Origin of the sequence: Streptomyces sp. KR80 (assembly GCF_052245555.1) — a bacterium.
Lineage (GTDB): Bacteria > Actinomycetota > Actinomycetes > Streptomycetales > Streptomycetaceae > Streptomyces.
This window is the reverse complement of sequence record NZ_JBQQCD010000015.1, coordinates 54220-110031: the sequence shown is the minus strand read 5'-3', so window position 1 is coordinate 110031 and position 55812 is coordinate 54220. Positions and strand designations below refer to the sequence as shown.

Genomic DNA, 55812 nt, shown 5'->3' with positions numbered 1-55812 from the left:
TCGCCGATCGCACCGAAGGAGCAGCGAGCATGTCCTCAGCCGAGGAGTCCCGTACCGCGTCCCGTACCGCAGCCGAGATCGCCACCCAGCCAGGCTGTTGGCGGCGGGCGGCGGAGGCGGGGGCCTCGGTGGCAGGGCTGCCGGAGCCGGGCGAGCGGGTCGCCCTCACCGGGTGCGGCACATCGTGGTTCATGGCACAGGCCTACGCGGCGCTGCGGGAGGCGGCGGGGCTGGGGGAGACGGACGCCTTCGCCGCGTCCGAGTTCCCCCTCGACCGCTCGTACGACCGGGTCGTCGCGATCACCCGTTCGGGCACCACGACGGAGATCCTGAACCTGATGTCCGCCGTACGCGGCCGGACCGCCACAACCGCGCTCACCGCCGACCCGACGACCCCGGTCATCGACGCGGCCGACAACGTCGCGGTGCTGGACTGGGCGGACGAGGAGTCGGTGGTGCAGACCCGCTTCGCGACCACGGCGCTCGCACTGCTGCGGGCGGGACTGGAGGCGGACGGCTCCCAGCCGGCCGGAGTGAAGACGGTGGCGGAAGCCGCGGTCGACGCCGAACTCGCCGTCACCCAGCCCCTGATGACGGCGGTGCTCGGCGCGGAGCAGTGGACCTTCCTGGGACGCGGCTGGACCTGTGGGCTGGCGCAGGAGGCGGGCCTGAAGCTGCGGGAGGCGGCCGGAGCCTGGGCCGAGTCGTACCCGGCGATGGAGTACCGGCACGGACCGATCTCGATCACCGGCCCGAACCGGGTGGCGTGGATGTTCGGCGCCCTTCCGGAAGGGCTGGCGGGCGATGTCACCCGGACGGGTGGGACGCTGCTCGCCGACTCCGACAGCACGACGGGACCGCGGGCGCTGGATCCGATGGCCGACCTGGTCCGCGCCCAGCGACTCGCCGTCGCGGTAGCGGAGTCCAGGGGCTACGACCCGGACCGCCCCCGCAACCTCACGCGCAGCGTAATCCTCGCCGGATAGGCCGCTCCGCGCCGCGGAAAGACATCGCCGCGGTCGTTATGGGTCCCGGCGCGACTGGCTGCTGACGGGTGGTGCTGGCTTGGCTGGGGCGGGTGTCGCCCGGCTCGCGTGCGGCTGCTGGGTGACCGGCCCCCGGGCTCCCCCCACCGAACTCCCGGGTGCCACCCGAACTCGCCCGTGCCCGGCCAGCCCGACGGCCCAGTGGCGGGCCGGTCGCCCGGGTGACGCCGCGGCGTCAGGGCTCGATCTTCAAATCCTTGCGGAGCACCGCACAGGGGCGGTGGAGCCTGCGGTCCTCGCGGTGGTCGATCACCTCGTAGCCGAGGGCGGTCCAAAAGGCCAGTGCCTTCGGGTTGTTCTCCAGCACCGCGAGCCGTACACCCGTGTGGCCCGCCACCCGCAGCCGCTCCTCGACGAGCCCGGCCAGTTCACGCCCGTACCCGGTCCGCTGTTCTTGGCCGTGCACCATCAGCAGGCCGATCCACGGGTCCGGGTCGTCCGGATCCGGATGCTCGGCGAGTGTGATGGCGACACCCAGCAGGCGGTGGCCCTCCCGGGCGAGCAGCACCTCGGCCTCGGGGCGCGCCAGCTCCTCGGCGAGGCTCGCCGCGACGTGCTCGGGGCGGATGTCCTCCGGATCGGGGAAGTCACCGCTGATCCGCTGGAAGGCCGGGTCGGAGCGGTAGAGCGCGGTCAGCTCGTCGAGCAACGGAGCCGGAAGGCCGTGCAGCCCGTCGTCAGGCTCTTCCGGCGCTGTCAGCCCGTCTCCGGAGAGCGTCAGCGGTTCGAGGATCATGTCTCGACGCTAACGCCGTCGGCCCCCGGTTCGCGAAGAACCGGGGGCCGTACGAACCGGGGGCCGACGAGACCGCCGACGAGACCTCAGACGTTGACGCCGAAGTCCTGGGCGATGCCGGTCAGGCCGGATGCGTAGCCCTGGCCGACCGCGCGGAACTTCCACTCCCCGGCGTTGCGGTACAGCTCGCCGAAGACCATGGCGGTCTCGGTCGCCGCGTCCTCGCTGAGGTCGTAACGGGCGATCTCGGAGCCGCCGGCCTGGTTGATGATGCGGATGTACGCGTTCCGCACCTGGCCGAAGTTCTGGGACCGGGTCTCGGCGTCGTAGATGGAGACCGGGAAGACGATCTTGTCGACATCGGCGGGCAGAGCCGCCAGGTTCACATTGATGGCCTCGTCGTCGCCCGCGCCTTCACCGGTGCGGTTGTCACCGGTGTGCACGATCGTCTGGTCCGGGGTGGACTTGTTGTTGAAGAAGACGAAGTGGCCGTCGGAGACCACCCGCCCGCCCGGGTTGACGGCGATCGCGCTCGCGTCGAGGTCGAAGTCCGTGCCGGTGGTGGTGCGGACGTCCCAGCCGAGGCCGACGGTGACCGCGGTGAGGCCGGGCGCCTCCTTGGTGAGCGAGACGTTGCCGCCCTTGGACAGGCTTACAGCCATGGGAGTCCCTTTCCACGTCGTGAAGTCCGCTGCGTATCGGTGACGAAGCTACCGTCATCCTCCACAACGCGAAGCGGGCAACGCCGGGTTCCGCCGTCGCGTCGTTTTCCTCACCCGCTTCCTCACCCGCCGCTCGAAAAGCGAGTGACGGGACCTCCCCGATCCGGGATCATGGACGTATGTCCGGGCCTCATCGGGAGTCCGGGGGCCGTCCCCCGGGCAAGCACCGCATCCGCGGCTCGGTCTCCCTTCCGGAGGCCGAGCTCAGGTGGCGTTTCTCCCGTTCGTCCGGCCCCGGCGGCCAGCACGTCAATACCAGCGACAGCCAGGTCGAGCTCCGCTTCGACCTCGCGGCGACGGAAGCACTGCCGCCGGTGTGGAAGAAGCGCGCGCTGGAGCGGCTCGCGGACCGCCTCGTCGACGGTGTGGTGGCCGTACGGGCGTCGGAGCACCGCTCGCAGTGGCGCAACCGCGAAGCCGCGGCCGTACGGCTGGCCGCGCTGCTCGCCGAGGCGACGGCCCCGCCGCCGAGGCCGCGCCGCCCGACGCGGATCCCCAGGGGCGTCAACGAGCACCGGCTGCGCGAGAAGAAGAAGCGCAGCGAGACCAAGCGCGGCCGCAGCGCCCGCGATTGGTAGCCGACGTCCGCTCAGCTACCCCAGCCGCCGATAGCGGCTGCGGAAATACAGCAGCGGGCCGCCCTCCGCGCTCGGCGTACTGGCCGTCAGCACCCGCCCGATCACCAGCGTGTGGTCCCCCGCCCGCACCCGCTGCTCGGTACGGCACTCCAGCACCGCGAGCGCGCCCCCCACGAGCAGCGCCCCCGCCGCCTTCCCCCGCTCGTGGACGATGTCCTCGAAGAGGAGCCGATCGCTGATCCGCCCCTTCATCGCGAACCGCCCGGCGATGTGACGCTGGCTCTCGGAGAGCACGGACACCGCCCACAGCGGCTGGCGCTCGAGCAGCTCGTCCATCCGGGACTCGTTGCGAACGCTCACCATCACCAGCGGTGGGTCAAGTGACACCGACATGAACGCGGTGGCCGTCATGCCGACGTCCTCGCCACTCGGCCCGTCCTCCGGATCGAACGCGGTCACCAGCACCACACCCCCCGCCAGCCGGGACAGGGTGGCGCGGAATTCGTCGTCGCTCACCCCATCAGCATGGGGGATGATCTCGGCACACGGGGCAGGGCTCTTCTGCAACACGCGAGGAACGCTATCCGGCCCGCCACGGCACGCGCATCGGACCCCGGTCCCAGCCGGGTCCTAGGACCCGCGGCGGAGGCTTCCGGCGCATTCCTGCCAACGTTGTCATCACGCGCCACCTGGAATTTGCGTTCAGTAACGTAACGGGAATTCGATCACCCCCTGTTCAACTCTTCACCACTGACTGTGACTTGAGTCACAGCAGGCACGAATTGTTGACCCTGTGTACCGGGTGAGCAGCTCGCTGTGATTCAGTGGCGGGAAACAGGACGAGGACCCTGGAGTTGCTGTCGAGGTCTCGGGGGGTGCGAGCGATGGAGACGGAGTCGGAGCCGTACGTCCGCCTCGCCACCCTGCGCCAGCTCCACCACGTGGTGGCGGACCTCAACACCGCCCGCAGCCTCGCGGACACCCTGCAGACCGTCGCCGACGGCGTCGTCGGCGGCCTCGGCTACGAACTCTCCGCCGTGAACCTCGTACGGCCCGACGGCGATCTCGTCGTCGCCGCCGTCGCCGGCAGCGCCGGAGCGGAAGCCCTCATGGCCGGGCGGATCGGCTCCCGTGCCGCCTGGGAGCGCTGGCTCACCATCGGCGAACGCTGGGGCGAGCTGCGGTTCATCCCGCACACCGAAGGCTGGGCGCTGGCCGACGACGACATCCCGCAGTTCCACTGCGACGGCCCCGAGCCCCGGTTCGCGGACGAGTGGCACCCGATGGACCGGCTGCTCGCGCCCATGTACTCCGCCAGCGAGGAGCTGCTTGGCGTCATCGCCGTCGACCGTCCCGGCAACGGGCGCAGGCCCGGCCCGTGGGGACGTGAGGCCCTGCAGATGTACGCCTTCCAGGCGGCCATCGCGATCAGCAACGCCCGTCTTCGGGCCAACATGCAGCGCGCTCTCGTCCGGCTGGAGCGCGAACAGCAGGCCCTGCGCGCCAGCGAGGAATCCTTCCGCCAGGCGTTCGAGTACGCACCCAGCGGGATGGCCATCGCCGAGATGGGGGGCGACCAGCACGGACGTCTCCTGCGCACCAACGACGCCCTGTGCCGGCTGCTCGGCCGGCCCGCCTCCGCGATGCGCCGCTACTCCTTCTCGGACCTGGTGCACCCCGAGGACATCGGCACCCTGCTGCGGACGTCCGCCGAGGGCGGCCGCGCCGAGCTGCGGCTCGCCCGCCGCGACGGCACATACGTCTGGGTGTCGCTGCGCAACTCGGTGGTCGCCGACGCCGCCGACGGGCCGCGCTTCCTGCTCACCCACGTCGAGGACATCGAGGACCGCAAACGCCACGAGCTGCAGCTGGCGCACCGCGCCAGCCACGACTCCCTCACCGGGCTGCCCAACAACGCCGAGCTGCGAGCCCGGCTGGGCGCACGGCTGTGCAACCGGCCGCCGGCGCTGGGGGCGAGCAGCGCCACGCTGGACGTGGCGGGCGAGCCGTACGAGAGCGCCTTGTCGCGGTACGGGGGCGCGGCATACGGCCCCACCGACGTCGAGACGGACGAGAACGGCTTCCGCTCCGACGGCTTCGACGCCCCCTTCGGCGGCCCACCGCAGTCGATGGTGCCGTACGACCACCATGTGCACACGGTCGCTCCGCCCGAGGGCGAGGCAGACGACGGTACGAAGGGGCTCGCCGTCCTCTTCTGCGACCTCGACGGCTTCAAGTCGATCAACGACCGCTTCGGGCACCACACGGGTGACGCCGTCCTGATCGCGGTGGCGCGGCGGCTGACGAGCGGAGTCCGGGACGGCGATACGGTCGCCCGCCTCGGCGGCGACGAATTCGTCGTCCTGGCGGACGGCCTCGGCCGTGCGGACGCCCAGGACCTGGCGGTCCGCCTGCGCAACGCGATCATTCCGCCGATCCGCGTCGACGGGCGGGCGGTGCGGGTGGGCGCAAGCTTCGGCATCAGCTGGGCGAGCTGCGGCATGTCGGCGGAGGAGGTCCTCCAGTCGGCGGACCAGCGCATGTACGTCGAGAAGCGCTCCCGCGCCAAAACCAACCGCCGCGCGGGCTGACCCCCCAGCACCCCATGGGCCGCCCGCCGCATGGGCCGGCCACCGGCCGACACAGCCCCGCCCCCGACTGCCGGAGGCCAGCCCCCCCCCGCCTCGGCGAGGAGACGCACGGCTGCAAGCCACCAAGCGACCACCACAACGTGCACGGACACCAGCCCAGACCGCCTCGCCGTCAGCGGCCGGGAGTCAGCACCTGCCCCCGTCGGCCGGAGGCCAGCCTCCGCCTCCGGCGGTCGGAAGCCAGCACCTCCCCTCGGCGAGGACGCATGGGCGCAAGCCAGGAACGACCACCGCAACGAGCGCGGACGCCGACCGAGACGCCGCGCGGAGGCCAGCCCCCCGCGAGGGGGCGTACGGGTGCAAGCGGGGAACGGCCGCCGCGGCGAGCGGGTAGGCTCGGTCGGTCGGTGGTGCCATCGCGCGGCAGGGTCACGGAGCCGTGCCAGGCAGGAACGCCGAGTGAATCGACCATGAATATTCGCCATCCGGACAGCACATCCCCTATCGAGGCCGCCCCGGCCCTGATAAGGACCTGTCCAGTACCTCGATCATGGGTACCAGTGGCACGAAAACCAGTTGGGGAGTGACAGGGGATGACGGCCGGGAACACCGGGGCGGGCACGCCTGAGAACGACGATCCCTTCGCGTACCTGTACCGGTCGGAGGGCGGCGACGCGGACGCGGACGCCGCTCCCCGTACCGGCGGCTACGGCTACCCCCATACCGCCCCGCAGCCCGGCGTCCCCCGCACCTCGTACAACCAGGTCTCCCGGGTCGGCGAGCGCCGCTACGGCGGCGGCCAGCAGGCCCCGCAGTCGCCGTACGGCGCCCAGCCGGCGAACCCGCACTACGCCGCCCCCGAGACCCTCCCCGGGGGCGCCCCGCGCCAGCCCGCCCCCTCCCACGGCGGCGCCGGGCACGGCGGCGGGCGCGGCCCCAACAGCCGGGCCCTGCTCATCGCCGCCATCGCGGTCGTCGTCACCGTGCTGATGGGCATAGGTGTGGCGCTGCTCACCGGCGGCGAGGACAAGGGGTCCGAAGCCCAGAACCCGTCGCCCACCGACAAAGGCCAGGACCAGCCGGGCGACGACCCCGGCGGGAACGACGACCAGCAGTTCACCCCGAAGAAGGTGGACGCGGCCTCCCTCCGCCTGGGAGGCCCGGCCGCCATCGCGAACGACGTCCCGAACGCCCGCTCCAGGACCGGGCGGTACGTCACCATGAACGCCGTGGGCGCGACGGTCACCTGGTCCGTGAACGTGCCCAAGGACGGTGAGTACACGCTCTTCACCGCCTATGGAGTCGGGGGCGAGGATGCCAACGCGACGCTGACCGTGAACGGCACCCCTCGCGCTGAGCCCCTCAAACTGGCCAACTACGCCAAGGCGGAGGACGGCCAGTGGGACCGGGGCTGGACGGACAGGTACGACTGGCTCCAACTCAATAAGGGCACGAACACCCTCGTGCTGTCCTGCAACGACGGCAATCAGTGCGCGTTCAACCTGGACTATGTGCAGCTGAAGGCGGGTCACGTCAAGGACTAGCGGACCTCTCCGCACGATCGGGACGGCGCGAGCAGGGCCAGAAAGGCCGCCACGGTCTCGGCCATCGCGTCCCGGGCCGGCGCCACGTACCGGCGAGGGTCGACCACCCGCGGATGCGAATCCAGATACGTCCGCACGGCCCCGGTGAAGGCCGTGTTGAGGGCCGTCCCGATGTTGATCTTCACCATGCCTGAGGCGACGGCCCGCCGGAGCTCCTCGTCCGGGACGCCCGACGAGCCGTGCAGCACCAACGGCACCGGCACGGCGTCCCGCAACCGGGCGATCAGCTCGTGGTCCAGCGCCGCCGTGCGCTCGGTCATCGCGTGCGAGCTGCCGACCGCGACGGCGAGCGCGTCCACGCCGGTGTCGGCGACGTACGCGGCCGCCTCAGCCGGGTCGGTCCGTACCCCCGGGGCGTGCGCGTCCAGGGGGCGGTCCCCCGTGCCGGTGGCCGAAGGCGGATCGCCGCTCTTGCCGCCCACCCTGCCCAGCTCCGCCTCCACCCAGATGCCCCGCGCATGGCCCCAACCCACCGCTTCCGCCGTGGCCTTGACGTTGTCGCCATAGCCGAGCCCGGAGGCGTCGAACATCACCGAGCTGAAGCCCTCGGCGTGCGCGCTGTGCAGCAGGTCCACCGACTCGACATGGTCGAGGTGGAGGGAGAGGGACGCCGTTGAGGCCCGGGCCACGGCGCGGGCGGCGGCGGCGATCGGAGCGAGTCGTCCGCCGTGGAACTTCACAGCGTTCTGGGAGATCTGGAGTACCGCCGGTCTGCCCGCGGCCTCCGCACCCGCGGCGATCGCCTCGGCGTGCTCCAGGGTGATGACGTTGAACGCGGCGACGGCGTGACCCGCGCTCCGTGCCTGCGCGATGAGATCCCCAGTACCGACGAGTGGCATACGCGCCCTTTCCCACATCCGGGCCGAGGCCACCTCGGCCGCCTGACGCCCCAACGCTCAGCGCCGTCCTGCGCCACCGAGTGACGCGCGCGCCCTCCCGCCACAGGAAGGACCCGCCCGGCTCATGCGCGGACCGCGCGGTCCGACCGGTCGCAGACCTCGATCCGCGGGAGCAGCTCCTCGTACGTCGCGCGGTCGAACTCGCCCGCCACCGGCATCCGTACGGCCGCCGCCGACAGGGCCACCGCCCGCGCCAGCCGGTCCGGCCACGACAGGCTCTCCACCAGACCCGACAGCAGTCCGGCCACGGCCGCGTCGCCCGCACCCGTCGGGTTGCCCGCGAGGCGGCGCGGCGGGCGGGCGTGCCAGCTGCCGCCAGCCGTCACCGCGACCATGCCGTCCGCCCCGAGCGAGGCCGCGACGGCGCGGGCGCCGCGACGGCGGGCGTCCTGCGCGGCGCGCACGGGTTCGGTGGAGCCGGTGAGCCCGGCCAGCTCGTCGGCGTTCGGTTTGACGACGTCGGGGCGTGCGGCGATACCGCGGCGCAGCGGCTCGCCGCCAGTGTCCAGCAGGACGGGAACGCGAGCCGCCTGCGCCTCGCGTATCAGCTGCGCGTACGTGCCGACCGGCAGGCCCGGCGGCAGGCTGCCGCACAGCGCGACGGCATCGGCCTCGCCGAGGAGGGTGAGGTAGCCGGTGAGGAAGGCCTCCCACTCGTGCCGCGCGATGGTCGGCCCGGGCTCGTTGAACTGCGTCGTGTCACCGGACGCCGCGTCCACGACTCCGACGGTCCGTCGGCTCGCCCCGTCGACGGGAGTGAGCGCGTCGACCAGGGCCTCGCCGGCCGACGGGCCTGGCTGCGCCGCGAGCAGGGTCCGTAGCCGCTCGCCGGTCGGACCGCCCGCGAAGCCGGTGACCACGGCGCGGTGTCCGAGTCCGGCCAGCACACGGGCCACGTTCAGCCCCTTGCCGCCCGGCCGCTCCGACACCTCCGAGACGCGGTGCGTGGCAAGGGGACGCAGCCGCGGCACGTGGTAGGTGATGTCGAGCGCGGCGTTGAGCGTGACCGTGAGGATCACCAGTCCCCCTCTCCTTCCCGCAGCGTGGGGGTGCCACCCGGACCGTCAGGCCCAGGGGGAGCGCGTAGTCATACGGACACGTGCGCGAACGATCATGCCACCGCCGGCTCCCGGGGGCGACCCCTCGTGCGCCCAAAAGGGCGGTCGGCCGGGACCTGCGGGTCGGCGGGCCCGCGCCAACGCCCGTAGGACTCAGCCGAGTTCGGGGGGAACCAGCCAATCTCCCTTGCGCATGACGCCCACCAACCCGAAGTCACCGTCCAGCACCACCAGGTCCGCGTCCTTGCCCGGCTCCAGCGAACCGATCCGGTCGTACATGCCCAGCAGCCGCGCCGGATTCGCCGAGATCGCCTCGACGACCTGCTCGACCGGCAGCCGGTCCACCAGCACTGCACGCCGGAACGCCTGGTCGAGGGTGAGCGTCGATCCGGCGATCGAGCCGCCCGCGACCAGACGGGCGACCCCGTCCTTGACCTCGACCTCCATCCCGCCGAGCGGATAGCGCCCGTCACCCTTGCCGGCCGCGCCCATCGCGTCCGTGATGAAGGCGACGCGGTGCGCCCCCGCGCGGTGGAAGGCGAGTTCCAGGATGGCCGGGTGGAGGTGCACCCCGTCGTTGATCAGTTCGACGGTGATCCGCTCGTCCTCCAGTAGGGCGGCGACCGGGCCGGGGGCGCGGTGGGCGAGGCCCGGCATGGCGTTGAAGAGGTGCGTGGCCACGGTCGCGCCCGCCTCGATCGCGCCGATCGTGACGTCGTACGAGCCGTCGGTGTGTCCGACGGCCGCGATGACGCCGTGGTCGGCGAGCAGCCGTACGGAGTCCAGGCCGCCGGGCAGTTCGGGGGCGAGCGTCATCATCCGGGCCGTGCCGCGCGCGGCGTCGACCAGCTTCCGTACGTCCGCGGGGGCGGGGTCGCGGAGCAGCGACGGCTCGTGGGCACCGCAGCGGCTGCGCGCGATGAACGGACCCTCGAAGTGGAGTCCCGCCAGGTCGCCCTGCTCGACCAGCTCGGACAGCGCGGAGGCCTGCTTCGCCAGATCATCGAGGTCGCCGGTGACGGTGGAGGCGACCATCGTGGTGGTGCCGTGGCCGCGATGGGTCGCGATCGCCTCGAGGGCCTCCTCGACCGTACCGGCGGAGAAGGACGCCCCGCCGCCGCCGTGCACATGGATGTCCACGAAGCCGGGGACGATCCAGTGATCGCTCGGCAGCGCGAGAGTGGTGGCCGCCGCGTCGCCCTCGGCGTGCCGGGTGATCGTACGGCCGTCGACAGTGACGCGGCCGCCTTCGACGACACCGGTCGGCAGCACTACGCGGGCGCCGGTGAGAACCTTGATTGCCACCATCAGGCGGTTACCTCCGCGGAGAGAAGATCCCAGGCGAGCAGACCTGCGCCCAGGCAGCCGGCGGTGTCCCCGAGGGCCGCCGGAACGATGTGGGGGGCTTGCTGGAACGTGATCCGTTCCTCGACCGCCTCGCGGAGCGGCGCGAACAACGTTTCCCCGGCCTCGGCGAGACCGCCGCCGATGATCAGTGTGCGCGGGTCGAGGAGTGTGAGGCCGGTGACGAGGCCGTCGGCGAGGGCATCGACCGCCTCCTGCCACACGGCCAGAGCGCGGGGGTCGCCGGAGGCGACGGCCTTCGCACAGTGGGCGGCGTCGGCCTCCGGGTCGTCGCCGGCGGCGGCCCAGGCACGGGAGACGGCGGAGGCGGAGGCCACGGTCTCCAGGCAACCCGTCGCACCACAGCCGCAGACGGCACCGCGGGGGCGTACGACGATGTGGCCGATCTCCCCCGCGCATCCGTGGGCGCCGGCCTCGATCCGGCCGTCGATGCCGATGGCCCCGGCGATGCCGGTACCGAGTGACAGGAAGAGAAAGCGGTCCGCGCCGCGGCCCGCCCCGAGCCGGCCCTCCGCGAGGCCTCCGGCGCGAACGTCGTGGCCCAGTGCGACGGGCATGCCGCCGAGCCGCTCGGCGAGGTGGGCGCGGAGGGGGACGTCCCGCCAGCCGAGGTTGGCGGCGTAGACGGCGATGCCCTGCTGCTCGTCGACGATGCCGGGGACCGCGACGCCGGCTGCGGCCGCGGGCTCGCCGAACCGTTCGTCGCTGAGCTGCCGCAGTTCGGCGGCGAAGTCGAGTATCGACGCGACGACGGCCTCGGCTCCGCGCTTCCGCTGGGTCGGCCGCCGCGCCTCGTACAGCAGCGCGCCGTCCGCCGCCACGAGGGCAGCCTTCATCCCGGTGCCCCCTACGTCGAGGGCGATGACGTTTCTCACGAATACAGTCTCGCGCGGAGTACCCCAAGAGGTCTAGTCCACTCACCGCGCGTCACACGCACGCCTCGGTCCTGACCGACCGATCAGGCCGGGAGGGCCTCGGCGGACGGACGTCTCGCCGCGCCCCCGCCGTCGGCGAAAGCGCCGACAATCCGTCATCAACCCCGGTCCGGACAGCGTAGGCATCGCCGCTTCTTCACCACTCAGTCAAATAGCGAACACAACCAGTCGTCCATCGGACAACGTCAGGTCAAATCTTTGTTGCTGACCTGTCAAAAAGATTCGTCCAATGGCAGGCTGCGCACGGCTCGTCCGCTTTCCGCGTGATGGGCCGTATCGGCGTGAAGGGTCGTGTCCGCGTGTGCCCCGCGTATGCCGGAGACGCACGCCCAGCACCACACCCGCACCCTCCTGTACAGGCGGGCGGCCCACCCAAGGCCGCCCCACCCCCCACGGCATGGGCCGCGACCCCGCGGTCCCGCACCAAGGAGACCGAGTGACAAGCAGGTTCAACTCTCCCCGGATACACCGCACTCGTGCCGCTCGTGCCGCGGCACTCGTAGCCTCGGCGGCCATGGTGGTCGTCGGCGTCCAGACCGGCTCGGCGAGCGCCCAGGCCGACCGCGCCGAACGTGAGGCCGGGGCCACAGCGGTCACGCTGTCCGCCGCCCAGCGCATCTCCGCGATCAAGGCCGCACAGTCCGAAGCCACGGCAGAAGCCGACGCGCTCGGTCTCGGCGGCAAGGAGAAGCTGCTCGTCCGCGATGTCATCAAGGACGCGAACGGCACGGTCCACACCCGCTACGAACGCACCTACGCAGGTCTGCCGGTCCTCGGCGGCGACCTCGTCGTGCACGAGAAGAGCGGCGCGCGCAGCGTCACCAAGGCGACCCAGGCCCGGATATCCGTGGCCGACACCACCGCCGAACTTCCCGCCTCCGCCGCGAAGAAGTCCGCGCTGAAGGCCGCCGCCTCGGAGGAAACCGAGAAGGCCGCGACGGAGAAGGCACCACGCAAGGTGATCTGGGCGGCGAGCGGCAAGCCCGTACTCGCCTGGGAGACCGTGGTGACCGGAGTCCAGCACGACGGCACGCCGAGCGAGCTGCGCGTCGTCACCGACGCCGCCACCGGCAAGCGGCTCTTCGCCGGCGAGGGCGTCCACACCGGAACGGGCACCGGTGACTACAACGGCAAGGTCACGCTGGGCACCACCAAGAATGGCAGCATGTACGAGCTCAAGGACGGTGGCCGCGGCAACCACCGCACCAACGACTTGAACCAGGGCACCTCCGGCACCGGCACGATCTTCAAGGACGCGGACGACGTCTGGGGCGGCGGACGGCAGAACGCCGGTGTAGACGCCCACTACGGCGCCGCCACCACCTGGGACTTCTACAAGAAGGTGTTCGGTCGCAACGGCATCAAGAACGACGGCGTCGGCGCGTACTCCCGCGTGCACTACGGCAACAACTACGTCAACGCCTTCTGGTCCGACGACTGCTTCTGCATGACGTACGGCGACGGCGACGGCAACAAGAAGCCCCTCACCTCGCTGGACGTCGCGGCACACGAGATGACCCACGGCGTCACCTCCGTCACCGCCAAGCTGATCTACGCCGGCGAGTCGGGCGGCCTGAACGAGGCCACCTCCGACATCTTCGCCGCCTCCACGGAGTTCTACGCGAAGAACTCCGCCGACCCCGGCGACTACCTCATCGGCGAGAAGATCGACATCTTCGGCAACGGCAAGCCGCTGCGCTACATGGACAAGCCCAGCAAGGACGGCCGTTCCAAGGACTACTGGTACGTGGGGATCGGCGCCATCGACGTCCACCTTTCCTCCGGCCCGGCGAACCACTTCTTCTACCTTCTCTCGGAGGGCAGCGGCCCGAAGACCATCAACGGCGTGAAGTACGACAGCCCGACGGCCGACGGCTCGAAGGTGACGGGCATCGGTCGCGCCAAGGCCGAGAAGATCTGGTACAAGGCGCTCACCACGTACATGACCTCCACGACCCAGTACAAGAACGCACGCACCGCCACGCTGAAGGCGGCGGGTGACCTGTACGGGACGACCAGCGCCGAGTACAAGGCGGTCGGGGCCGCGTGGACCGCGGTCAACGTGAAGTGACGACGTAGCGGGGCCAAGGGCACGGGCCGCACCGTCTCCCCACGGTGCGGCCCGTCCTGTCCTCCGGCGTCCGGCGTCCGGCGTCCGGCGTCCGGCGTCCGGCGTCCGGCGTCCGGCGTCCGGCGGGAGCGTGCTGCGATCCGGTCAGCCCTCCGGCGGTGCCTCCACGCGTACGCCTACCTGGGCCGCGAACGCCGGGGCCAGCGCCAGCAGTTGCGACGGGCTGATCACGGCTCCCGCCAGCCGGTCCAGGCCCCGCGCGATCTCCAGCTCCATTGCGGTGCGCAGGTCCACATCGGCCAGCCGCGCACCAGTGAAGTCCACCCTCCGCAGCGTGCAGTCCTGGAAGGTCACGCGCTCCAGCTGGGCTCCGCCGAAGTCGGGCTCGAGCAGCACGCACCCTTCGAAAGCCACATCCCGGAGCCGTGACTGCCGAAGGTTCAGGTAGTCGATCTTCCCCCCGCGCACCACCACCCGCTCCAGAGCGGACCCGTGCAGCTGGATCCCGCCCAGCCGGGCGTCGACCAGCTCCACATCGCGCAGCGACGCCCCCACCAGATCCGTACCGACACCGCGGACCTCCGCCAGCACGCAGTCGATGAACCGCGCTCCGCGCAGGCGCGCGTCGTCGAATCCGCAGCGCCGCAGCGCGCACTCCAGGAAGCGGATGTTGGGGCCGTTATGCCCGGTGAACTCCAGGTCCGCGAACTCCAGCCCGTCGTAGTCCCCCTCCGGCTCCAGCCCGTCCCCCTCGAAGGGACGCAGCGGCGGCAGCCGCACCTCGGCGCGCCGGACCGCCCCCACCGCCTTTCCGTCACGTGCCACGCTCACCACCACCTCACTGCCTGTCGCCCCCCACCGGTCCATCGTGGACCACGCCACCGACAACCCGTCCGGCCACCGCCCGCCGTGCGGGCATGGGAACTTGACCTCAAGCAGGCTCGAGGTCGGCTGGTGGTCACAGAAGACTGCGCGGCCGGGTGGCACACCGCCCGGCCGCGCAGGTGCGTGGACCCCCGGTCAGCTGGGGAGCAGGCCTGCCCGTTGCATCTCGGCACGCAGGGCCTGGGGGTCGGGGACGGCCGGCTGCAGACCGAGCGCGGTCGGGGCGTCAGGGAGTCCCGCGCCCGTGCGAATCCGGTCAGCGGAGGGCAACTGCCGGCAGGAGGCACGGAGCAGCCCGAAGAGGTGATCCACCCGAGCGGCCGTACGGAGCTGCTGCTGCGTGCGCAGATGGTCATGGTGGGCCAGGACCAGGGCGGCGAGTCCGGTGATGTGGGCGGCCGCCAGAGCGGTGCCGTCAACGGGGGTGTAGTCGCCGCCCGGTGCGGTGGTGACCACGGCCACCCCGGGCCCGACGAGGTCGACGCCGGGACCGACCGGCGTGAAGTGCGGGGCGTACGGACCGGGCCAGGCCGGCTGCCTTCCGGCATAGGCGGCGTGCGGGCTCTCCGGGGGGTAGGTCCCGGTGTGGCCGAGCGCCCCGACGGCCAGCACGGTGGGGAGAGAGGCGGGGAAGGCCACGGCCGCGCCGCTGTCTCCGGCGGGGGCGATGCAGGCCACCCCGGCGGCGCGGAGGTCGAGCACCTTCAGGGCCAGCAGATCCGAGGGTTGCTCGCAGGCGAGATTGAGCTGGGCGATGTCGATGTCCTGGGTGAGGCAGTGGTCCAGTGCGAGCAGCAGATCGCTGACCCGGCCGCCCGGAAGGAGCTTGCACGCGTACAGCTCGGTGTCGGCGGCGATCCCGACCACGCCGGTCCGGTTGTCCGCGGCCGCGATCACCCCTGCGCACCAGGTCCCATGCCCGGTGGCGTCGCTGTTCCAGGTGCGATCGGATCCCGTGGTGAAGTCGAAGCCGCCGCGTACCGCATCCTTGAGATCGCGGTGCGCGGAGGTGACGCCGGAGTCGAGGATGGCGATCCTGATGCCATGGCCGCGATAGGTCGGCGGGATCTGGTTCAACCGCATGGTCTGCTGGCCCCAGGCGATCATCGGTCGCTCGGGGAACCCTTCGAAGACATCGGCCAGCGGCCGCAGCTCCACCACCGACTCGGCGGCGCCTTCCAGACGCGGGTGGTCGATCCGGACCGGCCAGTACCCGGCCATGGGACGGACGTTGAGCGCACGGATGGTGGCAGTGGTGTCGGACGACAGCGTGAGGACCGCGCGGCCGTCGGCGTCGGTGATGGCGTGCGCAGGAGCGGCCGCGCCGATGGCCCATACGTGGGCTGCCGGTACGGCGGCACCGTCACTGCCCTTCACCCGGACGGTGATGCGCTGGGGTTCGTCGAAGGCCACGGCGAGGGCGGGGTCCACCATGGGCATCGCGGGCACGATCGGACTGGCCGCGCTGTACATCAGAGGCTGGTCGGGCTCGACGATGACCTGAGGGTTGTTCAGCAGCTCACGAGCCCGCTCGTCCGACATCCGCACGACGGCCACCGGCGGGAAGGCGGGGCTCGGCTCGGCGATCGCGCCCAGCCCCCGGCGGCCGCGGGAGGGCCGTACGTGCGTGAGCACCTCCACCTCGGGGTCCTCGTCCATCAGAGTGAACAGCCCCGCAGCGTCGACGGGCGGAGCTCCGCCCGGCAGCGGCCCCGGACGGGGGGCCACAAGGTATCGGCCCCACCCCGCCCCTACCAGCCGCTCAGTCGCCGACGGCTCTGCGGGCTGCGAGCCCTCGGGATTCCCGCTCCGGGCTGCTCTGCCTTGACCGTTCTGTTTGGTCTTCGGGGTCTTGCCACCGTTGTCACTCATCGCTGTACCAGCCTTCAAGCTTCGTGGAGATCATTACGTCGTGCCTCACAGCCCCCCGCCGCCTGTGCCCGTCCTGTGCGCGCCGGTGGGCCGGCCGGCTCGAAGCCGACACGGCCCACAGGCACCAGGGAATCCGTGCGATTCCCGTGACGCCGATTACGCCGATCGGGTCAGTAGAAGGAGAGGGGGGCGGCCGCCGGACGCTGCTGGGTGATCCCGGGCTGCTGCCCGAACGGCGACTGCTGGCCGTACTGCGGCTGCTGCCCGAACGGGGACTGCTGCCCGAACGGCGACTGCTGCCCGAACGGCGACTGCTGGCCGTACTGCGGCTGCTGCTGCCCGAACGGGGACTGCTGACCGAACTGCGGCTGCTGCTGGCCGTACTGCGGCTGCTGCTGCCCGAACGGGGACTGCTGACCGAACAGTGACTGCTGGCCGTACTGCGGCTGCTGCTGCCCGAACGGCGACTGCTGGCCGTACTGCGGCTGCTGCTGCCCGAACGGGGACTGCTGACCGAACTGCGGCTGCTGCTGGCCGTACTGCTGCGACCCGTAGATGTTCTGCGGCTGGGTCTGGCCCTGCTGGACCGCGGAGAGAACGGCATGCAGCTCGGGAGCGACCCGCCGCGCGCACTCGACCAGCAGGTTGCCCCACGCCTGCGACGGGATCTGGCCCTGCGTCTGAATCCCCATCACCGCCTGCGGATTGATCCGCAGCTGCTCCACGACCGCCGCGAGCGTCGACGCCGCACACCGCATGGCCAGCTCCGTGACGATCTGCGGCAGCTGCTGGATCTGCTGCCCTTGCTGCCCCTGCAGCTGGCCCGTCGGGAACATCTGCTGTCCGTACTGCTGGTACTGGGGCACCTGGTACTGCGGCTGGAACTGACCGCCAGGCACCTGCGGCTGTTGCTGGAACTGGCCACCGAAAATCTGCGGCTGCTGCCCGTAGCCCGCGCCCGGGAAGATCTGCTGGCCGTACAGCTGCTCCTGCTGGGGCTGCTGCAGTCGCATCTGCGGCTGAACAGCAGCTTCACTGAGCACCTGTGTCATGGGAACTCCTCCTTGAGCCTCACCTGAACAAACCGAAAGGGCGGGATCTCAGACCGTCCCGCCCCACGATGCACCTAAGCATTAGTGCATAAATCGTGCCATTCGAGATAGATGCGCATGAAAAACATCCCGTATGGGTCACTGGGGGTAACCTCCCAGCGGCAGCTGGGGGAGTGCAGGTGAGGTGGCGCGCACCCGGGGCAAGGCCGGCGGCGCTAGTGACCCGTGGCGCCATCGATCCGTTCGCGGAGCAAATCGGCGTGGCCGTTGTGCCGGGCGTACTCGGCGATCATGTGCACCAGGATGCGGCGCAGCGAAATCGGCTGACCGCTCCGCTCCTGTACACCGGTCTCATCCAGAGACACGGCGGCGGCGGCGATCTCACGGGCCCGCTCGCACTCCGCCCGCCAGACGGCGAAGGCTTCCCCGACATCGCCGTCCAGCGCGTCGAAGTCCTGGTTCGGGTCGTCGTCCGAGTAGTACAAGGGCGACACGTCTTCACCGGCGAACTGGTGCCGGAACCACCATCGTTCCACCCCGGCGAGATGGCGCACGAGGCCGTGCAGACTCAGCCCGGAGGGCGGGATGCCCTTCTCGGAAAGCCGCTCCAGGGGGACCCCGGAGCACTTGAGCTCGAATGTCGTGCGATGCCAGTCCAGGAAAGCGGTCAGAATCTCCCGCTCGTCGCCCACCAGGGGCAGCGCGGCCCGCGTGTCGGCGGGCCAGGTCTGCGCGTAGTTCTCCTCGGGAACTTTGCTCATGGTGAGAGCGTGCCAGGGAGCACTGACAACCTACGGCCCGCCGTCACCGCGGCGGGCGGTGCGTCACGCCGCCGCCAGCGCCCGTCAGCAGCCGCAGCCGGTGCCGGCACAGCAGGGAGTTCCCTCAGCCGGGCTGCCGGAGCTCGTGGTCTTGGCGAGGGTGTCGGCGTCGGCCTTGACCACGTAGACCTCCCAGGGCTCCCGTCCCGGACCGTGCACCCAGACCTTGTCCTGCAGTGCGTAACAGCAGGAGGTGTCGTTCTCCTCGAAGGTGGCGAGGCCCGCATCCTTGAGGCGGACGCCGGCCGCGGCGACCTCGTCGGCGGTGGCCACCTCGACGCCGAGGTGGTCCAGCCGGGTGTCCTCGCCCGGCTCCCCCTCGATCAGGATGAGCTTCAGCGCGGGCTCGGTGAGCGCGAAGTTGGCGTAGCCGTCGCGCCGCTTGGCGGGCCCGTTGCCGAAGAGCTTGGAGTAGAAGGCGACCGAGCCTTCGAGATCGGCGACGCGCAGGGCTAGCTGGACTCGGGACGACGACATGACGACTCCTTGATTCGACGTGTATCTATGCCTCTCTTCAGAGTCTGCACCTCTGATTCAGCGAATGTCAATATAGACATCCATCTAATTATCGCGCTCTCTGCGTCCGCTGTGACAGATGCGGCCCGGGAGTACCGTGAGAAGGGAAGATCCAGCCGCTGTTGCAAGCAGCCACACGTCAAGCCAGCTCCCTACGTGGAGGCCGTCGTGGACATCCTGGTGCTGATCGGCCGCATCCTCTTCGGGGCCCTTTTCCTGACCTCGGGCGCCAACCATCTGGTCAACCGCACGGCAATGGCCGGCTACGCCGCCTCCAGGGGCCTCCCGGCCCCGTTGCCTGCAACCCTCGGCTCGGGCGTCCTGCTCATCGCCAGCGCGCTGAGCGTCCTGCTGGGCATCTGGGCAGACCTGGGTTCACTGCTCCTGGCCGCCTTCCTGCTCTCGACCGCGGCGCTCATGCACGCCTTCTGGAAAGAGACCGACGCCCAGTCAAAGCAGGCCGAGATGACGCAATTCCTGAAGGATCTCGCTCTGTGCGGAGCGTCCCTGATGCTGCTCGCCTTCTTCTCGTACGCCGGTGACGACCTCGGCCTGACCCTCACCTGCCCGCTCTTCGACATTGACTGAAAATAATTGGTCTAAACCTTGACGGGCCTGGTTTAGACCAAGCACCGTGGGGTGCTCCACCCCCCACAGCCCGACCTCACCCGGGCGAAGGAGCATTCACGGTGTCGAAGAAGCGAAAGATCCTGACCCTCCTGGCCGCCGCCACCGCTGCTTGCACAGCTGTGATTGTCATGCCCATGGCCTCCGCTTCCGAGGACGCGGGAGAATTCGTGGTGAGCGAGGCCCAGTTCGACCAGATGTTCCCGAACCGGAACCCCTTCTACACGTACAAGGGCCTGACCGACGCGCTGAGCGCGTACCCCGCCTTTGCGAACACCGGTGACGAGACCGTCAAGAAGCAGGAGGCGGCCGCCTTCCTCGCCAACGTCAGCCATGAGACCGGCGGTCTGGTCCACGTCAAGGAGCAGAACGAGGCCAACTACCCGCACTACTGCGACGCCAACCAGCCGTACGGCTGCCCCGCCGGCCAGGCTGCGTACTACGGCCGCGGCCCGATCCAGCTGAGCTGGAACTTCAACTACAAGGCAGCGGGTGAGGCGCTGGGCATCGATCTGCTCAACGACCCGTGGCAGGTGGAGAAGGATCCCGCCGTGGCCATGAAGACCGGTATCTGGTACTGGATGACCGCGACCGGCCCGGGCACGATGACCCCGCACGACGCCATGGCCAACAAGCGCGGCTTCGGCGAGACGATCCGCAGCATCAACGGCAGCCTGGAGTGCGACGGCAAGAACCCCGCACAGGTCCAGAGCCGGGTCGACAACTACAAGAAGTTCGTCGAGATCCTCGGCACCACCCCGGGCGACAACCTGAGCTGCTAGCCGACGCAGCGCCCACGCAGCGGGCGGGGAGCCGCACAGCGCCGGAGGCCCTTCCGTACGACGACGGGAGGGCCTCCGCCGTCTCTCACGACAGCCGCCGGCCACAAAGAAACCGCAGGCACCTCGGGTGAACCTGCGGTTTCGGCTGGAGCCGACTGTCGGACTCGAACCGACGACCTTCGCTTTACAAGAGCGGTGCTCTACCAACTGAGCTAAGTCGGCGCCGCCCGCGCGGCACGCGCGCGTGGGGACCGGTCCACTCTACACAGGCCGCTCCGGCCCGGGCACAGAGAAATCCGCGGCCGTCCACTGCTGACAAACCGCGGATACCCCAGGTAGCGTCACCGGCGATCCACCTTCGGGTGGACTACACCTTTACTCGGATCGTCCGGCACGTTCCTGCCGGTGAAGGAGACAACATCATGGCTACGGTCACGTACGACCAGGCGACCCGGACCTACCCGGGTTCCGACAAGCCCGCCGTCGACAAGCTCGACATCCAGATCGAGGACGGCGAATTCCTCGTTCTCGTCGGCCCCTCCGGCTGCGGCAAGTCCACCTCTCTGCGAATGCTCGCGGGCCTGGAGGACGTCAACGACGGCTCGATCCGCATCGGTGACCGCGATGTCACCCACCTGCCGCCGAAGGACCGGGACATCGCCATGGTGTTCCAGAACTACGCGCTCTACCCGCACATGTCCGTCGCCGACAACATGGGCTTCGCGCTCAAGATCGCCGGGGTGCCGAAGGCCGAGATCCGGCAGAAGGTCGAGGACGCGGCGAAGATCCTCGACCTCACCGAGTACCTCGGCCGGAAGCCGAAGGCGCTCTCCGGCGGCCAGCGCCAGCGCGTCGCCATGGGCCGGGCGATCGTCCGGGAGCCGCAGGTGTTCCTTATGGACGAGCCGCTGTCGAACCTCGACGCCAAGCTCCGCGTCCAGACCCGCACGCAGATCGCCAGCCTCCAGCGCCGCCTCGGCATCACCACCGTGTACGTCACCCACGACCAGGTCGAGGCCATGACCATGGGCGACCGCGTCGCGGTCCTCAAGGACGGCATCCTCCAGCAGGTCGACTCGCCGCGCAGCATGTACGACCGCCCGGCCAACCTCTTCGTCGCGGGCTTCATCGGCTCCCCGGCCATGAACCTCGTCGAGGTGCCGATCACCGACGGCGGTGTGAAGTTCGGCAACAGTGTCGTCCCCGTCTCGCGCGAGGCCCTGACCGCCGCCGCCGACAGGGGCGACCGTACGGTCACCGTCGGCGTCCGCCCCGAGCACTTCGACGTGGTCGAGCAGAACGGCAGCGCGGCCAAGACCCTCGCCAAGGAGTCCGACGACGCCCCGGCCGGTCTGGCCGTCACCGTCAACGTGGTGGAGGAGCTCGGCGCCGACGGCTACGTCTACGGCACCGCGGAGGTCGGCGGCGACCGCAAGGACCTCGTCGTCCGCGTCAACGGCCGTCAGGTCCCGGAGAAGGGCTCCGAACTCCACGTCGTGCCGCGCCCGGGCGAAACCCACGTCTTCTCGACCTCCACCGGCGAGCGGCTCAGCGACTGACCCCGGCCCTCGCGCGAGAGCGGTGCCGTACGCCCCGTCGGCGCACGGCGCCGCTCTCGTGGCCGCAGTAGCCGGGCGGTCGGGCATCTCACCGCACTCCCGACGTTTCGATCCCGTACGTCAACCTGCTGAACGGATCGGCTCGGCAATCCGTCGCTCGACAGGGTGACTAAATGTCGCCAAATCACTACCGCTCGCTACGATCGCGGCGTGAATCACGCAGCCCGCCGCATCGGCAGAACACTCGCTCTCGTACTCCCCGTCGTCCTGGTGCTCTCCGGGACGCTCGCCGTCGCCCGCGTCCCATGGGCCTCGTCGGACGCCGACACCCAGGTGCTCACCGCCTCCGTGGAGCAGACCTCCACACGTGCCAGCACCCGGGCCCCGCACGAGCTCCTACGGGAGCGGCTGCTCGCCGAGCTCCAGGAAAAGGACCCGGGCGTCGCGCTCACCCACCTCCAGGAGGCGACCAACCGCCGCCCCTCGCTGGCCGGCCAATGCGCCTCGATCGCCCGGTCACTGGGCCGCGCGGCGGTCGCCAAGTACGGCGCCTCCCGTGCCCAGCGCTTCTCCCGCCCCGTATGCGACACCTCCTTCGCCCTCGGTGTCGCTCAGGAAGCCCGCTGATCGCCCGTCCGGGCAGGCGCGCCCCGTATCGTGCGCTCCATGACAGGTGACCAGGCGGGCGCGCACCCGGAGCCCGAGGCGAGCCGGCACGAGATCCACCCAGTACCCCCCACACAAGCCGTGATCCTGGCCGGTGGCCACGGATCACGGCTGCGGCCGTACACCGACGACCGGCCCAAGCCGATGGTCGAGATTCCCGGCACGGGGACCCCGATCATCGGCCATCAACTCGCCTGGCTGGCCTCCGAAGGCGTCACGGACGCCGTCATCTCCTGCGGGCACCTCGCCGAGGTCCTCCAGGACTGGCTGACGGCCTCCGCGGACCGCCTTCCGCTACGGGTCACCACCGTGGTCGAGAAGGAGCCGCTGGGCCGCGGCGGCGGCCTCAAGTACGCCGCCGCCTCCCTTCCCCATCCCGATCGCCCCTGGTATGCCGCGAACGGCGACATCTGGACCCGCTTCTCGCTGCGCGAGATGGCCGACTTCCACCACGAGCGGGACGCGGTGGCCACGTTGGCGCTGGCCCGGCCGCGTATCCCCTGGGGCGCTGTGGAGACCGACGAGTTCGGTCATGTCCTCGACTTCATCGAGGCCCCGCCCTCCCCGTACCTCATCAATGCGGGCGTCTACGTCTTCTCGGCGGCCTTCACGGATCTTCTCCCGAGCCGGGGCGACCACGAGCGCACGACCTTCCCCCGCCTCGCCCGCGAGCGTCGCCTCGCGGGCTTCCCACTCCCCCACGGGGCGTACTGGCGCGCCATCGACACGGCGAAGGATCTCTCCGAAGCGGCCAGGGAACTGGCCGCCACCCAACCGCACTGAACCGCCGCACACTGAACTGCCGCCGCCCCCCTCGCAGCGAGCGCTGCGAGGGGCGCGGCAGGCGCCGTCAGCCGAGGAGGCCTCCCAGGGCGCCGCCGCCGTCGGAGCCGCCGCTGCCCGAGTCGCCGTCGCCGCCCGAACCGCCCGGATCGGACGCGCCGCCGGACGACGACGGGCCCGCCGTACGGCTCGGCTGGGCGGGGGACTCCGGTGCCTGCGCCCCGGAGGAAGCCGAACTGCCCGGCTGCCCCGAACCGACGGTTCCCGTCTCGCGCACGGCGCCCGGCGCCGACGAAGCCCCGGACGAGGCGGAGGGGTTCGCGCTCCGCCGGGCACTGGGCGAGCCGGAACCCGCAGACGTCGGCCCCTGCGAGGCCTTGTCCGCTCCGGGCTTCTGCGGCAGCGGCGAACCGGGCAGGTGGTTCCGGGGCGCGTCCGTCGGCCCGGGAACCGTCGTGATGTCCGTCGAACGCACCGCGCCGCCGAGCATCGAACCGATCAGCAGCGTCAGGCCCACCACGACCGTCGCCATCACGGTGCCGCGCCGCAGCACCCGCCGCCGCAGGTCCCAGATCGTGACCCGCGGACCGAGCCGCCGCCACGCCTCGCCGGCCAGCCGCGCGTCCATCGAGTAGACCGGCGCGCCCGCGATGATCAGCGGGCTCCAGGCGGCGAGGTAGATGATGTCGGGCGCGTCGTAGGCCGGTACGGTCCGCCAGCTGACGGTCAGCAGCAGCACGGCGGAGAGCAACGCACCGAGGGAGGCCGCGACGCGCTGCCACAGCCCGAAGACCGTCAGCACGCCGACCACGACCTGAAGGAAGGCGACGGTCAGGCCGGATCCGATGGGGTGGGCCAGCGCGAATTCATGGAGCGGCGAGGCGACGCCCCAGGGGTGGAGGGACGAGAGCCAGGTGACCATGGAGCCCCGCTCGCCGCCGTCGAAGTAGACGGGGTCGCAGAGCTTTCCCATGCCGGCGTAGATCGAGATGAAGCCGAGGAAGACGCGGAGCGGGAGCAGGACGACGCCGAGATTCATCCGGCGGCCCGGGTAGTAGGCATGCCGGACCTGGTCCGAACCCCGGCCGCGTGCCGCTTCCTCTCCCTCATCGCCGAGCTCCCCCAGCTCGTCGAACTCCTCGTACCCCGCGTTCTCTTCGTACTCCTCGCGCTCCTCGTACGCCGCGCCGTCGCCGCGGTCGTCGAAGCGGCGGCTGCCGTACGCACCGGGCCCGGGCACCACCGCGGGCCGCAGCACGGTGTCGTCGTGGTGCGGTCCACCGGAGCCGAGGCCCGGGGCGCGCGGGCCGATGACGGTGGGCGGCGCGTCGTCGACCCGGATCCGGGGCAGCACCTGCGTCGTGGCCGTGTCGGAGGTGCCGCCCCCGGCCGCCGAGCCCAGGCGCACGCCGGAATTCCGTACGGCTTGGAGGAGCTGGCCGGCCGCGGGGTCGCCCGGCTCGGTGTGCCCGGTCCACACGACGGGCGTACGGCGCCTTCCCGAGCCGAGTCCGGCTGCGGCTCCGGCGCGGGGCCGGGACGCGGGGAGTCGCTCGGCGTCGGCGAGCGTGCCCCTGCTCGCGACCGGCGTGGCGAGCTGTACTCGGAAGCTTGCGTGGTTGACGATGACCTGGGCCGGGTCGCACGGCACCTTCACCGTGCTCAGCACAGGCTCGTCGTCGAATCCTGGCGAGCGTCCCCCCGTAGGGCGGGGTGTTCTGGTGTCCACACTCATCTAACCGAGTGACTGGCGTTTAAGACACTGCCTTGACCGCCCCGAACTGTCCGAGACCCGTCAAAGTGCAGCTCGTTCACAGCACAGGCGCAGCCGTTCCCGCCCGGCAGCCCCCGTTCGCGCCTCAGAGGGAACCGTCCTCTGGTGTGATGGCGTCGGTGCAGCGGGCCGTGCAGGAGCCAAGTGACCGCTGCGGGAGGGGTATTGATGACCGACCTGAGCACACCGCCGCGTCGCTCCGGCACCCGGCTGGAGTTCGCCGACCTCACGGACTATCCGGTGATGGCCCAGGCACTGGACAACCAGTGGCTGCCACCGGCCCTCGCGGAACGCCGCCGCACGGCGTCCCCGACGGCCGGGGCGATACCCGACCAGGTCTCCGCCGCATCGGCCGAGTTGCGGCGATCCCTGGTCAACAGCGGCACGCTGGTGGTCAATCGCGCCTATTTCCTCAACAACAGGGCGCTGTACACGAACTATCTGCCCGAGGCGGACCCGGCCGAGCGCGGTGCCCTGCTCCACCTGCTCAACCAACGAGCCCTCGTCCCCTACCTCCTCGGCGAGCGGGACCCGGCCGAGCGGCCCGCCTTCACCCTCGACAACCACGTCTACCAGTCGTGGCGGCACCTGGTCACCGACGAGTCGGAGCCGGCCTGCGTACGACTGTCCTGGGACGACGAACAGAACCACGCCGAGGCCGCCCGCATCGGACGGCGGTTCACCCAGCGGCTCCAGGGCCTGCGGTGGCTGGACCCCGGCCAGTTGGGCAAGGACCTGGGCATCCCCGGGGAGCAGGCCCGGGCGATGTGCGACGGCATCCTGCGCCGCATCCTCCAATGGGCGGGCGAGCAGCCCGGCGACGGACCCATCCTCCGTAACGCGGTCTACGAGAACTTCATCACCCGGCCCGGGACCGGGCCGCACCAGCAACTGCTGCGGGACGAGGAGCATGTCGTCCCCGCCAAGCAGCTGATCGACCTGGTCTACAACATCGGTGTGCCGGCGGCCGGCGGCATCGTCGCCGTCACGCCCCCGCAGTCACCGCCGCGCAGCGCGCTGCAGGAACTGGAGGTCCAGGGCCGCAATCCGGTCGAGGACCCGGAGGCGCTGGGCAGGATGGTGCGGGACGTGCTGGCGGACGCCGTGCACCGCGCGGTGGACGGGCCCAACTCATACGGCGGGCTGTCCCTGGCCGACGTCGTGCGGCTACGGCAGGAGGAGGCCTGGCGCACGTACATCGACGCGCTCGGCAGCTTGGGCAGCGGCTTCGACGCCGGGCGCGTACCGGAGCCCGAGGCCTTCGCCCACGCCACGGCCGACATCGCCGAGAAGCATGCCCGGATGCTCAAGGAAGCCCGGCGGATCAGCCGCGGCGGGAGCGGATACGCGCGCGAGATCGGCCTGATGCTCGTACTGGAGTCGCCCGGGATCGCGCTGCAGATCGTCGCCGGGGAGGGTTCGCTGCAGACGGGTGTGCTGCAGGCGGTCAGCGCGGCTGCGGGCCCGCTGGTGATGCGGATGGTGTTCAAGGACCGCCGTCCCGGCCCGCAGGGGGACCTCAGTCACAGCATCACGCTTCCCACCATGCGGCTGAGGAGCCTGCGGAAGGACTGGGAGGCGATTCTCGGCGAGTACGCCCACCGGCCCGATCCGGCCGCCGGCGCTCTTCCCCCGCGCCACGCCGACCAGCAGACCCTCACCGAGTAGCGACCCCTATCGAAGAGAGACCGTCACCGAATCGCGCCGAGCGGGCCCGGCGTTGGGGAGAGCATGAATCCGTACGAGCGACTCCGGGCGGAGCGCCCCGGCCTCTTCCGCAACCTGCCCGGCGGTGTGGAGATCCTGGAGGGGGAGGCCGGCGCCGCGCAGGGCGAGATCGGCGTCGTCTACCAGGACGCGTACATCACGGTCGTCCGCGATCCGGTCCGCTTCCCTGACGGCACTCTAGGCACGTACATCCGGTTGCTCGGCGCCGACCAGGAGCCCGGGGTCGTGGTGCTGCCGCTGCGCGGGTCCGATGTGGTGCTCATCGAGCACTTCCGGCACGCCACCCGGTCCTGGCACCTGGAGGCGCCGCGCGGCTTCGGTTCCCCCGGGCTGAGCCCCGAGGAGAACGCACGCCGGGAGCTGCGCGAGGAACTGGGCGCGTCGGCCGAGGAGTTGGTTCCGCTGGGACGGCTCCACCCCGACACCGGCCTCCTCGCCGGCCACGTCATGCTCTACGCCGCACGGATCGCCGACGTCGGCCCTCTGGACCGGCACGAGGGCATCCGCGCGGCGCCGACCATCCCCTTCGCCGAGGCCGAGGACCTGGTCCGGTCCGAGCGGATCACCTGCGCGTTCACCATCGCGGTGCTCAGTCGGGCGCGGCTGGCCGGGCTCGGCTGAGCAGCCGGTCAGCTTCTGCGGCGGGATGCCTCGTAGAGGACCACGCCCGCCGCGACGCCGGCGTTCAGCGACTCCGCCCCGCCGGGCATGGGGATGCGGACCCGGAGGTCGCAGGTCTCCCCGACCAGGCGGGACAGGCCCTTGCCCTCGCTGCCGACCACGATGACGACCGGGCCGTCCAGCACGTCGAGCTCCTGGAGCTCGGCCTCTCCGTCGGCGGCCAGGCCGATCACCGTCATCCCGGCCTTCTGGTACGCCTCCAGCGCGCGAGTCAGATTCGTCGCCCGGGCGACCGGCGTACGGGCGGCCGTGCCCGCCGAGGTCTTCCAGGCGCCCGCGGTCATCCCGGCCGCACGTCGCTCCGGCACGACCACGCCGTGCCCACCGAAGGCGGAGACGGAGCGGACGACCGCACCGAGATTGCGCGGGTCGGTGACCCCGTCCAGGGCGACGATCAGCGGGTCCTCACCGGCGTCGAACGCGGCCGCGGCCAGGTCCTCGGGGTGCGCGTAGTCATACGGCGGGACCTGGAGCACCAGGCCCTGGTGGTGGAGGCCGTTCGTCATCCGGTCCAGCTCGGGCTTCGGCGCCTCCATCAGCGCGATGCCGCCCCGGTCGGCGGCGAGCTGCAGCGCCTCGCGCACCCGCTCGTCGTTGTCGATGAACTGCTGGACGTAGAGCGTGTTCGCGGGCACGCCCTCGCGGAGCGCCTCGAAGACCGGGTTACGGCCGACGACCAGTTCGCTGGTGCCCTTGGGTCCGCCGCGGCGCGGGGCCGGGCGGCGGGCCGCCTGCTTGGTCCGTGCGGCTTGCGCGCGCTGCTTGGCATGGCCCTTGCGCATCTCGGCGGGCGGGGTCGGCCCCTTGCCCTCGAGGGCACGGCGCCGCTTGCCGCCGCTGCCGACCGTCGCGCCCTTCTTGGACGCGGTGCGACGGTTCCTGCGCTGGCTGTTGCCGGCCATGGGTCACCTGACTTCTCTCTTCCGCCGCCCTCGCACGGGTCGGCCCTGACGGGCCGCCCGCCGGGCCGCGGCGGCATGTGTTACGGGGGACGGCTGCGCCGGACTCCGTCCGATGGTCGGTGGCATCTCGTACGTACGCACCATTATCCCGGACGCGTGGAGCTGGCCCGGACGCCGGGAGCTGGCCCGGACGCCCGGAGCCCGCTCCGCCGCGCGGAGGCGTCCCGTTCAGCGCGGGCCGAGCTCCCAGCGCGGGCCCGACGGGGTGTCCTCGATCACCAGCCCCGACTGCTGGAGCTGGTCCCGGATGCCGTCCGCGGTGGCGTAGTCCTTGCGTGATCGGGCGGCCTCGCGCTGCTCGAGCACCAGCCTGACCAGGGAGTCCACCACGCCGTGCAGGTCCTCGCCACGGTCCGGACCCGCCGCCCAGCGCTCGTCGAGCGGATCGAGGCCCAGCACGGAGAGCATCGCACGGACCTCGGCGAGCCGGGCTACGGCGGCCTCCTTGTCGTCGGCGGTCAGCGCGGAGTTCCCCTGCCGCACGGTCGTGTGCACGACCGCAAGGGCCTGCGGCACGCCCAGATCGTCGTCCATCGCCTCGGCGAAGGCCGACGGCACCTCGGCCGCCGGCTCCACCGGGCCGCCCGCCTTCTCGACGACCCGCTGGATGAAGCCCTCGATGCGCGCGAACGCGGACTCGGCCTCGCGCAGCGCCTCCTCGCTGTACTCGATCGTCGAGCGGTAGTGCGGGGTGCCGAGGTAGTACCGCAGCACGATGGGCCGCCAGTGCTTGACCATCTCGGAGACGAGCACCGAGTTGCCGAGCGACTTGCTCATCTTCTCGCCGCTCATCGTGACCCAGGCGTTGTGCATCCAGTAGCCGGCGAAGTCGTCGCCGAAGGCCTTCGCCTGCGCGATCTCGTTCTCGTGGTGCGGGAAGACCAGGTCGACGCCGCCGCCGTGAATGTCGAAGGCGCTGCCCAGATACTTGTGGGCCATCGCCGAGCACTCCAGGTGCCAGCCCGGGCGCCCGCGGCCCCACGGGGTCTCCCAGCTGGGCTCCCCGGGCTTGGCGGCCTTCCACATGGCGAAGTCGCGGGGGTCGCGCTTGCCGGTCTCGCCCTCGCCGGCGGGCTGGAGGAGGTTGTCCAGATCCTGGTTGGACAGCTCGAGGTAGCCGGGGAAGGACCGTACGTCGAAGTAGACGTTGCCGTCGCCGGCATACGCGTGGCCCCGGTCGATGAGGCCGCGCATCATCTCGATCATCTCGGGGATGTGGCCGGTGGCACGCGGCTCGTACGTGGGCGGCAGGCAGCCCAGCACGTCGTACCCGTAGCTGAAGGCCCGCTCGTTGCGGAAGCCGATCGACCACCACGGCTCGCCGCTCTCGGCGGACTTCGCCAGGATCTTGTCGTCGATGTCCGTGACGTTGCGGATGAACGTGACGTCGTAGCCGCGGTGGGTCAACCAGCGGCGCAGGATGTCGAAGTTGAGGCCCGACCGGATGTGCCCGATGTGCGGGGCGGCCTGTACGGTCGCGCCGCACAGGTAGATCGAGACACAGCCCGGCACGAGCGGGGTGAAGTCACGGATCTGCCGGGCGCTGGTGTCGTACAGGCGAATGGTCACGCAACAAGGGTACTGAGTTTTCTCCGGGCAACCCCCCAGGGTTGCCCGGACCCGGTTCGCCTAGATACGCCCGACGACCTTGCGTGGCGTGACGCGGACCACGATCCGGTCGCCGGTCTCGTCCTTGTTCGCCGCCGGATTGAACTCGGCATAGGGCTTGCCGGTGTATTTGTGCGAGAGCTCGTCGATCAGCTCGTCGCCGCCCTCGGTGGTGAAGGTGGCGGTTCCGCGGATCTCGGCGTAGGTGTACGGCGCGTCGGCGGGGTTGACGAGCACCGTCACGCGCGGGTCCCGCCTGATGTTCTGCCCCTTGCGACGGCCCATCGTGGTCGATATCAGCACGTCGTCGCCGTCGCGTTTCACCCACACCACGGACAGCTGCGCACTGCCGTCCGGCTGGATGGTGGCCACGGTCGCGAAGACTGGGCCGTCGAGCAGCTTCTTCAGGTTGTCGGAGAGCACTGCTGCCACGAGGGGTCCTTCCCGGGACGCGAGTACGGATGGTCGGGTGGTGCCTCGATCCGTACCCAACTCGCTGTCAGCCGACGGTATTCCGGAACACCACGGCCGTGGCCAGCGCGGCGAGCCCCTCCGCCCGTCCGGTCAGTCCGAGGCCGTCCGTCGTCGTGCCGGAGACGGACACGGGCGCGCCGACCGCCGCCGACAGGGCCTTCTCGGCCTCGGCACGGCGCTTGCCGACCTTCGGCCGCACGCCGATGACCTGGATCGCCACATTGCCGATCTCGAAGCCGCCGGCCCGGACGATCCGGGCCGCCTCTGTGAGCAGCGTCACACCGGAGGCGCCGGACCACTCGGGTCGGCCGGTCCCGAAGTGCGCACCGAGGTCCCCGAGTCCGGCGGCCGAGAAGAGCGCGTCGCAGGCGGCGTGGGCGGCGACGTCACCGTCGGAGTGCCCGGCCAGTCCGTATCCGCCGCTGTCGGCGACGTCCCAGAGCAGACCGGCGCACCACAAGTCGCGGCCCTGCTCGAAGGCGTGCACATCCGTTCCGATGCCGACGCGCGGCAGCAGGGGCTGCTCAGAAGCCATCGGTGGCCCTCCTGCGGGCGAGTACGGCCTCGGCGAGGACGAGGTCGAGGGGCCGGGTCACCTTGAACGCCTCTTCGTGGCCGGGCACGACCACGACCGGGACACCCAGCCGCTCGACCATCCCCGCGTCGTCGGTCGCCCCCTCGCCTTCGAGGGCGACGCTCTCGTGGGCCTTGACGAGCGTGGCGCGGTCGAATCCCTGCGGGGTCTGCACGGCGCGCAGCCGGGAGCGCTCGGGGGTGGCGACGACGGGTTCCGGCTCGCCCGCCTCGGCGCCCGTTCGCGGCTCGACCTCCTTGACCGTGTCGGCCAGGGGGAGCGCCGGGACGACCGCGGCCGCACCGTTCCGTACGGCGGCGGCGACCGCGTCCACCGTGTCGACCGGAACGAGCGGTCGGGCGGCATCGTGCACGAGCACGACGCCGACGTCGTCGGGAAGCGCGGCGAGGCCGAGCCGTACGGACTCCTGGCGGGTCTCGCCGCCCGGAACGACGCGCACCTCGGTGGTCTCGGGAAGCGCGTGATCGTCGAGCAGGGTGCGGACCTCGGCGGCCCCGTCCGGCGGGGCGACCACGACGACGAGGGAGACGGCGCGGGAGCGGGCCATGGCCCGTACCGCGTGCACCAGCATGGGCGTGCCGCTCAGGGCGCGCAGCGCCTTGGGCGTGCCGGGGCCGAGGCGCACACCGCGGCCCGCGGCCGGGATGACCGCGGCGGTGCGGGTGCTGCGCTCGCTGTCGGAGTGCGGACTGTCGGACATTGGTTGCGCGTTCAGGTTTGTTTCCTCGGCCGGAATGGGTATGGCCTCAGCGTGCCGGGCGCGATGCCCCGACCGGTCCCTTCCGTGACAGCCGGTCTGGGGACACCCCCCCAGCGGTAGTCCCCCTGGGCCTAACGGCCCGGGAAGTACCCCCAGGGGGAGAGCTGCCCGGGCCCGGCACGCCAGTCGGCGAATCGGCGCGGTGCACGACGGCCGCGGTGCCCGTGAAGCCGTGAGCACATGCCATGACTCAACATGACATGAATGACATGCCACCGCGCACATGCCGCAGCGCCCGGCGACAGACCTACATACGTACGTCAGGTCACTCGGGCACCGCGGCACACCTTGATGGCGTGTGTGACACCAGCGCGGCGGGGCGGCCTCGCGTCAGGACGCGAGAACCTCGTCGAGCAGGGCCTCGGCCTTGTCCTCGTTGGTGTTCTCCGCCAGGGCGAGTTCGCTGACCAGAATCTGGCGCGCCTTGGCGAGCATGCGCTTCTCACCGGCCGACAGCCCGCGCTCGCGCTCCCGGCGCCATAGGTCGCGAACGACCTCGGCGACCTTGATCACATCACCGGACGCGAGCTTCTCGAGATTCGCCTTGTAACGACGGGACCAGTTCGTGGGCTCTTCCGCGTAGGGTGCGCGCAGCACCTCGAAGACCCGATCCAGCCCGTCCTGACCGACCACATCACGCACACCGACGAACTCCGCATTGTCCGCCGGCACACGAACTGTCAAGTCACCTTGGGCGACCTTCAGCACCAAGTAGGTCTTGTCCACGCCTTTGATCTGGCGAGTTTCGATGGCCTCGATCAGCGCGGCCCCGTGATGGGGATAGACCACGGTGTCGCCAACCTTGAACGTCATGTGACAGGTACCCCTTCCGTGGCTATCCAGGGTAACACGGGAACGGCCCGTTCTGAATGGCGTTTTCGCAGGTCAGGGCATATCTCGGGGCTTGACAACAGCGCCCGGAACGTGCTCAAGGGGTTCCCCGGAAGCAGGTATCCGCAGGTCGGAGCGGCTGTGACGGCACGGTGAAACGCACCCGTTACCTGCCCTGACGGGCCCTGACGGGAGGTCGAACGTCCCGGTTTGTCGGAGTCCAGGGGGCTGACTTCTGCTACTCCGTTCGGCGCAGCACATGAGATCCGAGGTGTTTCACGAATTGATCACACGTGATGTCGTATCGGCGCGTTGATCAATTCCGCGATGTCCGAGGGGCGATCTTCCCGCATTCCCTACCGATAATCCGTCAGGGCGGCACCCGGGAGATTTCTCGGCGCCGTACGGGGGACAGTCGCGGCCGCGGTCTCCGCCGCGTTCGACCGGCGGGCGCTCGCCCGGGGCGGGTCGGGTGCGGCGGCAGGAGGACGGCTCGGTAACCTAAGCCCGCTGATACGCCCTTGGGGCGGCGCAACGCCGCCCCTCGTCGTCCAAGGAGTTGCCGCCGCCGTGAGCCTCCCTCAACCTTCGGCCGGGGGAGCCCCCTGCCTTCGTCGCGGCGCCCTCGCCGCGGCCGCCCTCGCGTTCTCCGTCGCCTCCCTCGCCGCCTGCGCGGCGGGCACCTCGGCCCCGACGCTGCAAGTCAAGCCGGACAACGCGGCGGCGACAGCCGGCGACATCAAGATCCAGAACGTCAATGTGATCACCCAGCCCGATGGGGCAGAGGGTCCGGCCGTCGTCGCCGGCAAGATCTTCAACAACGGCACGAAGGACCAGACGCTCGAGTCGATCACGGTCCCGGGGGCGGGCGGCAACGTGAGGCTTTTCCCGGCCAAGGGAACCGGACCGCTGATCGTTCCGGCCGGCGGCGCGCTGATCCTGGGCGGCGAGGGCAACGCCGCCGCGGTCATCGCGAAGGGCAGCGCGTCCGCCCGGGACGGCGACGCCCAGCGGGTCGTCTTCGACCTCAGCGAGACCGGGAAGGTCCGGCTATCGGCCTTCGTCGTGCCCGCGACCAGCTACTTCGAGGGCTTCGGGCCGACCGCCGTGCCGACCCCCTCGCGCACCGGCACACCGCACTCGACCCCGACGGGTGGCACCGCCGGCGAGGAGGGCGCGGTGAACGGCGACCGCGACGACACGTCCCGCCAGGCCCACCCGAGCGAATCGGCCGCGGGTCACGGCGCCGGGCACTGACCGCCCGGTGACCGCCCGGCCGAGCCGGGTCCGTACCGCAGAGAGGCCCGGAAGCGCTGAGCTTCCGGGCCCTCGTCGTTCACGGCGCCGCGCGCGGCGGGCCGTTTACGGCTCGAACTTGTACCCCAGGCCCCGGACCGTGACCAGATAGCGCGGCGCACCCGGGTCCGGCTCGATCTTCGCGCGCAGCCGCTTCACATGGACGTCGAGGGTCTTGGTGTCGCCGACGTAGTCCGCGCCCCACACCCGGTCGATCAGCTGCATACGGGTCAGCACCCGGCCGGCGTTCCGCAGCAGCATCTCCAGCAGGTCGAACTCCTTCAGCGGCAGGTCGACTTTGCCGCCGTCGACCGTGACCACATGCCGGTCGACGTCCATCCGGACGGGACCGGCCTCCAGCGCGGCCGGGACGACCTCCTCCGGCTCCCCGCGGCGGCGGAGCACGGCTCGGATCCGGGCCACCAGCTCGCGCGAGGAGAAGGGCTTGGTCACGTAGTCGTCGGCTCCTATCTCCAGCCCGACGACCTTGTCGATCTCACTGTCCTTGGCGGTCACCATGATGACGGGGACGTTCGAGCGCCCGCGCAGCTGGCGGCAGACCTCCGTGCCGGGCAGCCCGGGCAGCATCAGGTCGAGCAGCACCAGATCGGCGCCATTGCGTTCGAACTCGTCCAGCCCGTCGGGCCCCGTTGCCGCGATGGCGACCTCGAAGCCCTCCTTGCGGAGCATGTACGACAACGCGTCGCTGAAGGATTCTTCGTCCTCGACGACGAGCACTCGGGTCACGAGAGGACCTCCGGTCGGGTCTGAGAGTGGCACAACAGGCTGTGGTGGGTGATGTGGTTCCGACCGCCGTCCGTACCCCTACCCCACGCGGGGGCCCGAGGCGTCTCCACTGAGGTCACGGGAGGACCTCCTGGGTTGAAAGGGGGTCGTCGGAGAAGGTCTCGTACGGCCTGTCCTCGTCATCGAGGTCGTCCGGCTCGACGATGATCCGGTCCCGGCGCTCGGCCTTGTCCCGGCCCTTTTCGCGGCCCGCTTCGGGGAGCCGCAGGGTGAACGTGGAGCCCTGCCCCTCGGCGCTCCACACCGTGACCTCCCCGCCGTGCGAGGCGGCCACGTGCTTGACGATGGCGAGCCCGAGCCCGGTCCCGCCGGTGGCGCGCGAGCGCGCCGGGTCGACACGGTAGAACCGTTCGAAGATCCGGTCCTTGTCCTTGTCGGAGATGCCGATGCCCTGGTCGGTCACGGCGATCTCGATCAGGTCCCCGCCGGTGGCGCTGACCCGGCGGCCGGCGATGCCGACGCGGGTGCGGGACGGGCTGTAGTTCACGGCGTTCTCGACGAGGTTGCCGAGGGCGGCGGCGAGCTGGCCGCGGTTGCCCCAGACGTACAGCCCGGCGGTGCCGCCGGCCGCCATGGTGATCTGCTTGGTACCGGCCTGGTGGCGGCAGCGGTCGATCGCCTCCGCGACCAGTTCGTCCACGGGTACGGACTCGGCGTCCTCCAGCGGGTCGTCGTTCTGCACCCGCGAGAGGTCGATGAGCTCCTGGACCAGGTTGGTCAGCCGCGTGGCCTCGACCTGCATGCGCCCGGCGAAGCGCGTCACCGCCTCGGGATCCTCCGAGGCGTCCATCACAGCCTCGGAGAGCAGGGAGAGCGCACCGGTCGGGGTCTTCAGCTCATGGCTCACGTTGGCCACGAAGTCGCGGCGCACCGCCTCTATGCGGCGCGCCTCGGTGAGGTCCTCGACCAGCAGCAGCACCAGCCTGGAGCCCAGCGGGGCCACCCGGGCGGAGACCGCGAGGCCCTCGCCCCGGCCCGCACCGCGCCGCGGCATGTCCAGCTCGACCTGCCGTATCTCGCCGTCGCGGCGGGTGTCCCTGGCCATCTGGAGCATCGGCTCGACCGCCAGCTTTCCGCCGCGGACCAGCCCGAGCGCGTACGCCGCGGAGCTGGCCTTGACGACGCTGTCCGCGTCGTCGAGGACGACGGCCGAGGACCGCAGCACGGACAGCACCGTGTCGACGCCGGGCGGGAGCACCGGTTCCGTGTGCAACGAGCTGCGGGTCGGCTTCGACTGCTCGCGCTCGCTCCAGCGGAACGCGAGCATCGCGACGACACCGGTACCTACCCCGGCGATCGCTGCCGCTGCGGCGACCGCCGCGTTCACGTCCATGCGTCCAGATTAAGCGGGTGGTGAGAGACATCCACAGCACTCCGCACACCGCCTCGAACACTCGTTGCCGAGAGTTCACCCCTGGGTCGTGGCGCGTTCACCCCGGCCAGGCGGCCGTAAAGTGCAGGTCAGGCGGCGGAGCCGGGTGGCGGGGCGTACGTTGCCAAGAGTTCACCCCGAAGACTGCGCCGGTTCACTCCGGCGGCTAGAACGGGACGCGTAGACCCCTGAGCGTGGATGCTGGTGAAACCAGCCAGTTTGATGAGAAGAGGATTCGATGCGGGACGCATACCACGAGGAGCTCGACTCGATCGGTGAGGGTCTGGTCGAGATGGCCCGGCTTGTCGGCTCCGCGATCGGCCGGTCCACCACGGCCATCCTCGACGCGGACCTCAAGCTCGCAGAGAGCGTGATCGCCGCGGACGAGAAGGTGGACGACCTGCAGCGCGATCTGGAGGCGCGGGCGATAACCCTGCTGGCGCGCCAGCAGCCGGTCGCCACGGACCTGCGCATCGTCGTCACCTCACTGCGGATGAGCGCCGACCTGGAGCGGTCCGGCGACCTTGCGCAGCACGTCGCCAAACTGGCCCGGCTCCGCTTCCCCGACACGGCCGTGCCCCGAGACCTGCAGGCGACGATCCTGGAGATGGGGCAGCTGGCGCAGCGGCTCATGGCCAAGGCAGCCGAGGTGATCATCACCAAGGACGTCGATCTGGCGCTCCAGCTGGAGCAGGACGACGACGCGATGGACCTGCTGCACCGGGCGCTGTTCCAGCACCTGATGGACGACCGGTGGCAGCACGGCATCGAGACCGCGGTGGATGTAACCCTGCTCGGCCGCTACTACGAGCGCTTCGCCGACCACGCGGTGTCCGTCGCCAAGCGCGTGGTCTACCTGGTCACGGGCGAGTACGCCGACGAGGTCGCCCCACCGGCCCCCGTCGAAGGGGCGTAGCCGCTCTCAGGCCGCGGGCGCCCGCGCTTCCACGCGCCGTTGATGCGCCCTGTGCAGCGGGTGTGGAGTGAAAGCAGGCGCACTGCAAGGCAGGCGCACGCCTTTCGAGGAGGGTTTCCCATGGCCGACTCCCCCAACGCACTGCCGCCCCGCGACGAGCACCCCACCGACCGGTCCCCGTCTGTTGTCGACAGGCCGCTGCCGATCCTCGGCGCCTGCGGCTGCGGGTCCGGATGCAGCTGTGGCTGCCAGAGCGGCGGCCCCTGCCAGTGCGGCGGTGCCTGCGGCTGCTAGCCGCACGCTGACGACGAAGCGCCCCGGCCCGGGTGACCCGGCCGGGGCGCTTCGTCGTCGCGCGGTGCGTGACCCTTCTTGCCCTGGGTCTTGCGAGCGATCTCGGCGACCTGGGTTTTTGCTGTTCAGACGGCTGTCGGCGGCGGCTGCCCGGGCATCATTGGTCGTTGTTGGCCGTTGACGAGCGACCTCGGACGGCCCAGAGACGGCCCAGGCATGTATGAGGACAGGGCTCGCTCAGGACTTACTCCGTCTCTGAGCATCGGCCTCGGCTATTGCTTCGGCTTCGGCCTCCGCCATACCGATGGCGAAGCCAAGTGCCTGGGTAATGTGTGTGGTTACCTGGCGCGACGCTGACCAGGGTCGTGAGCGATGGCCGTCATTCCCCGCTGCTCCCCGTCGGTCACCGATCCCTCGAGAACGCCATGGGCACGTGGTCTCCTCGACGTGATGCACGTCGCAGCGCGAGCGGCAACCCTGGAGGCATGAAGCTCCGGACCTCTAGGAGGGCCTCGGAGACCCCGGCGGCCACTGCGGCCCAGACCGATTACACCGGCGCCATCTACGGCTCGCTGCTTGCCGCCTCCGTGGTAGTCGGCGCCGGAACGCTCGGCTCGTTTCCGCGGCTGGAACTCGTTCTGCTGCTGCTGTGCACCGGTGTGGTGTTCTGGGCCGCGCACGTCTTCTCCCGCCTTTTCGGGGCCCGAATGGTGCACCATCTGAGCCGGGAGGAAGTCCGCCGTACGTGCGCGGAAGAGCGCCCGATCGTCGACGCGGCCGTGCCACCGGCCGTTGCTGTGGCCATCAGCCCACTCCTTGGACTGGGCGTTCAGGGGACAGCATGGCTGGCACTCGGGGTCGCCTTGGCCGGGCAGGTCGGCTGGGCGACCGTGGCCGCCAGCCGCGCCGGCGCCTCACGTCGCCTGATGCTGCTCGCCGGTGCGATCAACCTTCTCCTTGGGTTGGTCATCGTGGTATTCAAAGTCGCGCTTCACCACTGAGGACCCGCCTCCACAATCAGCCCAGGTCCACAGCGGAATTCCGGCCATGGCCGCAGCCGCCTGCGGAAGTGAGACTTCCCACAGCCGGTGTGGGCCTGAGGAGCGTCAGACCCCCCGGCTCAATGCAGCACTTTCTCCTTGGCCCGCTGGAACTCGGCCTCCGAGAGCTCACCCTTGTCCTTGAGGGCAGAGAGCTTGGTCAGCTCGTCCGCATCCGTGCCACCGCCGCCAACCGGTCTGCTGGATGTAGGCATCGAGCGCCTGCGGGCAGGCGAGGAGCCAGCCCGATTCGCGGTCAGCGTAGGGGGCCATGATCTCTCGCCCCCTGCACCCCGCGAGCTGCCGTTCCACCTCATCGCGGGCAGCGGATTCGCGCTGCCCGTGTGGACCGAAGCGCCTGGGAGATCGTGACCCCGGTGGCGTTCCTGGTGTCGTTCCGGGTCAGCGTCCGGCTCTGGACGGGCCAGCGCTTTTAGACTTCACGGCCCAGCGACGGCCCCGAGACAGCACCAGGCCCCCTACCCGCGGAAAAGCCCGCAGGTAGGGGGCTTGATCAGTTCGTGTTACTTCTTCTTGCCCTGGTTCTTCACGGCCTCTATCGCCGCCTTCGCCGCCTCCGGGTCGAGGTACGTGCCGCCCGGGTTCACGGGGCGGAAGTCCGTGTCCAGCTCGTAGGAGAGCGGGATGCCGGTCGGGATGTTCAGGCCGGCGATGTCGGCGTCCGAGATGCCGTCGAGGTGCTTGACCAGCGCGCGCAGCGAGTTCCCGTGTGCCGCGATCAGGACCGTGCGGCCGGCGAGCAGGTCCGGGACGATGCCGTCGTACCAGTACGGCAGCATCCGGATCACCACGTCCTTCAGGCACTCGGTGCGCGGCCGTAGTTCCGGCGGGATCGTCGCGTAGCGCGGGTCGTCGCTCTGCGACCACTCGGCGCCATCCTCCAGCGGCGGCGGCGGGGTGTCGTACGACCGGCGCCAGAGCATGAACTGCTCCTCGCCGAACTCGGCGAGCGTCTGGGCCTTGTCCTTGCCCTGAAGGGCGCCGTAGTGCCGCTCGTTCAGCCGCCACGTGCGGTGGACCGGGATCCAGTGTCGGTCGGCGGCCTCCAGAGCCAGCTGAGCCGTGCGAATCGCGCGCTTCTGGAGCGAGGTGTGCACGACGTCGGGCAACAGGCCGGCGTCCTTGAGCAGCTCACCGCCGCGGACGGCCTCCTTCTCGCCCTTCTCGTTCAGGTTGACGTCCACCCAGCCGGTGAACAGATTCTTCGCATTCCACTCGCTCTCGCCGTGGCGGAGCAGGATCAGCTTGTACGGTGCGTCGGCCATGGCGCCGAGCCTAGCTCTTGGTAATTCGGTGGTCTCCCACACCCTCGCGGCGTAAGCTGCGCTCGCCGCATGCGCCACTTACGGGCGCCGCCTCGGGGGGGAGCCACTGTGCCAGCAGTGTCAGCCGTGTCCATGTCCAGGTTCAGGCGGGCTGCCGTCGAGAGCGTCTCGGGTCTTCCCCGCGCCTTCTGGTGGCTGTGGACAGCCACGCTCGTCAACCGCCTCGGCGCCTTCGTCGCCACCTTCATGGCGCTCTATCTGACCCTGGAGAAGGGCTACTCGGCCTCGTACGCGGGCGCCGTCGCGGCGCTGCACGGGCTCGGCGGCGTGGTGTCCTCCGTGGGCGCGGGAGTGATGGCGGACCGGCTCGGACGACGCCCCACGCTGCTGCTCGCACAGACCTCCACGGCCGCCTCGGTGGCCCTGCTCGGCATCATGGAGCACCCGCTCGGGATCGCCGCAGTCGCCTTCCTCGTCGGCATGACGAGCAACGCCTCGCGACCGGCGGTGCAGGCCATGATGGCGGACATCGTCGCCCCCGAGGACCGGGTGCGGGCGTTCGCACTCAACTACTGGGCGATCAACCTGGGTTTCGCCCTCTCCTCCACGGCTGCCGGGTTCATCGCCGAGTACAGCTATCTCGTCGGCTTCCTCGGCGAGGCCACGCTCACCCTGGTCTGCGCGGTCCTGGTCTTCGTCAAGCTGCCGGAGTCCCGGCCGGTGCGCGGTCCCGTGGAGAAGGCCGCGGAGCCGGAGATCGGCCTGGGGACGGTGCTCCGCGACCGGCGGTTCATGGGCATCGTCGGGCTGTCCTTCCTCATCTCCCTGATCTTCATGCAGGGTTACGTGGCGCTGCCCGTCGCGATGGGCGCGGACGGCTTCTCCAGCTCCGACTTCGGCGTCGCCATCGCGGTCAACGGGGTGCTGATCGTGGCGCTCCAGATCCCGGTGACCCGGTTCATCGAGCACCGGGATCCGGCCCGCCTGCTCATCGTCTCCGCACTCCTCGCGGGCTACGGCTTCGGGCTCACCGCCTTCGCCGGCTCGCTCACCCTCTACGTGCTGACCGTGTGCGTCTGGACGCTGGCCGAGATCGTCAACTCGCCCACCCAGATGGGCCTGGTCGTACGGTTGTCGCCGACCCACGGGCGCGGGCGCTACCAGGGCATCTACACGATGTCCTGGTCGGTCGCGGCGCTCGCCGCTCCGCTGATGGGCGGGATCGTCATCGACGCGTACGGCTCCACCTGGCTCTGGGCGGGCTGCGCAGTCCTGGGCACGATCGCCGCCCTCGGGTACTGGCTTCTCATGCGTGGACTGCCGCCCGTGGCGCCGCCTGCCGAGCCGGCGGAACCATCCGAAGCTGTCAGCGCAGCGCCCGCTGAGCCTCGTACAGATTCCGTGGCCTGACCGCCTCCGGGTGGCCGTAGGACTCGATGCGGGCGTGCAGCGGGCCCGTGAAGTCCGGCTTGTCGATCTGGCCGAACTCGCGGACCGTGCTGATGCCTACGGTCGCGCTGTACGGGGCGATCTCGTCGATCTTGACGCAGCCCGCGCGCTCGTTGGTGACCGTGACGTTCCAGTGGGTGAAGCGGGCGCCGTAGAGCGGACCGGCGCTCGCGTCACCGCCGTGCGCCCCGTCGTTGTGAACGCTGATCTCGGTACGCAGGTTGGCGAACGGCAGGCCACGGTGGGTGTCGAAGGTCCCCATCTCCATCCGCCCGCGGGACCAGACGTTGTAGCTGGAGAGTCCCTCGACGTTGATGCCGTGGAGTTGGGTGCCGGCCGGGGTGGGGACGGTCCGTGCGTCGATCCGGAAGTCCTCGAAGAGATTGTCGTGCGAGCCCTCGCGGCAGCAGTAGGGGTGGTGGCTGCCGCGCCCGGAGACCCGGGTGCGGCGGAGTGTGCACGCCTTGGCGGCGACCAGCAGGAAGCCGTTGTCGACGTCGACGGCGTGCACATCGTCCACCCAGCAGTCCCAGGCGCACTGCAGCGCGACACCGTTCCAGCCCTTGTCCAGGAGGTGCGGCGACTGCGGGGTGTGCGTCATCCGGAGGGTGACGCCCTCGACACCCGAGCCGGTCACGGGCCGTACGAGGGTGGTGAGTTGGGGCTTCCACTCGGGGCGCGCGTCGAGCGGCAGGGGGCGGTCGAGGGTGACTCTGCGCCCCTCCACCGCGGTGATGCGGCAGGGCCACTCGTACGGGACGTAGCTGGTCAGTTTGGTCTTGTCGTCCCAGGTGTAGGACTTGGTGCCGGGGCCGTCGCCGGACATGTGCTCGAGCAGGGTGTGGTCCGCGTCGTCGGCGAGGCGGAGCAGCACACGGTCGCCGCGGCGCAGCCCGCCGGGGTCCGCGACCGTGACGGTCCACTCGCCCTGCCGGGCGGGCGTGCTGATGGCGGTCAGCGGGCGCCACTCGTCGCGCTTGTTGCCCGTCCAGCCCTCGAAGGGCCAGGCCTTGGCGCGAATCGCGTCGGTGAGGGTGCGCCAGCGGTCGGCCGGGCAGATCCAGACGAGCCCGCCGGCCCAGGACCAGGCGGACTTGTCGCCGCCGTAGCGGCTGCCGTACGGCCCGATGAGGTCGGTGAGATGGCGGGTGGCGTGGAGGGTGGTGCGGGAGCTGCCCGCGCCGCGCAGCACGACGTTGTCGCGGCCGAGCCGGATCACGTCGTCGATGCGGTACGTGCCGGGCGGCAGGGTGACGGTGCCGCCGCCGCGCCGTCCGACGTCCTCGATCGCCCGGTTGATGGCCGGTGCGGCGTCGGCGGACCCGTCCGGGCGGGCGCCGTAGTCCCGTACGACGTCGGCGCGCACCGGCGGGCGGGGGAACTCCTTGCGGCCTCCTGCGTATCCAGCGCGGCCCACGTAGGGAATCTGCGGGTGGGTGTACGGTGCCGCGCTGAACTCCCCCCACAGGGCCGACTGCCGCACTCCGGCGCCGGTGTCTCCCTGGGGCGCCGCGACAGCGTCCCGCCCGCTCAGGGCCCCCGCGCTCGCCGCCACGGCGACGGCGCCGGCCAGAAGTCTTCTCCGGCCGAGGCCGCGCTGGTTGTCCTCCATGAGCCCGCCTTCCATGGATGTGAACGCCATTCATATGAGCGATAGGCATGAGAGTGCCACGCGCCCGCAGCGGGCGGGAAGAGGTCGTACGGAAACGGGGACCGCTCAGTCGGTCGCGGCCGGACGCTGGGTCAGATGCGTGAACGACTCAAGATTGCGGGTCGATTCGCCGCGGGCCGTGCGCCAGGCGTACTCCTTGCGGATCGCCGTCGCGAAACCCATCTCCAGCAGGGTGTTGAAGCTGCGGTCGGCGTTCTCCAGGACGGCGCCCAGCAGCCGGTCCAGCTCCTGAGCCGTCACCGCCGACAGCGGCACCTTTCCGACCAGATAGATGTCGCCCAGCCGGTCGATGGCGTAACTCACCCCGTACATCCGGGTGTTGCGCTCCAGCAGCCAGCGGTGGACCGCCGCGTGGTTCTCGTCGGGGTGCCGGATCACAAAGGCGTTGATCGAGAGCGAATGCCTGCCGACGACCAGCGAGCACGTCGTCGAGAGCTTCCGCGTACCGGGCAGCTTGACCACATAGGTGCCGTCCGCCGGGCTCTCCCACTCGAGGTCCGCGTCCTTGAGCGTCTGTTCGACGGTCTTCCGCGCGTCCACGTCGGCCCGGTCTACGGCAGCCCTGTCTGCGTCAGCCATGGTGGGAGCGTAGACGACGCCGTTCGTGCAGCGCCGCCGAGTACACCTCAGCCGTCGCCGAGGCGGCGGCGTCCCAGCCGAAGGATTCCGCGTGCCGCGCGGCCGCCGCGCCCATCCCGCTCGCCAGGGCCGGGTCGTCGGCGAACCGGCGCAGCGCCCGCGCGTAGTCCCGCGGGTCGTGCCCGGTCACCAGGAAGCCGCTCGCCCCGTCCCGTACCGCCACCGGCAGTCCGCCGACCGCGGCCGCGACGACCGGGGTTCCGCAGGCCTGCGCCTCGATGGCGACCAGTCCGAAGGACTCGCTGTAGGAGGGCATGACGAGCACGGACGCCGCCCGGTACCAGTCCGCGAGCTGCTCCTGCCCCACCGGCGGCCGGAAGCGGACCACGTCCGAGATCCCGAGCCGAGCGGCGAGCTTTTGCAGCCCCTCGGGCTTGGCGAGGCCGCTGCCGCTGGGCCCGCCGACGACCGGCACCACGATCCGCTCGCGCAGCCGCGGCTGCGCCGCGAGCAGTTCGGCGACCGCGCGCAGCAGGACGTCGGGAGCCTTCAGCGGCTGGATGCGCCCGGCGAAGAGCGGGATGAAGGCGTCCTGCGGCAGGCCAAGCCGGGCCCGGGCGGCCGCCCGGCCGCCGGGCCGGAAGCGGTCCAGATTCACCCCGGGGTGGACGACGGCGACCTTGTGGGGGTCGGCTTCGTAGTGGCGTACGAGCTCGTCGGCCTCCTCGGCGGTGTTCGCCACCAGCCGGTCTGCGGCCCGGACGATCTGAGTCTCGCCGATGACGCGCGCCGTGGGTTCGGGAGTGTCGCCCTCGGCCAGCGCCGCGTTCTTGACCTTGGCCATGGTGTGCATGGCGTGCACCAGGGGAACGCCCCAGCGCTCGGCCGCGAGCCAGCCGACGTGGCCAGAGAGCCAGTAGTGGGAGTGGACGAGGTCGTAGTGGCCCGGGCGCTGTCCGGCCCACGCCTGCATGACGCCGTGCGTGAAGGCGCAGAGCTGGGCCGGCAGATCCTCCTTGGCCAGCCCCTCGTACGGCCCGGCGTCCACATGCCGCACGAGCACGCCGGGCGCGAGCTCGACGGCGGCCGGCAGCGCGCCGGTCGTCGCCCGGGTGAAGATCTCGACCTCGATGTTGATCGCGGCGAGACGCCTGGCGAGCTCGACGATGTAGACGTTCATGCCGCCGGCGTCGCCCGTACCCGGCTGGTGGAGGGGGGAGGTGTGCACACTGAGCATCGCGACGCGCCGCGGGCGGCGCGGCCCGCCGGGCCGACGCAGTCGCGGCGTCCCCGCGAGCGGCCCGTGACCGCGGCCACGGAACCCGCCGAGACGGGACACGTACTGGCTCACCGCGCGAAACCTCCTTGGGGGCGGGCGGGGCGGATCCCCTCGCCATCCCTGTAACCAACCGACCGCACCCGGCCATTTCCGCTTTGCCAAAACGTGACGCTCGCCTCGCCGGGCGGCTCGGCCCTTACCCTGCTGCTCATGACCCGCCGCACCCCGCTCACCCGACCGGTCGGGACCGTGACGCGCGGGACGACCAATCCCAACCGGTTGCGGCGGATGGACCGGTGGATCGCCGCCGTGCACGGCGGCCCGATACGACGGGATCAGGACGGCACGGCCGTCGATCTCGGATACGGCGCCGCGCCGTGGACCGCCGTGGAGTTGCTGACCCGGCTGCGCACCGTCCGTCCGGACGCCCGGGTGGTGGGGATCGAAATCGACCCGGCCCGGGTCGAGGCCGCCCGTCCCTACGAGCGCGACGGGCTCGTCTTCGCCCACGGCGGCTTCGAGGTGCCGCTCCCGGACCGCGCTCGCCCCGTGCTGATCCGGGCGGCCAATGTGCTGCGCCAGTACGAAGAGGCCGAGGTCCGTGCCGTATGGGAGCAGTTGTGCGCACGGCTCGCGCCGGAGGGGCTGCTCGTCGAGGGGACGTGCGACGAGATCGGGCGTCGCCACGTATGGGTCGCCCTGGGCCCGGAGGGTGCGCGCAGCGTGACCTTCGCCACCCGCCTGGGCTCTCTCCAGCAGCCGTCCGACCTGTCCGAACGCCTGCCCAAGGCACTCATCCACCGGAACGTGCCCGGCGAGCGGGTGCACGCGTTCCTCAAGGACTTCGACCGCGCCTGGGCAGCTGCCGCACCCTTCGCGTCGCTCGGCGCCCGACAGCGGTGGATCCGGACCGTGCACGCGCTCAAGGCCGACTGGCCGGTCGTCGACGGGCCGGGCCGCTGGCGCCAGGGCGAGGTCACCGTCCGCTGGGAAGCCCTGGCGCCGCGCGGCGGCTGACCGGGCGAGGCACGCGCCTCGCCGCACCGCTGAGTCAGCCGGAGATCAGCTCGGCTCCCTCGGGGGCGAGGCTGCGAAAATTGACATGAGTCGACTCAACTATGCAGGGACACCCGGTCAAGGCCCGCTGAAACGGGGACCGCAGCAGGAGCGTCAGGCCATCCGCAGGCTGTCGAGCAGCGCATCGACCAGGACACGGTCGTGCTCATGGGTGACGCGCAGGCGGGCCGCGGCAGGAGCCAGCCAGATCAGCCGGTCCACCTCATGGTTGGGCACGAAGTGACCCTCGGTGGCCTCGGCGGCCCAGTAGAGGACCTCCTTGGGCCGCCCACTCACCGCATAGCGCACGGTCGGCAGGCGCGGACCCGGCTCACAGTCGTAGCCCGTCTCCTCGTGCACCTCCCGCAGCGCGCCCCGCAGCGGATCCTCGCCCCGCTTCAGCTTGCCCTTCGGGTGCGACCAGTCGTCGTACTTCGGCCGGTGCACCAATGCGATCTCGATCCCCGGGCCGGGGCCGTGCTGCGCGCCGTGCGGGGACCGCCGCCACAGGACGCAGCCCGCGGCCCGCACGGTCCCGCTGTCGGCCCCCGCCGCCATCACGCATTCACCGACATCCGCTGCCAGAGCCGGCCGAAAGCGAAGCGGGCCGCCTCGACGTCGTGCCGCTGGTCGGCGTGGAGGACGCCGAGTGCGTACGCCGTCGCCGGAGCGATCCGTGGGGTACGAGCCGCTGCGGCGGCAGCGGCCGCGGCCTCGGCGGCGTCGTGGTGCCGGTCCAGTACCTGGGCGGTGCTCCGCAACCGCACGCTCAGCAAGGACGCATCGGCCGCCTCCGCGGGATACGCCGCGTCCAGTACCTCCTGCGCATACCGGCGCAGCCGCACCAGCAGCCGCACCTGGTGCCAGGGCGCATCCTGCTGCTCGGTCGCGGGCGGGGCGTCGGCCGCGGCGGTGGCCGCGAGGCCGTGGACCAGCGCTTCCGCGTTGTACGGGTGGCCGGCGCGGTACAACGGCAGGCCGTCCACCGCCTCCACCAGCCTCCGGTGCATCTGCTCGACGAGCGGCTCCAGCATCTCGGCGGCCGGTCCTTCGGCAGCCGCCGGATCGAGCGGCGCCTCCGAGGCGAGCACGGCGACCGCGTCGGCGACCGCATGGAAGCGGGACGAGCCGAGCGCCTGCAGAGCCGCGGAGTGGGCCCGGGTCCGGGCCAGTGTGAGCTGGCGGTCGAGCAGTGCACCGGCGCGTGCGGCTCCGACGGTGAGGGCGGCGGCGGGCGTGCTCGGTGCCGCGCCGCCCGGATCGGCGGAATCCGCATCGGGATCGGCCGGGCCGGCACCGTCGGGCTCGCCGGACACCGCCCCTGCGGGATCGGGCTCCCCGCCCACCGGATCGGCTCCCGTCAGCGTGACGGCCGGCCCGGCCTCGTACGGCTCGTACCACTCGATGTCGGCGCGGCTCAAGGTTTCCGCATCGGCGCCCGCGGCCCCGTACCGTCCCGCGTCCGCACCGGAGAGCCGCTGCAGGGCGGAGCGGAGCCGGGCCAGGCTGGCCGCGTAGGCATGCTCGAGAGCGAGGGTGCCCGAGAGCCAGACGAGCTCCGCGCGCAGCTGGTCAGCCCACTCCGGGTCGGTCAGCGGCCGGAAGGCGTGCAGCGCGCTGCTGATGCGCCGCGCGGAGCGCCGCATCTGGCGGGCGGCCTCGACGGCCTCCTCCGCGTCCGCACCGCTCTCGCGGTGCAGTCGCAGGCTGCGCAGAAACTCGGCGGCCTGCGCATGCAGATGCCCGGCCAGCACATCATGTGCGGTGAGAGCGTCCGGAAGCCCTTCCAGGAGCACCCGGGCCCCGCCACCACCGGATGCGCCAACCGCTCCGGCCGACCGCTGTGCCCCGTGCGCCTCGCCTCGCTCGTACGTCTCGCGAGGGCCGGGGTCCCCGTGGCCGCCCGCAGGGTCAAGGTTTCGCTTGGCCACGCCGGCGCCTCCGCGCGTCAATGAGCATTTCCTGCACGTTCCGGAGCGGCTGTCCGTCCCCGTCCATCGCGTGCCGCGTCCAGTTGCCGTCCGGGCCGAGGTGCCAGGAGGCGGTGCTGTCCGACATTCCGGTCTCCAACAGCCGGTTGAGAGCGACTCGGTGAGCCGGGTCGCTCACCCGCACCAGGGCCTCGATCCGGCGGTCGAGGTTCCGGTGCATCATGTCCGCGCTCCCGAGCCAGGCCTCCGGCTCGCCGCCGTTCCCGAAGGCGAAGATCCGTGAGTGCTCCAGGAAGCGCCCGAGGATGCTGCGCACGCGTATGTTCTCGGACAGACCCGGGACGCCCGGCCGCAGCGCGCAGATGCCGCGGACCCAGACGTCGATCGGTACGCCCGCCCGGGCGGCCCGGTAGAGGGCGTCGATGACCGCTTCGTCGACCATCGAGTTCACCTTGATCCGGACGTACGCGGGGCGCCCGGCGCGCTGGTTCGCCGCTTCCTTGTTGATTCGCTGGATCAGGCCGTCGCGCAGCGATCTCGGGGCGACGAGCAGCCGGCGGTAGGTCTCACGGCGCGAGTAGCCGGACAGCCGGTTGAAGAGGTCGGACAGGTCCGCACCGACCTGCGGGTCGGCGGTCAGCAGCCCCAGGTCCTCGTAGAGCCGGGCGGTCTTCGGGTGGTAGTTGCCGGTGCCGACGTGGCTGTAGCGGCACAGCGTCTCGCCCTCCTGCCGGACCACCAGCGACAGCTTGCAGTGCGTCTTCAGCCCCACCAGGCCATAGACGACATGGCAGCCGGCCTCCTCCAGCTTCCGCGCCCACTTGATGTTGGCCTGCTCGTCGAAGCGCGCCTTGATCTCGACCAGGACCAGCACCTGCTTGCCGGACTCCGCCGCGTCTATCAGGGCGTTCACGATCGGCGAGTCGCCGGACGTCCGGTAGAGCGTCTGCTTGATCGCCAGCACGTCCGGGTCGTCGGCGGCCTGCTCCAGGAAGGCCTGCACCGAGGTGGAGAAGGAGTCGTACGGGTGGTGCAGCAGCACATCCCGCTCGCGCAGCGCCGCGAAGATGTCGGGCGCCTGTGACGACTCCACCTCGGCGAGGTCGCGGTGGGTGCCCGCCACGAACTTCGGGTACTTCAGCTCCGGCCGGTCCAGCTTGACGATCCCGAAGAGGCCGGTCAGGTCGAGCGGTCCGGGCAGCGGGTGCACCTCGGCCTCGGAGATCTTCAGCTCGCGGACCAGCCGGTCCAGGACCTCGGGGGCCATGGACTCCTCGACCTCGAGGCGCACCGGCGGCCCGAAGCGGCGCCGCATGAGCTCCTTCTCCAGGGCCTTCAGCAGGTTCTCGGCGTCGTCCTCCTCCACCTCCAGGTCCTCGTTGCGGGTGACCCGGAACATGTGGTGGGCGAGCACCTCCATCCCCGGGAACAGCTCTTCCAGGTGCGCCGCGATCACGTCCTCCAGCGGCACGTACCGCTGCGGCGACGCCTCCAGGAACCGGGAGAGCAGCGGTGGCACCTTCACACGTGCGAAGTGCTCATGCCCGCTGACCGGGTTCCGCACGACGACGGCGAGGTTGAGGGAGAGACCCGAGATGTACGGGAAGGGGTGCGCCGGGTCGACCGCCAGCGGGGTCAGGACCGGGAAGATCTGCTGCCGGAAGAGGGTGAACAGGCGGGCCTGCTCCTTCTCCGTCAGCTCGGGCCAGCGGATCAGGTGGATCCCGGCGTCCGCGAGCTCGGGGAGCACGTCCTGCTGGAAGCAGGCGGCGTGCCGGGCCATGAGCTCCCGCGAGCGGGTCCAGATCAGGTCCAGGACCTCGCGGGGCTGCAGGCCGGAGGCGGATCGGGTGGCCACTCCGGTGGCGATCCGGCGCTTCAGACCGGCCACCCGGACCATGAAGAACTCATCCAGGTTGCTGGCGAAGATCGCCAGGAAGTTGGCGCGCTCGAGGAGCGGGGTCGCCGGTTCCTCGGCGAGTTCCAGCACCCGTTCGTTGAAGGCCAGCCAGCTGCGCTCACGGTCCAGGAAGCGGTTCTCGGGCAGCTCGCCCGCCTCGCCGTCGTGGTCGTACCCGTCGAGATCCGCGTCCAGGTCCGGCTCCAGGTCGGAGACGGCCGCGGCCACGGTGTGGGGGCGGTGCGCGGCGATGGAACCGACCGAGGGCTGAACGTGCTGGACCGGTGCCGGAGCGCTGGAGTCGTTCATGTCCTCATTGTTCCGCGTGGCGGCGCGAAAGGGCGCATCGGACAGCGGTGGGGGCGCGGCTCGGAGCCGTCTGGTCGGAAAATTCGGCACAGCGGGCTGCATTCAGTGATGCTCGCAAGCGAGTCTGAATCGCCGGTAACGCGAACATGGCGACCAGGCAATCGCGCCCCCTCGCGGGGGTGTCCCGGGCCCGGGTGGCAGCCCCGCGACGAGGCGCACCGTAAGCGCCCGGCGCCCGGCCCGGGACCCTCCGCGCCCCCGCAGCGGGTGCCACCCGGCCCCCCGCCGTCCGCCGCGAGCCCCGGTTTGTGGGCAGTCGTTCCTCCCCCAGCTAACGCTGGGAGGTGCCCCCAGGCGGAACGACTGCCCACCCGCGGGGGCGGCTGCTGCCGGGCCGGATGGCCGTTAGGTCTCCGTGCGGTACATGAGGTCGGTCTCGTATGTGGTGAAGCCGAGGCGCTCGTAGACCGTGACCGCCGGGATGTTGTCCGCGTCCACGTAGAGCATCGCGGTCGGCAGACCCGCCGCGGCCAGGTGCCGCAGCCCGATCGCGGTGAGCGCCTTCCCGAGACCGCCACCCTGCGCTCCCGGGACCACACCCAGCGCGTACACCTCGCCGAGCCGTTCCGCTGCGTGGACCTTCGTCCAGTGGAAGCCGATGATCCGCTCCCCGTCCGGCTCCTGCCGTACGGCGAGGAAGAAGCCCCGCGGGTCGAACCAGTCCTGCCCCATGCGGTCGTCCAGGTCCCGCTGGGTCAGCGAGCCCTGCTCGGGGTGGTGCGCGAAGGCGGCAGCGTTGGCCGCGAGCCACGCGGCGTCGTCCCCGCCCGGACGGAAGGTCCGTACGGTCACGCCGACCGGCAACACGGGCTCGCCGAGCGCCAGATCGGCGAGCGACCGCCGCATCTGCCGCAGTTCCCGGAACAACGTCAGTCCCAGCACCTGCGCCAAGTGCCGGGCCGCCGGATGTCCGCCGTGCGCCCACATCCGCAGTCGCTTGCCTGAGGCGGCCAGCAGTGCGCCGCCGAGCGCGCGTCCGTGCCCCCGACCGCGGTGAGCGGGATGCACGACCAGCTCGGCGGCCGGCGCCTCCACCGGGTCGGTCTCCTCCAGTTGCGCGTAACCGGCGAGCACCCGGCCGCCCTCGTCGTCACCCTCGTCGTCGATCTCGTGCAGCAGCAGGTGCCGTACGCCCTCGCGGCGTCCGCCGCGCAGTTGCAGCCGGCCGTGCTCGGACACGGCCTGCTGTCCGTCGACCCGGGCCGCCTCCTCCAGCAGCACGGTCACGTCCCGCACGTCGTCGGGCGACACCTCGTCGAGGACCTCGATCCGCCGTACCGCGCCCGTCCCGTCCACCACGTTGCTCATGCCCAGAGCCTACGACTCAGCCGTTCCGCCGTCTCCGAGTGACGTGGCCACCCGTCCGCAACCGGCTCGTTACCTCGTCCGTCCTGACACGCTACGCGCGTTGACCGTAGGCTGCCCTCGAACTGGGGCTCGACCACCACGCCCAGCTCTCATCTCGCTGTCCACAAAGGGGAACTCATGCCAGCGACACCTCAACGGCGGCGCGCCACCCGCCGCTTGACGGTCGGTGCGGCGGTGCTCGCCGCGGCGGCCGGTGTGCTGTCCGCCGCGATACCAGCCGGTGCCGACACCACGAAGCACGGCGATGGCCCTGGACACCGCGGCACTGTCGATGTACAGCTGCTCTCCTTCAACGACTTTCACGGCAACCTCGAGCCCCCCGCCGGCTCCGCCGGCCAGGTCGTCCACCAGCACCCGGACGGCAGCACGGAGAAGATCGACGCAGGCGGCGTCGAGTACCTCGCCACGTCGCTGCGCACCGCCCGCAAGAGCCACCGCTACAGCGTCACCGCCGCGGCCGGCGACATGATCGGCGCGAGCCCGCTGCTCTCCGGCCTCTTCCACGACGAGCCGACCATCGAGGCGCTGAACAGACTCGACCTCGACGTCGCCGGCGTCGGCAACCACGAGTTCGACGAGGGCCGCAAGGAGTTGGAGCGCATCCAGGAGGGCGGCTGCCACCCCAAGGACGGCTGCTACGAGGACGGCAAGGTCTTCCAGGGCGCCGCGTTCCCCTACCTCGCCGCCAACGTCACGGACGAGAAGACCGGCAAGCCGATCCTCAAGCCGTACACGATCTGGAAGCACCGGGGCGTCAAGATCGGCTTCATTGGCGTGACCCTCGAGGGCACCCCGGACATCGTCTCCGCGGACGGCGTCAAGGGATTGAAGTTCCATGACGAGATCAAGACCGTCGACAAGTATGCCAAGGAGCTGGACCGCCGTGGTGTGAAGTCGATCGTCGCCCTCATCCACGAGGGCGGCGCCCCGGCCTCCGCCGCGTACAACTACAACTGCGACAGCCCCGGGCCGGGGGACGGCGTCTCCGGTCCCATCGTCGACATCGCCAAGGGCATCACGCCGAAGGTCGACGCACTCGTCACCGGCCACACCCACCAGGCGTACGTGTGCACCATCCCCGACCCCTCCGGCCAGCCGCGCATGGTCACCTCGGCGTCCTCCTACGGCAAGCTCTACACGGACACGACGCTGACGTACGACCGCCGCACCCAGGACATCGTGCGCACGTCCGTCGCGTCGGCCAACCACGTCGTGCGACGCGACCAGCCGAAGGCCGCCGACCTGACCGCGCTCATCCAGCGCTGGAACAAGCTGGCGGCGCCCGTCGCCAACCGGCCCATCGGGCACATCGCCGCCGACATCCTGGGCCGTGGCGCCACGACGCCCGAGTCGCCGCTCGGTGACCTGATCGCCGACGCGCAGCTGGAGGCGACGGCTCCGGCGGACAAGGGCGCGGCGCAGATCGCGCTCATGAATCCGGGCGGGATCCGTTCCGACTTGGTGTACAAGGCCTCGGGCAGCGAGGGCGACGGCGTGGTGACGTACGGCGAGGGGTTCACCGTGCAGCCGTTCACCAACATGATGACGACGATCGACCTCACCGGCGCGCAGCTGATCACTGCGCTCCGGCAGCAGGTCAGCGGCCCCAACCAGGCCTCCCCCAAGATCCTCCAGGTGTCGAAGGGCTTCACGTACACGCTGGACATGACGAAGTCGGGCGCGGACCGGATCGTCACGGACAGCGTGAAGCTGAACGGGGCCCCGATCGAGGACGCCAAGACCTACCGCGTCGCGATGAACGAGTTCCTGTCGGGCGGTGGCGACGGCTTCCCGGTCTTCAAGGAGGGCAAGAACAAGCTGGTCGGCGCGGCCGACCTGGATGCTCTGACGGCCTACTTCGCCGCGCACTCCTCGCCGAGCGCGCCGCTGGCCCCGCCGAAGGCGGACCGGATCACGGTCGTGAAGTAACCGGTTGGTGCGACCGGTTGGTGCCGGCCGGTTGGTGCCGGCCGCTTGATACGAAAGCGTCGCCGGCCCGGCGGAGGTCCTCTGGGGGTGCCCCCAGGAGGTACCTCCCAGGGCCGGCGCCCCGGAGCACGGTGTGAGTTCGCACGCACTGGCCGAGGAGCACCGGCAAAACTTGCGCTGGAGGGTACCTTTCGTGATCGGATATTGCGATGCGACCCCCCACACGCATACCTGCGCAACGCAATGGCTCCGCCGATGACTTGGTCTCGCGCAATCCGTACGAGGATCTCGCGGCGCTCGCCGATCCGGAACCCGACCACGGCTTCGAGCCGCTCTCGGAACCCGGCTTCGCACATGACGTCGACTCCGCCTTCGACCCTGATATCGACGAGATCGATCCCCTCGGCCTCGGGCTGCACCCCGACGACGATGACGAGGACGACTACTGGCTGCCGCCCAACCACCGGCGGGGGCGGCGTGGCAGATTCGCCGCCCTGCCGATGGCCCTGAAGGCGGTCGTCGCCCTTCTCGTGGGTGCGCTGTTCCTGACCGTCGTCGACCGATGGGCCGTTCTGTACGCGGAGGGGAAAGCCCAGGAGAAGCTGAAGGACTCCCTCCACTTGGCCGCCGAGCCCGAAGTCACCATCCACGGCTTCCCCTTCCTGACCCAGGCGACCGATAAGCGCCTGGAGAAGGTGGACGTCGCCATTCCGGACGTCGCGGCCGACCGCGTCTCCCTCGCGAAGGTCGAGGCCACTGCCGAGGACATCCGCCTCAGCGGTGGGCTGCCCACCTCCATTCGCGGCGCCGTCATCGGCCGGATGCGCGGCGATGTGCTGCTCTCCTTCGACGACCTGAACCGAGAACTCGGGTCATCTCAGGTCGAGTTCACCGAACAGGGCCGGGACTCGGTGCTCGCGGTCGGGAAACTGCCGGTGGCAGGCCACGAGCTGCGGATGCGCGCGGAGGCGCACATCCGCCGGGTCGGCGGCCGGGGCATCGAGACCGAGATCACCGGTATGCGTCTCGACATCGCCGACGTCGCCACGTACCGCCCGGGCAGGGGTTCCGACTCCGGCGTCCGGCTCACCCGCAAGGCGGCGGATCGCGTCAGGCGCGATGCGGCACAGGCGAAGGCGCTGCTGTCGGTGCCGTCGCTGGCGAGGCGCCTGGGCATCCCGCCGGAGGCGGTCGCGGAGGCATTGCGCAGCGAGAAACGGCTGCAGGAGGTCACGGGGGCGCCGCGGTTCGTGGAGAAGGTGATGCGGCTCAATCTCGTCGATGTCGTCGTCGCCCACCCATGGCTGCTCAAGAAGGTCGGCATCGATCCGGCAATCGTCTCGGGGCTGAAGGGGCTGACGCAGCCGAAGCTGTCCGAGCGGCTGTCGCTCTCCTTCCAGCTGCCGGACGTGCCCGGGTATGTGCGTCTGCGGAACGTCTCGGTCGAGCGGGACGGCATCCGCGCCGACCTGTCCGGCATGGACCTCCCGTTCGGCGACGCGGCGGGGCGTTGAGGTCCTTGCCCCAGGCATGAGCGGCCGGACGGGGCCCGGCCGTCAGAGGTTCCGCCGCCTGCCCGTCAGGCGGGCGGCGGAGCCGGGGGAGGGGTCAGCCACAGCCGCACGACCGGCGGACCACCAGCGCCGCCGGGAACTGCTTCAGCCGTTCACGGCGCGAGCCGAGCACCCGCACACCGTCGTCCAGGACCAGGTCCACCGCGGCCCGGGCCATCGCCTCGCGGTCCGACGCCACGGTCGTCAGCGGCGGGTCCGTCAGCGCCGCCTCCTTCACATCGTCGAACCCGGCGACCGCCAGCTCGCCCGGCACATCGATCCGCAGCTCCCGTGCCGCCCGCAGCACGCCGATCGCCTGGTCGTCCGTCGCGCAGACGATCGCGGGTGGTCGCTCGGCGCCGGACAGGACCTCCAGCGCAACCCGGTACGCGTCGTAGCGGTTGTAGGGCGCCTGGAAGAGCCGCCCCTCCGTCGACCGCCCGGCTTCCCGCATCGCTCGGCGCCAGCCCTGGACGTGGTCGGTGACCGGGTCGCCGACCACCGGCGTGGACTCGACGCCGCCGAGGCACGCCACGTACGCGTGACCGTGCTCGAGCAGGTGCCGGGTCGCGAGCTGCGCGCCGCCCACGTCGTCGGTCACGACCGCCACGTCGTCGATCGCGTCCGGGCGGCGGTGCAGCAGCACCACGCGCGCGTCCCAGGCGTCTATCTCCGCCGCCGCGTGCTCGCTGGGGCCCTGGCTCACCAGGATCAGCCCGGCCACCCGCATGCCCAGAAAGGCACGCAGATAGTGGACCTCCCGCTCGTCCAGGTAGTCGGAGTTACCGACGAGGACCATCTTTCCGCGGTCGGCCGCCGCCTGTTCCACCGCGTGCGCCATCTCCGCGAAGAACGGCTGGCGCGCGTCCGGGACGATCATGCCTATGAGATCGGTCCGGCGAGAGGCCATCGCCTGCGCGACCCGGTCCGGCCGGTAGCCGAGCTCCTTGATCGCGGCGAGGACCCGCTCACGGGTGGCCGGGGCGACCGGCCGCGGACCGTTGTTGATGACATAGCTGACGACGGCGGTCGAGGTACCCGCCAGCCTTGCCACATCATCACGCGTCACCTTGGCCACGGCGGGCAGTCTACGCGGGATGATTCACCCCCTGGCCGGGCGGGCGGCAGCTGTCGT

Annotated in this window: 51 protein-coding genes and 1 tRNA gene (1 of these 52 only partly in view); 19 read left to right on the top strand and 33 right to left on the bottom strand. The window is 71.0% G+C overall.

What is annotated here, in order from left to right:
• Window positions 1-29 precede the first annotated feature (29 nt).
• On the top strand, window positions 30-986 hold the full coding sequence (locus ACTWQI_RS21105; RefSeq protein WP_443272640.1) for an SIS domain-containing protein: 957 nt from the start codon (window positions 30-32) through the stop codon (window positions 984-986).
• Between the two features lie 235 nt (window positions 987-1221).
• On the opposite strand, the gene ACTWQI_RS21100 is transcribed toward ACTWQI_RS21105, so the two are convergent.
• Window positions 1222-1782, bottom strand: a complete 561-nt coding sequence (locus tag ACTWQI_RS21100; protein WP_443272639.1) for a GNAT family N-acetyltransferase — start codon at window positions 1780-1782, stop codon at window positions 1222-1224.
• An 86-nt stretch (window positions 1783-1868) separates the two neighbouring features.
• A complete protein-coding gene (locus tag ACTWQI_RS21095) occupies window positions 1869-2444 on the bottom strand; it encodes a TerD family protein (protein WP_443272637.1) in 576 nt (191 codons plus the stop codon).
• Window positions 2445-2623: 179 nt separating this feature from the next.
• On the opposite strand from ACTWQI_RS21095, the gene arfB reads away from it, so the two are divergent.
• On the top strand, window positions 2624-3082 hold the full coding sequence (arfB, locus tag ACTWQI_RS21090; RefSeq protein ID WP_443272635.1) for an alternative ribosome rescue aminoacyl-tRNA hydrolase ArfB: 459 nt from the start codon (window positions 2624-2626) through the stop codon (window positions 3080-3082).
• Window positions 3083-3097: 15 nt separating this feature from the next.
• Here arfB and ACTWQI_RS21085 read toward each other — a convergent pair whose 3' ends face one another.
• The gene (locus ACTWQI_RS21085) at window positions 3098-3598 is read right to left on the bottom strand and encodes a flavin reductase family protein (RefSeq protein WP_443272634.1); all 501 of its coding nucleotides are present in this window, start codon (window positions 3596-3598) and stop codon (window positions 3098-3100) included.
• 368 nt (window positions 3599-3966) lie between these two features.
• Here ACTWQI_RS21085 and cdgB point away from each other — a divergent pair, with 368 nt between their 5' ends.
• Window positions 3967-5673 (top strand): diguanylate cyclase CdgB, encoded by a 1707-nt coding sequence (cdgB, locus tag ACTWQI_RS21080; RefSeq protein ID WP_443272632.1) that lies wholly within the window; start codon window positions 3967-3969, stop codon window positions 5671-5673.
• 593 nt (window positions 5674-6266) lie between these two features.
• Window positions 6267-7217, top strand: coding sequence for a carbohydrate-binding protein (locus ACTWQI_RS21075; RefSeq protein ID WP_443272631.1), 951 nt, complete (start codon window positions 6267-6269; stop codon window positions 7215-7217).
• Here ACTWQI_RS21075 and ACTWQI_RS21070 read toward each other — a convergent pair.
• The 4 genes from ACTWQI_RS21070 to ACTWQI_RS21055 form a co-directional block, all read right to left on the bottom strand.
• A complete protein-coding gene (locus ACTWQI_RS21070) occupies window positions 7214-8116 on the bottom strand; it encodes a class II fructose-bisphosphate aldolase (RefSeq protein ID WP_443272629.1) in 903 nt (300 codons plus the stop codon). The two genes, ACTWQI_RS21075 and ACTWQI_RS21070, sit on opposite strands and share 4 nt — an antisense overlap.
• 122 nt (window positions 8117-8238) lie before the next feature.
• Window positions 8239-9195: a 1-phosphofructokinase family hexose kinase gene (locus ACTWQI_RS21065; RefSeq protein ID WP_443272627.1), complete on the bottom strand. Its 957-nt coding sequence runs from the start codon at window positions 9193-9195 to the stop codon at window positions 8239-8241.
• A 192-nt stretch (window positions 9196-9387) separates the two neighbouring features.
• Entirely contained in the window at window positions 9388-10542 is a 1155-nt protein-coding gene (gene nagA, locus ACTWQI_RS21060) for an N-acetylglucosamine-6-phosphate deacetylase (protein ID WP_443272626.1), read from the bottom strand.
• Window positions 10542-11474 (bottom strand): ROK family protein, encoded by a 933-nt coding sequence (locus tag ACTWQI_RS21055; RefSeq protein WP_443272624.1) that lies wholly within the window; start codon window positions 11472-11474, stop codon window positions 10542-10544. The genes nagA and ACTWQI_RS21055 overlap by 1 nt, the downstream gene beginning before the upstream one ends.
• A gap of 574 nt (window positions 11475-12048) precedes the next feature.
• On the opposite strand from ACTWQI_RS21055, the gene ACTWQI_RS21050 reads away from it, so the two are divergent.
• Window positions 12049-13605 carry a M4 family metallopeptidase gene (locus ACTWQI_RS21050; RefSeq protein ID WP_443272622.1) on the top strand — a complete coding sequence of 519 codons (1557 nt, stop codon included), beginning with the start codon at window positions 12049-12051 and terminating at the stop codon, window positions 13603-13605.
• Between the two features lie 144 nt (window positions 13606-13749).
• On the opposite strand, the gene ACTWQI_RS21045 is transcribed toward ACTWQI_RS21050, so the two are convergent.
• The 5 genes from ACTWQI_RS21045 to ACTWQI_RS21025 form a co-directional block, all read right to left on the bottom strand.
• Window positions 13750-14472 (bottom strand): pentapeptide repeat-containing protein, encoded by a 723-nt coding sequence (locus ACTWQI_RS21045; RefSeq protein ID WP_443272762.1) that lies wholly within the window; start codon window positions 14470-14472, stop codon window positions 13750-13752.
• 153 nt (window positions 14473-14625) lie between these two features.
• Entirely contained in the window at window positions 14626-16149 is a 1524-nt protein-coding gene (locus ACTWQI_RS21040; RefSeq protein ID WP_443272620.1) for a S8 family serine peptidase, read from the bottom strand.
• A 383-nt stretch (window positions 16150-16532) separates the two neighbouring features.
• The gene (locus ACTWQI_RS21035) at window positions 16533-17414 is read right to left on the bottom strand and encodes a hypothetical protein (protein WP_443272619.1); all 882 of its coding nucleotides are present in this window, start codon (window positions 17412-17414) and stop codon (window positions 16533-16535) included.
• 215 nt (window positions 17415-17629) lie between these two features.
• The gene (locus ACTWQI_RS21030) at window positions 17630-18175 is read right to left on the bottom strand and encodes a DinB family protein (RefSeq protein WP_443272617.1); all 546 of its coding nucleotides are present in this window, start codon (window positions 18173-18175) and stop codon (window positions 17630-17632) included.
• 84 nt (window positions 18176-18259) lie between these two features.
• Window positions 18260-18712 (bottom strand): ArsI/CadI family heavy metal resistance metalloenzyme, encoded by a 453-nt coding sequence (locus ACTWQI_RS21025; RefSeq protein WP_443272615.1) that lies wholly within the window; start codon window positions 18710-18712, stop codon window positions 18260-18262.
• Between the two features lie 207 nt (window positions 18713-18919).
• Here ACTWQI_RS21025 and ACTWQI_RS21020 point away from each other — a divergent pair, with 207 nt between their 5' ends.
• Both ACTWQI_RS21020 and ACTWQI_RS21015 read left to right on the top strand, forming a co-directional pair.
• The gene (locus ACTWQI_RS21020; RefSeq protein WP_443272613.1) at window positions 18920-19339 is read left to right on the top strand and encodes a DoxX family protein; all 420 of its coding nucleotides are present in this window, start codon (window positions 18920-18922) and stop codon (window positions 19337-19339) included.
• Between the two features lie 161 nt (window positions 19340-19500).
• Entirely contained in the window at window positions 19501-20160 is a 660-nt protein-coding gene (locus ACTWQI_RS21015) for a chitinase (protein WP_443272759.1), read from the top strand.
• 146 nt (window positions 20161-20306) lie between these two features.
• On the opposite strand, the gene ACTWQI_RS21010 is transcribed toward ACTWQI_RS21015, so the two are convergent.
• Window positions 20307-20382, bottom strand: a tRNA-Thr gene (locus ACTWQI_RS21010).
• Between the two features lie 200 nt (window positions 20383-20582).
• Here ACTWQI_RS21010 and ACTWQI_RS21005 point away from each other — a divergent pair.
• The 3 genes from ACTWQI_RS21005 to ACTWQI_RS20995 all read left to right on the top strand — a co-directional run bounded on the left by ACTWQI_RS21005 (window position 20583) and on the right by ACTWQI_RS20995 (window position 23168).
• The gene (locus ACTWQI_RS21005) at window positions 20583-21719 is read left to right on the top strand and encodes an ABC transporter ATP-binding protein (RefSeq protein ID WP_443272611.1); all 1137 of its coding nucleotides are present in this window, start codon (window positions 20583-20585) and stop codon (window positions 21717-21719) included.
• A gap of 210 nt (window positions 21720-21929) precedes the next feature.
• Entirely contained in the window at window positions 21930-22346 is a 417-nt protein-coding gene (locus tag ACTWQI_RS21000; RefSeq protein WP_443272609.1) for a hypothetical protein, read from the top strand.
• A gap of 39 nt (window positions 22347-22385) precedes the next feature.
• Window positions 22386-23168, top strand: coding sequence for a nucleotidyltransferase family protein (locus ACTWQI_RS20995; RefSeq protein WP_443272607.1), 783 nt, complete (start codon window positions 22386-22388; stop codon window positions 23166-23168).
• 67 nt (window positions 23169-23235) lie between these two features.
• Here ACTWQI_RS20995 and ACTWQI_RS20990 read toward each other — a convergent pair whose 3' ends face one another.
• Window positions 23236-24903 (bottom strand): DoxX family protein, encoded by a 1668-nt coding sequence (locus ACTWQI_RS20990; protein ID WP_443272605.1) that lies wholly within the window; start codon window positions 24901-24903, stop codon window positions 23236-23238.
• Window positions 24904-25110: 207 nt separating this feature from the next.
• Here ACTWQI_RS20990 and ACTWQI_RS20985 point away from each other — a divergent pair, with 207 nt between their 5' ends.
• Window positions 25111-26610: a hypothetical protein gene (locus ACTWQI_RS20985; protein ID WP_443272603.1), complete on the top strand. Its 1500-nt coding sequence runs from the start codon at window positions 25111-25113 to the stop codon at window positions 26608-26610.
• Between the two features lie 63 nt (window positions 26611-26673).
• The gene (locus ACTWQI_RS20980; RefSeq protein ID WP_443272601.1) at window positions 26674-27291 is read left to right on the top strand and encodes an NUDIX hydrolase; all 618 of its coding nucleotides are present in this window, start codon (window positions 26674-26676) and stop codon (window positions 27289-27291) included.
• A gap of 8 nt (window positions 27292-27299) precedes the next feature.
• On the opposite strand, the gene rlmB is transcribed toward ACTWQI_RS20980, so the two are convergent.
• The 6 genes from rlmB to ACTWQI_RS20950 form a co-directional block, all read right to left on the bottom strand.
• Complete coding sequence (rlmB, locus tag ACTWQI_RS20975; RefSeq protein WP_443272599.1) at window positions 27300-28253, bottom strand: 23S rRNA (guanosine(2251)-2'-O)-methyltransferase RlmB; 954 nt, start codon at window positions 28251-28253, stop codon at window positions 27300-27302.
• A 228-nt stretch (window positions 28254-28481) separates the two neighbouring features.
• The gene (gene cysS, locus ACTWQI_RS20970) at window positions 28482-29882 is read right to left on the bottom strand and encodes a cysteine--tRNA ligase (protein ID WP_443272597.1); all 1401 of its coding nucleotides are present in this window, start codon (window positions 29880-29882) and stop codon (window positions 28482-28484) included.
• 60 nt (window positions 29883-29942) lie between these two features.
• Entirely contained in the window at window positions 29943-30353 is a 411-nt protein-coding gene (locus tag ACTWQI_RS20965) for a PPOX class F420-dependent oxidoreductase (RefSeq protein ID WP_443272595.1), read from the bottom strand.
• A gap of 67 nt (window positions 30354-30420) precedes the next feature.
• Window positions 30421-30930, bottom strand: coding sequence for a 2-C-methyl-D-erythritol 2,4-cyclodiphosphate synthase (ispF, locus tag ACTWQI_RS20960; protein ID WP_443272593.1), 510 nt, complete (start codon window positions 30928-30930; stop codon window positions 30421-30423).
• Window positions 30920-31690 (bottom strand): 2-C-methyl-D-erythritol 4-phosphate cytidylyltransferase, encoded by a 771-nt coding sequence (ispD, locus tag ACTWQI_RS20955; protein WP_443272591.1) that lies wholly within the window; start codon window positions 31688-31690, stop codon window positions 30920-30922. Before ispD ends, ispF begins: the two co-directional genes overlap by 11 nt.
• Window positions 31691-32080: 390 nt before the next feature.
• Window positions 32081-32563, bottom strand: a complete 483-nt coding sequence (locus ACTWQI_RS20950) for a CarD family transcriptional regulator (protein ID WP_003953493.1) — start codon at window positions 32561-32563, stop codon at window positions 32081-32083.
• 588 nt (window positions 32564-33151) lie between these two features.
• Here ACTWQI_RS20950 and ACTWQI_RS20945 point away from each other — a divergent pair.
• Entirely contained in the window at window positions 33152-33838 is a 687-nt protein-coding gene (locus ACTWQI_RS20945; RefSeq protein ID WP_443272588.1) for a DUF461 domain-containing protein, read from the top strand.
• 105 nt (window positions 33839-33943) lie between these two features.
• On the opposite strand, the gene ACTWQI_RS20940 is transcribed toward ACTWQI_RS20945, so the two are convergent.
• Both ACTWQI_RS20940 and ACTWQI_RS20935 read right to left on the bottom strand, forming a co-directional pair.
• Window positions 33944-34624 (bottom strand): response regulator, encoded by a 681-nt coding sequence (locus tag ACTWQI_RS20940; RefSeq protein ID WP_443272586.1) that lies wholly within the window; start codon window positions 34622-34624, stop codon window positions 33944-33946.
• 115 nt (window positions 34625-34739) lie between these two features.
• Entirely contained in the window at window positions 34740-36017 is a 1278-nt protein-coding gene (locus ACTWQI_RS20935; RefSeq protein ID WP_443272584.1) for a sensor histidine kinase, read from the bottom strand.
• A 277-nt stretch (window positions 36018-36294) separates the two neighbouring features.
• On the opposite strand from ACTWQI_RS20935, the gene phoU reads away from it, so the two are divergent.
• Both phoU and ACTWQI_RS20925 read left to right on the top strand, forming a co-directional pair.
• Window positions 36295-36972 (top strand): phosphate signaling complex protein PhoU, encoded by a 678-nt coding sequence (phoU, locus tag ACTWQI_RS20930; RefSeq protein ID WP_443272582.1) that lies wholly within the window; start codon window positions 36295-36297, stop codon window positions 36970-36972.
• Window positions 36973-37751: 779 nt separating this feature from the next.
• Window positions 37752-38267, top strand: a complete 516-nt coding sequence (locus ACTWQI_RS20925) for a hypothetical protein (RefSeq protein WP_443272580.1) — start codon at window positions 37752-37754, stop codon at window positions 38265-38267.
• A gap of 119 nt (window positions 38268-38386) precedes the next feature.
• On the opposite strand, the gene ACTWQI_RS20920 is transcribed toward ACTWQI_RS20925, so the two are convergent.
• Both ACTWQI_RS20920 and ACTWQI_RS20915 read right to left on the bottom strand, forming a co-directional pair.
• Window positions 38387-38521 carry an SHOCT domain-containing protein gene (locus ACTWQI_RS20920; RefSeq protein WP_443272579.1) on the bottom strand — a complete coding sequence of 45 codons (135 nt, stop codon included), beginning with the start codon at window positions 38519-38521 and terminating at the stop codon, window positions 38387-38389.
• Between the two features lie 309 nt (window positions 38522-38830).
• Window positions 38831-39592, bottom strand: a complete 762-nt coding sequence (locus ACTWQI_RS20915) for a phosphoglyceromutase (protein WP_443272577.1) — start codon at window positions 39590-39592, stop codon at window positions 38831-38833.
• A gap of 132 nt (window positions 39593-39724) precedes the next feature.
• Between ACTWQI_RS20915 and ACTWQI_RS20910 the strand changes: the two genes are divergently transcribed.
• Window positions 39725-41002: an MDR family MFS transporter gene (locus tag ACTWQI_RS20910; RefSeq protein ID WP_443272575.1), complete on the top strand. Its 1278-nt coding sequence runs from the start codon at window positions 39725-39727 to the stop codon at window positions 41000-41002.
• Here ACTWQI_RS20910 and ACTWQI_RS20905 read toward each other — a convergent pair.
• The 3 genes from ACTWQI_RS20905 to mshA all read right to left on the bottom strand — a co-directional run bounded on the left by ACTWQI_RS20905 (window position 40959) and on the right by mshA (window position 44643).
• A complete protein-coding gene (locus ACTWQI_RS20905; RefSeq protein ID WP_443272574.1) occupies window positions 40959-42683 on the bottom strand; it encodes a glycosyl hydrolase family 28-related protein in 1725 nt (574 codons plus the stop codon). The two genes, ACTWQI_RS20910 and ACTWQI_RS20905, sit on opposite strands and share 44 nt — an antisense overlap.
• Window positions 42684-42758: 75 nt before the next feature.
• Window positions 42759-43292, bottom strand: coding sequence for a YbjN domain-containing protein (locus ACTWQI_RS20900; RefSeq protein WP_443272572.1), 534 nt, complete (start codon window positions 43290-43292; stop codon window positions 42759-42761).
• Window positions 43285-44643: a D-inositol-3-phosphate glycosyltransferase gene (mshA, locus tag ACTWQI_RS20895; RefSeq protein WP_443272570.1), complete on the bottom strand. Its 1359-nt coding sequence runs from the start codon at window positions 44641-44643 to the stop codon at window positions 43285-43287. The genes ACTWQI_RS20900 and mshA overlap by 8 nt, the downstream gene beginning before the upstream one ends.
• Window positions 44644-44781: 138 nt before the next feature.
• On the opposite strand from mshA, the gene ACTWQI_RS20890 reads away from it, so the two are divergent.
• Window positions 44782-45588, top strand: a complete 807-nt coding sequence (locus ACTWQI_RS20890) for a class I SAM-dependent methyltransferase (RefSeq protein ID WP_443272568.1) — start codon at window positions 44782-44784, stop codon at window positions 45586-45588.
• A gap of 153 nt (window positions 45589-45741) precedes the next feature.
• On the opposite strand, the gene ACTWQI_RS20885 is transcribed toward ACTWQI_RS20890, so the two are convergent.
• The 4 genes from ACTWQI_RS20885 to mshD all read right to left on the bottom strand — a co-directional run bounded on the left by ACTWQI_RS20885 (window position 45742) and on the right by mshD (window position 51135).
• A complete protein-coding gene (locus tag ACTWQI_RS20885; protein ID WP_443272566.1) occupies window positions 45742-46185 on the bottom strand; it encodes an NUDIX hydrolase in 444 nt (147 codons plus the stop codon).
• Window positions 46185-47558 (bottom strand): CHAD domain-containing protein, encoded by a 1374-nt coding sequence (locus tag ACTWQI_RS20880; protein ID WP_443272564.1) that lies wholly within the window; start codon window positions 47556-47558, stop codon window positions 46185-46187. The genes ACTWQI_RS20885 and ACTWQI_RS20880 overlap by 1 nt, the downstream gene beginning before the upstream one ends.
• Window positions 47539-49767 carry an RNA degradosome polyphosphate kinase gene (locus ACTWQI_RS20875; RefSeq protein ID WP_443272563.1) on the bottom strand — a complete coding sequence of 743 codons (2229 nt, stop codon included), beginning with the start codon at window positions 49765-49767 and terminating at the stop codon, window positions 47539-47541. The genes ACTWQI_RS20880 and ACTWQI_RS20875 overlap by 20 nt, the downstream gene beginning before the upstream one ends.
• Before the next feature lie 405 nt (window positions 49768-50172).
• Window positions 50173-51135: a mycothiol synthase gene (gene mshD / locus ACTWQI_RS20870; protein WP_443272562.1), complete on the bottom strand. Its 963-nt coding sequence runs from the start codon at window positions 51133-51135 to the stop codon at window positions 50173-50175.
• A gap of 177 nt (window positions 51136-51312) precedes the next feature.
• Between mshD and ACTWQI_RS20865 the strand changes: the two genes are divergently transcribed.
• Both ACTWQI_RS20865 and ACTWQI_RS20860 read left to right on the top strand, forming a co-directional pair.
• Entirely contained in the window at window positions 51313-53124 is a 1812-nt protein-coding gene (locus ACTWQI_RS20865; RefSeq protein WP_443272560.1) for a bifunctional metallophosphatase/5'-nucleotidase, read from the top strand.
• 209 nt (window positions 53125-53333) lie between these two features.
• Entirely contained in the window at window positions 53334-54638 is a 1305-nt protein-coding gene (locus ACTWQI_RS20860; protein ID WP_443272559.1) for an LmeA family phospholipid-binding protein, read from the top strand.
• Between the two features lie 94 nt (window positions 54639-54732).
• Here the strand turns inward: ACTWQI_RS20860 and ACTWQI_RS20855 are convergent, their stop codons facing one another.
• Together ACTWQI_RS20855 and ACTWQI_RS20850 are read right to left on the bottom strand one after the other, a co-directional pair.
• On the bottom strand, window positions 54733-55755 hold the full coding sequence (locus ACTWQI_RS20855; RefSeq protein ID WP_443272557.1) for a LacI family DNA-binding transcriptional regulator: 1023 nt from the start codon (window positions 55753-55755) through the stop codon (window positions 54733-54735).
• A gap of 24 nt (window positions 55756-55779) precedes the next feature.
• Window positions 55780-55812, bottom strand: partial view of a response regulator transcription factor gene (locus ACTWQI_RS20850; RefSeq protein ID WP_443272555.1) — the end only. 804 nt of this gene lie beyond the right edge of the window; 33 of the gene's 837 nt are visible here — the last part of the coding sequence; the start codon falls outside the window, past its right edge; its stop codon occupies window positions 55780-55782.

Excerpts from the sequence above, each read along its gene's own strand:
- ACTWQI_RS21105 (WP_443272640.1), top strand. The coding sequence starts at position 30 with ATGTCCTCAGCCGAGGAGTCCCGTACCGCGTCCCGTACCGCAGCCGAG.
- ACTWQI_RS21100 (WP_443272639.1), bottom strand. The coding sequence starts at position 1,782 with ATGATCCTCGAACCGCTGACGCTCTCCGGAGACGGGCTGACAGCGCCG.
- ACTWQI_RS21095 (WP_443272637.1), bottom strand. The coding sequence starts at position 2,444 with ATGGCTGTAAGCCTGTCCAAGGGCGGCAACGTCTCGCTCACCAAGGAG.
- arfB (WP_443272635.1), top strand. The coding sequence starts at position 2,624 with ATGTCCGGGCCTCATCGGGAGTCCGGGGGCCGTCCCCCGGGCAAGCAC.
- cdgB (WP_443272632.1), top strand. The coding sequence starts at position 3,967 with ATGGAGACGGAGTCGGAGCCGTACGTCCGCCTCGCCACCCTGCGCCAG.
- ACTWQI_RS21075 (WP_443272631.1), top strand. The coding sequence starts at position 6,267 with ATGACGGCCGGGAACACCGGGGCGGGCACGCCTGAGAACGACGATCCC.
- ACTWQI_RS21070 (WP_443272629.1), bottom strand. The coding sequence starts at position 8,116 with ATGCCACTCGTCGGTACTGGGGATCTCATCGCGCAGGCACGGAGCGCG.
- nagA (WP_443272626.1), bottom strand. The coding sequence starts at position 10,542 with ATGGTGGCAATCAAGGTTCTCACCGGCGCCCGCGTAGTGCTGCCGACC.
- ACTWQI_RS21050 (WP_443272622.1), top strand. The coding sequence starts at position 12,049 with ATGGTGGTCGTCGGCGTCCAGACCGGCTCGGCGAGCGCCCAGGCCGAC.
- ACTWQI_RS21045 (WP_443272762.1), bottom strand. The coding sequence starts at position 14,472 with ATGGACCGGTGGGGGGCGACAGGCAGTGAGGTGGTGGTGAGCGTGGCA.
- ACTWQI_RS21040 (WP_443272620.1), bottom strand. The coding sequence starts at position 16,149 with ATGGACGAGGACCCCGAGGTGGAGGTGCTCACGCACGTACGGCCCTCC.
- ACTWQI_RS21035 (WP_443272619.1), bottom strand. The coding sequence starts at position 17,414 with ATGACACAGGTGCTCAGTGAAGCTGCTGTTCAGCCGCAGATGCGACTG.
- ACTWQI_RS21030 (WP_443272617.1), bottom strand. The coding sequence starts at position 18,175 with ATGAGCAAAGTTCCCGAGGAGAACTACGCGCAGACCTGGCCCGCCGAC.
- ACTWQI_RS21025 (WP_443272615.1), bottom strand. The coding sequence starts at position 18,712 with ATGTCGTCGTCCCGAGTCCAGCTAGCCCTGCGCGTCGCCGATCTCGAA.
- ACTWQI_RS21005 (WP_443272611.1), top strand. The coding sequence starts at position 20,583 with ATGGCTACGGTCACGTACGACCAGGCGACCCGGACCTACCCGGGTTCC.
- ACTWQI_RS20995 (WP_443272607.1), top strand. The coding sequence starts at position 22,386 with ATGACAGGTGACCAGGCGGGCGCGCACCCGGAGCCCGAGGCGAGCCGG.
- ACTWQI_RS20990 (WP_443272605.1), bottom strand. The coding sequence starts at position 24,903 with ATGAGTGTGGACACCAGAACACCCCGCCCTACGGGGGGACGCTCGCCA.
- ACTWQI_RS20985 (WP_443272603.1), top strand. The coding sequence starts at position 25,111 with ATGACCGACCTGAGCACACCGCCGCGTCGCTCCGGCACCCGGCTGGAG.
- ACTWQI_RS20980 (WP_443272601.1), top strand. The coding sequence starts at position 26,674 with ATGAATCCGTACGAGCGACTCCGGGCGGAGCGCCCCGGCCTCTTCCGC.
- rlmB (WP_443272599.1), bottom strand. The coding sequence starts at position 28,253 with ATGGCCGGCAACAGCCAGCGCAGGAACCGTCGCACCGCGTCCAAGAAG.
- ispF (WP_443272593.1), bottom strand. The coding sequence starts at position 30,930 with ATGGCTTCTGAGCAGCCCCTGCTGCCGCGCGTCGGCATCGGAACGGAT.
- ispD (WP_443272591.1), bottom strand. The coding sequence starts at position 31,690 with ATGTCCGACAGTCCGCACTCCGACAGCGAGCGCAGCACCCGCACCGCC.
- ACTWQI_RS20950 (WP_003953493.1), bottom strand. The coding sequence starts at position 32,563 with ATGACGTTCAAGGTTGGCGACACCGTGGTCTATCCCCATCACGGGGCC.
- ACTWQI_RS20935 (WP_443272584.1), bottom strand. The coding sequence starts at position 36,017 with ATGGACGTGAACGCGGCGGTCGCCGCAGCGGCAGCGATCGCCGGGGTA.
- phoU (WP_443272582.1), top strand. The coding sequence starts at position 36,295 with ATGCGGGACGCATACCACGAGGAGCTCGACTCGATCGGTGAGGGTCTG.
- ACTWQI_RS20925 (WP_443272580.1), top strand. The coding sequence starts at position 37,752 with ATGAAGCTCCGGACCTCTAGGAGGGCCTCGGAGACCCCGGCGGCCACT.
- ACTWQI_RS20920 (WP_443272579.1), bottom strand. The coding sequence starts at position 38,521 with ATGCCTACATCCAGCAGACCGGTTGGCGGCGGTGGCACGGATGCGGAC.
- ACTWQI_RS20915 (WP_443272577.1), bottom strand. The coding sequence starts at position 39,592 with ATGGCCGACGCACCGTACAAGCTGATCCTGCTCCGCCACGGCGAGAGC.
- ACTWQI_RS20910 (WP_443272575.1), top strand. The coding sequence starts at position 39,725 with ATGTCCAGGTTCAGGCGGGCTGCCGTCGAGAGCGTCTCGGGTCTTCCC.
- ACTWQI_RS20905 (WP_443272574.1), bottom strand. The coding sequence starts at position 42,683 with ATGGCGTTCACATCCATGGAAGGCGGGCTCATGGAGGACAACCAGCGC.
- ACTWQI_RS20900 (WP_443272572.1), bottom strand. The coding sequence starts at position 43,292 with ATGGCTGACGCAGACAGGGCTGCCGTAGACCGGGCCGACGTGGACGCG.
- ACTWQI_RS20890 (WP_443272568.1), top strand. The coding sequence starts at position 44,782 with ATGACCCGCCGCACCCCGCTCACCCGACCGGTCGGGACCGTGACGCGC.
- ACTWQI_RS20885 (WP_443272566.1), bottom strand. The coding sequence starts at position 46,185 with ATGGCGGCGGGGGCCGACAGCGGGACCGTGCGGGCCGCGGGCTGCGTC.
- ACTWQI_RS20875 (WP_443272563.1), bottom strand. The coding sequence starts at position 49,767 with ATGAACGACTCCAGCGCTCCGGCACCGGTCCAGCACGTTCAGCCCTCG.
- mshD (WP_443272562.1), bottom strand. The coding sequence starts at position 51,135 with ATGAGCAACGTGGTGGACGGGACGGGCGCGGTACGGCGGATCGAGGTC.
- ACTWQI_RS20865 (WP_443272560.1), top strand. The coding sequence starts at position 51,313 with ATGCCAGCGACACCTCAACGGCGGCGCGCCACCCGCCGCTTGACGGTC.
- ACTWQI_RS20860 (WP_443272559.1), top strand. The coding sequence starts at position 53,334 with ATGCGACCCCCCACACGCATACCTGCGCAACGCAATGGCTCCGCCGAT.